General features: G+C 71.7%; 42 protein-coding genes and 1 pseudogene (2 of these 43 only partly in view). 19 read left to right on the top strand and 24 right to left on the bottom strand.

Going from position 1 to position 57,671, the window contains the following annotated elements; genetic code table 11:
- Positions 1-108: the 5' end (the start) of an AfsR/SARP family transcriptional regulator gene (locus OG842_RS28220; protein ID WP_266736938.1), read on the bottom strand. 618 nt of this gene lie to the left of the window's left edge; 108 of the gene's 726 nt are visible here — the first part of the coding sequence; it begins with the start codon at positions 106-108; the stop codon falls past the left edge of the window.
- Positions 109-437: 329 nt separating this feature from the next.
- On the opposite strand from OG842_RS28220, the gene OG842_RS28215 reads away from it, so the two are divergent.
- From OG842_RS28215 to OG842_RS28200, 4 genes are all read left to right on the top strand, one after another.
- Complete coding sequence (locus OG842_RS28215) at positions 438-2,357, top strand: hypothetical protein (RefSeq protein WP_266736940.1); 1,920 nt, start codon at positions 438-440, stop codon at positions 2,355-2,357.
- A gap of 93 nt (positions 2,358-2,450) precedes the next feature.
- A complete protein-coding gene (locus tag OG842_RS28210; protein ID WP_266736942.1) occupies positions 2,451-3,356 on the top strand; it encodes a metal-dependent hydrolase in 906 nt (301 codons plus the stop codon).
- Positions 3,357-3,358: 2 nt separating this feature from the next.
- Entirely contained in the window at positions 3,359-4,441 is a 1,083-nt protein-coding gene (locus OG842_RS28205) for a PDR/VanB family oxidoreductase (protein ID WP_266736943.1), read from the top strand.
- An 84-nt stretch (positions 4,442-4,525) separates the two neighbouring features.
- Complete coding sequence (locus tag OG842_RS28200; RefSeq protein WP_266736944.1) at positions 4,526-5,260, top strand: TetR/AcrR family transcriptional regulator; 735 nt, start codon at positions 4,526-4,528, stop codon at positions 5,258-5,260.
- Here OG842_RS28200 and OG842_RS28195 read toward each other — a convergent pair.
- The 8 genes and pseudogenes from OG842_RS28195 to OG842_RS28160 all read right to left on the bottom strand — a co-directional run bounded on the left by OG842_RS28195 (position 5,253) and on the right by OG842_RS28160 (position 20,700).
- Positions 5,253-7,289 carry an ATP-binding protein gene (locus OG842_RS28195; protein ID WP_266736946.1) on the bottom strand — a complete coding sequence of 679 codons (2,037 nt, stop codon included), beginning with the start codon at positions 7,287-7,289 and terminating at the stop codon, positions 5,253-5,255. The two genes, OG842_RS28200 and OG842_RS28195, sit on opposite strands and share 8 nt — an antisense overlap.
- 190 nt (positions 7,290-7,479) lie before the next feature.
- A complete protein-coding gene (gene pulA, locus OG842_RS28190; protein ID WP_266736948.1) occupies positions 7,480-12,807 on the bottom strand; it encodes a pullulanase-type alpha-1,6-glucosidase in 5,328 nt (1,775 codons plus the stop codon).
- Between the two features lie 94 nt (positions 12,808-12,901).
- Positions 12,902-14,290 (bottom strand): annotated as a pseudogene (locus tag OG842_RS28185) (alpha-amylase); the annotation flags it as partial.
- A gap of 408 nt (positions 14,291-14,698) precedes the next feature.
- Positions 14,699-15,754 carry a LacI family DNA-binding transcriptional regulator gene (locus tag OG842_RS28180; protein ID WP_266736950.1) on the bottom strand — a complete coding sequence of 352 codons (1,056 nt, stop codon included), beginning with the start codon at positions 15,752-15,754 and terminating at the stop codon, positions 14,699-14,701.
- The gene (locus OG842_RS28175; protein ID WP_266736952.1) at positions 15,739-17,415 is read right to left on the bottom strand and encodes a glycoside hydrolase family 13 protein; all 1,677 of its coding nucleotides are present in this window, start codon (positions 17,413-17,415) and stop codon (positions 15,739-15,741) included. The genes OG842_RS28180 and OG842_RS28175 overlap by 16 nt, the downstream gene beginning before the upstream one ends.
- Positions 17,416-17,517: 102 nt before the next feature.
- Positions 17,518-18,390 (bottom strand): sugar ABC transporter permease, encoded by an 873-nt coding sequence (locus OG842_RS28170; RefSeq protein ID WP_266736954.1) that lies wholly within the window; start codon positions 18,388-18,390, stop codon positions 17,518-17,520.
- Positions 18,387-19,406: a carbohydrate ABC transporter permease gene (locus OG842_RS28165; protein ID WP_266736955.1), complete on the bottom strand. Its 1,020-nt coding sequence runs from the start codon at positions 19,404-19,406 to the stop codon at positions 18,387-18,389. Before OG842_RS28165 ends, OG842_RS28170 begins: the two co-directional genes overlap by 4 nt.
- A 19-nt stretch (positions 19,407-19,425) precedes the next feature.
- Entirely contained in the window at positions 19,426-20,700 is a 1,275-nt protein-coding gene (locus OG842_RS28160; RefSeq protein ID WP_266736956.1) for an extracellular solute-binding protein, read from the bottom strand.
- Between the two features lie 358 nt (positions 20,701-21,058).
- Between OG842_RS28160 and OG842_RS28155 the strand changes: the two genes are divergently transcribed.
- On the top strand, positions 21,059-22,096 hold the full coding sequence (locus OG842_RS28155; RefSeq protein WP_266736958.1) for a LacI family DNA-binding transcriptional regulator: 1,038 nt from the start codon (positions 21,059-21,061) through the stop codon (positions 22,094-22,096).
- A 197-nt stretch (positions 22,097-22,293) separates the two neighbouring features.
- Positions 22,294-23,193: a phosphatase PAP2 family protein gene (locus tag OG842_RS28150; RefSeq protein ID WP_401874333.1), complete on the top strand. Its 900-nt coding sequence runs from the start codon at positions 22,294-22,296 to the stop codon at positions 23,191-23,193.
- Positions 23,194-23,227: 34 nt separating this feature from the next.
- Here OG842_RS28150 and OG842_RS28145 read toward each other — a convergent pair whose 3' ends face one another.
- A complete protein-coding gene (locus tag OG842_RS28145) occupies positions 23,228-24,826 on the bottom strand; it encodes an amidohydrolase (RefSeq protein WP_266736962.1) in 1,599 nt (532 codons plus the stop codon).
- 11 nt (positions 24,827-24,837) lie between these two features.
- On the bottom strand, positions 24,838-26,319 hold the full coding sequence (locus OG842_RS28140; protein WP_266736964.1) for an APC family permease: 1,482 nt from the start codon (positions 26,317-26,319) through the stop codon (positions 24,838-24,840).
- Between the two features lie 142 nt (positions 26,320-26,461).
- Between OG842_RS28140 and OG842_RS28135 the strand changes: the two genes are divergently transcribed.
- Entirely contained in the window at positions 26,462-27,076 is a 615-nt protein-coding gene (locus OG842_RS28135; RefSeq protein ID WP_266736966.1) for a TetR/AcrR family transcriptional regulator C-terminal domain-containing protein, read from the top strand.
- Between the two features lie 33 nt (positions 27,077-27,109).
- On the opposite strand, the gene OG842_RS28130 is transcribed toward OG842_RS28135, so the two are convergent.
- Positions 27,110-30,100, bottom strand: coding sequence for a bifunctional [glutamine synthetase] adenylyltransferase/[glutamine synthetase]-adenylyl-L-tyrosine phosphorylase (locus tag OG842_RS28130; RefSeq protein WP_266736967.1), 2,991 nt, complete (start codon positions 30,098-30,100; stop codon positions 27,110-27,112).
- 133 nt (positions 30,101-30,233) lie between these two features.
- On the opposite strand from OG842_RS28130, the gene OG842_RS28125 reads away from it, so the two are divergent.
- Entirely contained in the window at positions 30,234-30,746 is a 513-nt protein-coding gene (locus tag OG842_RS28125; protein WP_266736968.1) for a pyridoxamine 5'-phosphate oxidase family protein, read from the top strand.
- On the opposite strand, the gene OG842_RS28120 is transcribed toward OG842_RS28125, so the two are convergent.
- The 6 genes from OG842_RS28120 to glnA all read right to left on the bottom strand — a co-directional run bounded on the left by OG842_RS28120 (position 30,739) and on the right by glnA (position 37,265).
- Positions 30,739-31,560, bottom strand: coding sequence for a putative protein N(5)-glutamine methyltransferase (locus OG842_RS28120; protein ID WP_266736970.1), 822 nt, complete (start codon positions 31,558-31,560; stop codon positions 30,739-30,741). The two genes, OG842_RS28125 and OG842_RS28120, sit on opposite strands and share 8 nt — an antisense overlap.
- A 193-nt stretch (positions 31,561-31,753) precedes the next feature.
- On the bottom strand, positions 31,754-32,794 hold the full coding sequence (locus OG842_RS28115) for a TolB family protein (RefSeq protein WP_266736972.1): 1,041 nt from the start codon (positions 32,792-32,794) through the stop codon (positions 31,754-31,756).
- The gene (locus OG842_RS28110; protein WP_266736974.1) at positions 32,791-34,092 is read right to left on the bottom strand and encodes an MFS transporter; all 1,302 of its coding nucleotides are present in this window, start codon (positions 34,090-34,092) and stop codon (positions 32,791-32,793) included. The genes OG842_RS28115 and OG842_RS28110 overlap by 4 nt, the downstream gene beginning before the upstream one ends.
- Positions 34,092-35,438, bottom strand: coding sequence for a discoidin domain-containing protein (locus OG842_RS28105; RefSeq protein ID WP_266736975.1), 1,347 nt, complete (start codon positions 35,436-35,438; stop codon positions 34,092-34,094). Before OG842_RS28105 ends, OG842_RS28110 begins: the two co-directional genes overlap by 1 nt.
- 249 nt (positions 35,439-35,687) lie before the next feature.
- Entirely contained in the window at positions 35,688-35,816 is a 129-nt protein-coding gene (locus tag OG842_RS28100) for a hypothetical protein (RefSeq protein WP_266736977.1), read from the bottom strand.
- 87 nt (positions 35,817-35,903) lie between these two features.
- Complete coding sequence (gene glnA / locus OG842_RS28095; RefSeq protein WP_072483343.1) at positions 35,904-37,265, bottom strand: type I glutamate--ammonia ligase; 1,362 nt, start codon at positions 37,263-37,265, stop codon at positions 35,904-35,906.
- 246 nt (positions 37,266-37,511) lie between these two features.
- On the opposite strand from glnA, the gene OG842_RS28090 reads away from it, so the two are divergent.
- The 5 genes from OG842_RS28090 (at position 37,512) to OG842_RS28070 (ending at position 43,407) form a co-directional block, all read left to right on the top strand.
- On the top strand, positions 37,512-38,189 hold the full coding sequence (locus tag OG842_RS28090) for a DUF3105 domain-containing protein (RefSeq protein WP_266736979.1): 678 nt from the start codon (positions 37,512-37,514) through the stop codon (positions 38,187-38,189).
- On the top strand, positions 38,186-38,899 hold the full coding sequence (locus OG842_RS28085; RefSeq protein WP_266736981.1) for a DUF305 domain-containing protein: 714 nt from the start codon (positions 38,186-38,188) through the stop codon (positions 38,897-38,899). The genes OG842_RS28090 and OG842_RS28085 overlap by 4 nt, the downstream gene beginning before the upstream one ends.
- Positions 38,900-39,025: 126 nt before the next feature.
- Positions 39,026-39,451: a CBS domain-containing protein gene (locus tag OG842_RS28080; protein WP_266736983.1), complete on the top strand. Its 426-nt coding sequence runs from the start codon at positions 39,026-39,028 to the stop codon at positions 39,449-39,451.
- A 446-nt stretch (positions 39,452-39,897) separates the two neighbouring features.
- Positions 39,898-41,574, top strand: coding sequence for a multicopper oxidase family protein (locus OG842_RS28075; protein ID WP_266736985.1), 1,677 nt, complete (start codon positions 39,898-39,900; stop codon positions 41,572-41,574).
- 78 nt (positions 41,575-41,652) lie between these two features.
- Positions 41,653-43,407, top strand: coding sequence for an NAD+ synthase (locus OG842_RS28070; protein WP_266736986.1), 1,755 nt, complete (start codon positions 41,653-41,655; stop codon positions 43,405-43,407).
- An 88-nt stretch (positions 43,408-43,495) separates the two neighbouring features.
- Here OG842_RS28070 and OG842_RS28065 read toward each other — a convergent pair whose 3' ends face one another.
- The 3 genes from OG842_RS28065 to OG842_RS28055 form a co-directional block, all read right to left on the bottom strand.
- The gene (locus tag OG842_RS28065; RefSeq protein WP_266736987.1) at positions 43,496-44,536 is read right to left on the bottom strand and encodes an endonuclease/exonuclease/phosphatase family protein; all 1,041 of its coding nucleotides are present in this window, start codon (positions 44,534-44,536) and stop codon (positions 43,496-43,498) included.
- Positions 44,537-44,775: 239 nt separating this feature from the next.
- Positions 44,776-45,468, bottom strand: a complete 693-nt coding sequence (locus OG842_RS28060; RefSeq protein WP_266736988.1) for a TetR/AcrR family transcriptional regulator — start codon at positions 45,466-45,468, stop codon at positions 44,776-44,778.
- A complete protein-coding gene (locus OG842_RS28055; RefSeq protein WP_266736989.1) occupies positions 45,465-47,081 on the bottom strand; it encodes an MFS transporter in 1,617 nt (538 codons plus the stop codon). The genes OG842_RS28060 and OG842_RS28055 overlap by 4 nt, the downstream gene beginning before the upstream one ends.
- A 175-nt stretch (positions 47,082-47,256) precedes the next feature.
- Here OG842_RS28055 and panB point away from each other — a divergent pair, with 175 nt between their 5' ends.
- From panB to OG842_RS28040, 3 genes are all read left to right on the top strand, one after another.
- Entirely contained in the window at positions 47,257-48,144 is an 888-nt protein-coding gene (gene panB, locus OG842_RS28050; protein ID WP_266736991.1) for a 3-methyl-2-oxobutanoate hydroxymethyltransferase, read from the top strand.
- Between the two features lie 132 nt (positions 48,145-48,276).
- The gene (locus OG842_RS28045) at positions 48,277-49,299 is read left to right on the top strand and encodes an ATP-binding cassette domain-containing protein (protein ID WP_266736993.1); all 1,023 of its coding nucleotides are present in this window, start codon (positions 48,277-48,279) and stop codon (positions 49,297-49,299) included.
- On the top strand, positions 49,296-50,150 hold the full coding sequence (locus OG842_RS28040; protein ID WP_266736994.1) for an ABC transporter permease: 855 nt from the start codon (positions 49,296-49,298) through the stop codon (positions 50,148-50,150). The genes OG842_RS28045 and OG842_RS28040 overlap by 4 nt, the downstream gene beginning before the upstream one ends.
- A 9-nt stretch (positions 50,151-50,159) precedes the next feature.
- Here OG842_RS28040 and OG842_RS28035 read toward each other — a convergent pair whose 3' ends face one another.
- Positions 50,160-53,492, bottom strand: a complete 3,333-nt coding sequence (locus OG842_RS28035; RefSeq protein ID WP_266737375.1) for a BTAD domain-containing putative transcriptional regulator — start codon at positions 53,490-53,492, stop codon at positions 50,160-50,162.
- Positions 53,493-53,695: 203 nt separating this feature from the next.
- On the opposite strand from OG842_RS28035, the gene OG842_RS28030 reads away from it, so the two are divergent.
- Positions 53,696-54,502, top strand: coding sequence for a site-2 protease family protein (locus OG842_RS28030; protein WP_266736995.1), 807 nt, complete (start codon positions 53,696-53,698; stop codon positions 54,500-54,502).
- Between the two features lie 60 nt (positions 54,503-54,562).
- On the opposite strand, the gene OG842_RS28025 is transcribed toward OG842_RS28030, so the two are convergent.
- Both OG842_RS28025 and npdG read right to left on the bottom strand, forming a co-directional pair.
- Complete coding sequence (locus OG842_RS28025) at positions 54,563-54,736, bottom strand: hypothetical protein (protein WP_266736997.1); 174 nt, start codon at positions 54,734-54,736, stop codon at positions 54,563-54,565.
- A gap of 168 nt (positions 54,737-54,904) precedes the next feature.
- A complete protein-coding gene (gene npdG, locus OG842_RS28020) occupies positions 54,905-55,615 on the bottom strand; it encodes an NADPH-dependent F420 reductase (protein WP_266736998.1) in 711 nt (236 codons plus the stop codon).
- 154 nt (positions 55,616-55,769) lie between these two features.
- Here npdG and OG842_RS28015 point away from each other — a divergent pair, with 154 nt between their 5' ends.
- Entirely contained in the window at positions 55,770-56,372 is a 603-nt protein-coding gene (locus OG842_RS28015; RefSeq protein WP_266737000.1) for a hypothetical protein, read from the top strand.
- Positions 56,373-56,458: 86 nt separating this feature from the next.
- Positions 56,459-57,671, top strand: the 5' portion of a protein-coding gene (locus OG842_RS28010; RefSeq protein WP_266737002.1) for an MFS transporter. It continues 122 nt past the right edge of the window; 1,213 of the gene's 1,335 nt are visible here — the first part of the coding sequence; it begins with the start codon at positions 56,459-56,461; its stop codon lies off the right edge, out of view.

The raw sequence follows: 57,671 nt of genomic DNA, 5'->3' as shown, positions 1-57,671 counted from the left end.
CCGGTATTGTAGCGCGATGAACGCCAGCAGTCGCTTCGAGCCGACTGGGACGGTCACTGGTTCGTCGCCGACGACGATGTCGAAACCGCCGAGAAGAGAGATGCTCACGAAAGGCCTGGGCCTGGTGGGCGGCGGCGAGAAAACGAGATCATATGAGCTCATGGCTTGTGATCGCGTAGGAGTCGGTTACCCGGCGCCCGTCGACTGGCCGCGCCGTCATTGCTGGGGGCCAGCGATCTGTACACCTCCCGCATAGCCATGCTGCTCTACCTGCCGAGAGATGTCGAATTGTCTTGAATCGGGCCGCGAAGGTGCCCTGAGGCCGGGCTTGCGCGGCTATGACGCACGGTTCCAGCAGACGGACGGTGGGCACGGTCGCCGTGCCGCGCGCGGACAGGCCGGGGTGACCATCGCACGATTCGCTCGTTCTGCTGAACGTGCGTCCACTGCCAGAAGTACCTTCCGCAGCCGCCCCGGCCGAAGGGGAGCAGGCCGGGGCCGCGCTCGTCGAGCACTATCCGCGACTGGTCCGACTCGGCTATCTCGTGCTGCCGCCGTCGCTCGACAGCCACCGCCGGGTGCTGAAGGCGCACGCGCTTGCCCAGCGGTGCCTGCTGGCCGGGCGCCGGGCGGGGGCCGGGGGCGGCGTCCCGGTGCCGCGCGGGCCCGGCGGTGCGGCGACGGTGGATCCGTCGTACGCGCTCGCCCGTCGACGGGTGCTGCGGGCGGCCCTGGCGGCGGGCCGCCGCGCCCGGTTGCCTTCGCTCCTGCCACTCGTATGGGGGCTGCGGCTGTTCCCGCACTCCGGCGGGTCGGACGGGCTCGCCCTGGAGAACGCCCTGTCGGCGCTCTCCGGTCCGGGCCGCGCCGCCCACGCCCTGCGCGGTCTGGAGGGGCTGACCGACGCGGAGGCCCGACGGGTGCTCGCGGACGCCGGGGTCGCCGACCCGTACGCGGCGCTCGCCCAGGCGGCGGGCGTCCCGGTGCCGCACGCGCTCCTCGACTCCCCCGAGTTCGACCCCTGTTCGCTCCAGGCCCGGCCGCCGGATCTGCTGCGCCGCCGCCGGCACGCGAAGGCGGCGCTGACGGCGGTCGCCGCGCTGCTGGTGTGCGGGGCGCTGCTGGGGCTGCCGGGCCACGGCTGGGGGCGCGGCGCCGTGTCCGGGCCCCGGGACAGCCGGGAGCCCGCCGCCGAACAGGCCCTGGACCCGGGCAGGTTGAGCCGGGTGTCCGCGACGTTCTGGCAGCGCTCGCCACGTACCGACTTCACTTCCTGGCCCACCCGCGGCAGCCGCACCGGGGATGCCCGGCTGCTGCACCGCGCGCTGAGGGCCTGGGCGCGTCCGGACGGTGCGGTGCGTTCGTCGGCGACCCCTGGCACCCCCGTCGGGCCTCCGATGGGGGCGCCGCAACTGCTGTACGCGGGCGAGGTGGACCGGGTGACGGTGGTGCTGTTCCACGACGGGCTGCGCGTCGTGCGGTACGCGGAGCCCCGGGACGGCGGCCGGGGCGAGGGCGTCGCGCTCGACTTCGCCCGGGTCGACGGTGCGGACCGGGCGACGGCCGCCGCGCTGATCGTGGCGCGCGGCGGCGACCGGATCCGCTACCTCACCGCGCCCTGGGTGAGTTCGGTGTCGGTGCGGGACCTGCTGGCGCCGGGCGCCGGACGGCGGCCGCTGCCCCGCCGCGCAGACGGGGTGACCGCCGCGCTGACCAGCCCGGCGACGGCCCGCGACTGCCGTGCCTGGGAAACGATCGAGGTCCGCGACGGCCCGGCGGCCCGGCTGATGGCCGACCTCGGCGAACTGGTCCCGGCCCGGCTCACCTCGGGCCCGCCGTCCGCGCCGCACGATGTCGCCGGGTGGGCGGAGCGGGACAGCTGGGCGCGGACCGCCTGTCTGCTGCCCGCGGTGCGTTCGCGCGGGGTGCGTTCGGTGAACTCCTGGCAGTACGCAGAGCAGTTGCTGCCCGAGGGGGGCGGTTCCGCGCGCTGGCTCTGCACCAGGGCGGAGACCTGGCGGGGTACCGGCAGCCGGGTCCTCGCCCAGTTCCAGGCCCCGTCGGCGCCGGCCGTCGCGACGGGCGGGCCGCCCGGGGCGGTCGCGGCCAGGGCCGAGGACTCCCCGGCCTGCGGGATGCGCGCCCCCCGGGTGCTGGCCGGGGTGCTGTGGAAGTCGCAGGGCGGCCGCTGGTACGTACTGGCGGCGGGCAGTGAGCAGTTCGCCTCGCTGACCGCGTCGGGCGGGGTGGAGGCGCGCTCCGACAGCCGCCTGCTCGCCGTGCCGGCCAGGGCGGGCGACCGGGCACGGCTGAACGGGACGCTGGCGGACGGGAGTCGGGTGGGCGCGCTGCGCTGACTCCCCGTCGTCCTGGGCGTCAGGAATTCCGGAGCGTCAGGAATTCGTCGCACGCCTCTGTTCCGACGGCCTACCTCTCAGTACATTGACAATATGTCTAACACGCAGCCGGCGCCGGTCGCCTCGGAGCGGACGCTTCTCAAGGCGCGCAGGGTCTCCTTCGCCTGGGAGAAGACTCCCCTGCACTGGGTGCCGGGCGACCCGTTCACCACGCACACCATCAATGTGCTCCACCTCCTGCTGCCCGCCGGGGAACGCTGGTTCATCCACGTGTACCGGCAGGTGCTGCCGTACATCCACGACGAACAGCTGCGCCGGGACGTCATCGGCTTCATCGGCCAGGAGGCCGTGCACTCCCAGGCGCACGACGACGTCCTGCCCCGCCTGAAGGAGTTGGGTCTCGACCCGACGCCGTACACCGCGCAGGTCGACTGGTTCTTCGAGAAGCTGCTCGGCGACCGGACGCTGCCGCCGGGGCGGGCGCGCAAGTGGTGGCTGATGGAGCGGGTGGCGCTGATCGCGGCGATCGAGCACTACACCGCCTTCCTCGGCGACTGGGTGCTGAACGCCGACGAGTTGGACCGGCGCGGCGCCGATCCGATGATGCTGGACCTGCTGCGCTGGCACGGCGCGGAGGAGGTCGAGCACCGCTCGGTCGCGTTCGAGGTGTTCATGCATGTCGACGGCGGTTACCCGCGCCGGGCCCGCACCTGGGCCACGGCGTTCAGCGCGCTGGTCTTCCTCTGGCAGCGCGGCATCCGCTTCTTCATGGAGAACGACCCGAGCCTGCTCAACGGCAAGGGATCGTTCAAGGAGTTCTACACCAGCGGCAAGCGCGGCACCCTGCCCGCCACCGGTGATCTGCTGCGTTCGGTGCCCCGCTATCTGAGCCGGGACTACCACCCCTCGCAGGAGGGCAGTACGGCCCAGGCCATCGACTATCTCGCCCACTCGCCCGCGGCGACCGCCGCCGAGGCCCGTATGACGGGAACCAGCTGAACATGCCGCTCCCCCTGCCCCGCCTGCGCACCATCGTCCTGGTCGCGGGCGCCGCACTGCTGGCCAAGCGCGCCCTGCACCGCCGGATCCAGAGCTCCCCGCTGTGGCCGCTGCCTGCCCTGGAGGAACCGATCTCGGGCCACTCCGAGCGGCGCACCACGGCCACCCGCCGGCTGCTGATCACCGAGCGGACCACCCCGGCCGAGGGCGTCGTCCAGCTCCGTCTCGAAGGGTCCGCCCTGCCGCCGTGGCAGCCCGGCGCCCACCTCGACCTGCTCCTGCCCTCCGGCCTGGTCCGCCAGTACTCGCTCTGCGGGGACCCGGCCGACCCCGGCACGTACACCATCGCGACGCGGCTGGTCGAGGACGGCCGCGGCGGCTCCCGCGAGGTCCACGCGCAGCTCCACGAGGGCGAGGAGGTGGAGATCCGCGACCCGCGCAACCGCTTCCCGCTCACCGAAGCCCCCGCTTACCTGTTCGTCGCGGGCGGCATCGGCATCACCCCGATCCTGCCGATGCTGCGGTCCGTCGCCGCCTCGGGCGCCGACTGGCGGCTGCTGTACGGCGGACGGACCCGCGCCTCGATGCCGTTCCTGGACGAGATCGAGAAGCTGGGCGCGGAGGGCGGCCGGGTGACGGTCGTCGCCGAGGACGAGGCGGGCCACCCGGACGCCGCGGCGGCCCTGGCGGACACGGCGGAGGGCACCGCCGTCTACTGCTGCGGCCCCGAACCCCTGATGGACGCGGTCGCCGCCGCCCTCCCGCCCAACCGCACCCTGCATCTGGAACGCTTCACGGCGGCGGCCGCGTCGTCGGCCGGCTCGGGCCCGTTCGAGGTCGAGTTGCGCCGCTCCGGCCGTACGGTCCAGGTGGCGGCGGACCAGTCGGTGCTGGCGGCGGTGCGCGAGGAGCTGAGTCACGTCTCGTACTCCTGCGAGCAGGGCTTCTGCGGTACGTGCCGGCAGCGCGTCCTGGAGGGCGAGATCGACCACCGCGACGAGCTCCTGACGGACTCGGAGCGGGACGACTCGATGCTGATCTGCGTGTCCCGGTGCCGGGGCGAGCGGCTGGTGCTGGACCTCTAGGGCCTTGTGGCGATCGGGGGTGGGGAGAAATGCCGGGCCGCCCGCCTCCTCTCCCCCGCCACCCCACTCGGTACGCTGTCCACCATGACGACCGGGGTGCGGCGCAGGATGGGCGTCGAGGAGCGCAGACAACAATTGATCGGTGTCGCGCTGGAGTTGTTCAGTCACCGCGCCCCGGACGAGGTGTCGATCGACGAGATCGCGGCCGCCGCGGGGATCTCGCGGCCACTGGTCTACCACTACTTCCCGGGGAAGCAGAGCCTGTACGAGGCCGCGCTGCGGCGGGCCGCCGACGAGCTGGCGGCCCGGTTCGTGGAGCCTCGCGAAGGACCGCTCGGGGCCCGGCTGCTGCGGGTGATGGGGCGGTTCTTCGACTTCGTCGAGGAGCACGGTCCGGGGTTCTCGGCGCTGATGCGGGGCGGGCCCGCGGCGGGGTCCTCGACGGCGAACGCGATGATAGACGGGGTGCGGCAGGCCGCCTGCGAGCAGATCCTGTCCCATCTGGGGGTCGAGGATCCCCCGGCACGGCTGGAGCTGGTCGTGCGTTCCTGGGTGTCGCTGGCCGAGTCGACGGCGCTGATCTGGCTGGACGGGCGGCGGATTCCGCGCGAGGAGCTGGAGTTGCAGCTGGTGCACGACTTCGCCGCGCTGGCCGCGGTGAGCGCCGCGTACAACACGGAGACGGCGGGCATCGTGCTGCGGGTGCTCGGCCAGGAGCCGGCGGACGGGCCGTTCGGGGAGCTGCTGGACCGGCTCTCCGCCCTGGCCCCGGCCGTACCCGCTGTCCCCGCGCAGCGGCTGCTCTCGACCCCTACATGAGCAGTTCGCCCTGGAGTGCGGCGGCCAGGCCGACCTCCGCGTTGTCCGCCCGGCCCCGTTCGAAGGCCCGCTGGTAGGCGACGTCGCCGACGGCCTCGCGGGCCTGGCGTTCGCATGCCTCGCGCAGCGGTTCCAGTTCCGGGGTGCCGCGTTGCGGTTGGCCGACCATGCGCCAGTAGACCTGTCCCGTGCCGTACACCTGGGCGGCGCGGGCGCCCGCGCCCTGGGCGGCGATCGCCGCGGCCAGGACGTCCAGGCCCAGTGCGATGCCGAAGCGGTCGCGCATGCGGTGCTTGCCCGCGAGCATCGAGCGGGCGTGGGCGGCGGACGCGTGGGCATCGCCCTGCAGCAGGGCGATCAGGGCGAGCTGGTAGTCGACGTAGCTGCGGGTCCAGCACTCGTCCTGGGCCTCGCAGACCGCGCGCAGGACCGCGGCCGCCTCCGCCGCCTCGTCGAGCCGGCCGAGCCCGGTCAGGGCGAAGACCGTGATGAGCCGGCACCGCAGCCGGTAGGCCTTCTCCAGCGGGGTGGCGGTGCCGGTCGAGCGCAGGACCCGGTCGACCTCGCGCAGGCCCGCCTCGGGGCGGCCGGTCATCAGATCGGTGAGGCCGCACAGATAGGCGGCGGCGAGGATGCCCTCGTCGGTGCCGTCGCGCGCCGCTTCCCTGGTGCACTCGCGGCCCAGGCGGCGGGCGGCCGGGTAGTCGCCCTGGAGCATGACGGTGATGCCCAGCACCCACAGGGCGCGGGTGCGGTGGGGGCCCTCGGACGGTCCGGCGGCCAGGGCGCGGCGGGCGTATTCGCGGGTCTGCGGGAGGTGGCCGCAGCAGCACCAGAAGAAGCCGATCCGTCCGGCCATCTCCTGGGCGGCCGCGGTGTCGTGGGCCAGCAGGTGGTCCAGGGCGGCGCAGAGGTCGGCGTGCGCATCGGCGATGCGGTGGTACCAGCTGATCTGGTCGTCTCCGGTCCAGCCGGCGTGGGCGTTGCGGGCCAGGCCGAGGAAGCAGGCGGCGTGCCGGTCGGCGGCGGCTCGTTCCTCGCCGAGTTCGGCGAGCCACATCCGTCCGTACTCGCGGATGGTGTCGAGCATGCGGTGCCGTACGCCGTCCCGGCCGACGACGGACTTGGCGACCAGGCCGTTCAGCGCCCTGGTCACACCGTCCGGGGTGAGCGGCCCCCCGGCGCAGACCTCGCGGGCCGCGGCCTCGTCGAACTCGCCGCGCAGGACGGTCAGCCGGGCCCAGAGCAGCCTTTCCAGCGGGGTGCACAGCTCATGGCTCCAGCCGATGGCGGTGCGCAGGGTGCGGTGGCGCGGTGGCCACAGTGAGGCGTCGGCGGGTACGTCGAAGCGGGTCCTGATCCGTGCGGCGACCTGCTCGACGGTGTCCCGGCCGAGGGCCCCGGCCGCGAGTTCGACGGCGAGCGGAATGCCTTCGAGGCGGCGGCAGATCTCGGCGGCGGCCTCCGCGTTCCCCGGCTCGTCGAGGGCGAGGCCCGGGGCCGCCGCGGCCGCCCGGTCCCGGAACAGCGCCAGCGCGTCGGCCGCGCCCTCGACGGGCAGCGGGTCGACCTCGACGGCCTGTTCGCCCTTGATGTTCAGGGGCTGCCGGCTGGTGGCGAGCACGGTGAGACCGGGGGATGTCGTGAGGATCTCGCCGAGCAGGTGTGCGCAGGCGGGGCGCAGGTGCTCGCAACTGTCGAGGATCAGCAGCATTTCCTTGTCGACGAGCCATTCGCACAGGGCGTCGATGGGCATGCGCAGGGTGTGGTCGGAGAGCCCCACGGCGTCGGAGACGGTCGCGATGAGCAGTCCGTCGTCGTGCAGCGGTGAGAGGTCCGCCCACCACGCGCCGTCGCGGTGTCCGGCCGCCGCCTGCCGGGCGGCGCGGACCGCGAGCCTGGTCTTGCCGACGCCACCGCTGCCGATGAGTGTGGTCAGCCGGTGCGTGGCGAGGGTGTGTTCGAGCCGGGCAAGTTCCGCTTTCCGTCCGACAAAGCTCGTGGTCTCCTCGGGGATGTTGCTCGCCATGGTCACCGTCGCTGAAACAGGTGGACCGGCCGGTCCCGGACCCTGGCTCCGGTGCGGCACAGGCATGCGGGGATGCCTGTGCCGTCCGGAGAGGGGCCGGGACCGGCCGGGGGGTGGGAGGGTGCGCCAGGGGTGCGGTGCTGCGGCATTCCCCGACGGCTGCTGCCTCCCAACCTAGCCCTGTTCCGGCTCAACTCAGGGAGAACACCGCCACCGTGCGTCCCGGGACGGTGAATCTTCCCGAACTCGCCTCATACGTGGACTTCTTGACAGTAGGATCCGCGCCCGCAGCCTGGACGGGGTGCAGTGCGTACCGCTTCCCCGCCAGTTCGGTGACCGTCTGGGTCCGTGTGCCGGGGGCCGCGTTGAGGACGATCACCAGCTTTCCGAGCCGCATGGTGATCACGCCCGGGGTCTCGTCCTTCCCGGAGAGCGGGAAGGACAGGGCGGACTGGACCTGCTCGGTGGTGGAGAGGCCGAAGTCCTTCTCCGTGGAGCGGATGGTGAGCAGGTCCCGGTACGCGGCGGACGCGCCGTCGATCTGTGCGCAGCCGGGGCGGATCGCGGCGTCGGCCAGCAGCGGCTTCGCGTAGTACCACTTGGACTCGTTGTCGGCGGCCGGCGGCAGCCCGCGGCCGAAGCCGTTGCCGTCGCGGCAGTCCCAGTGCAGGGCGTTGAACCAGTCGCCGCTGTCGTACGAGTTGCGGTCCAGGGACTTGGAGCGCAGCAGGTCGGTGCCCGCCTGGGAGAGCGAGGGCCCCTGCGAGAGGGTGGCCGTCGCCATGGCCAGGACCTGCATGCGGGCCCGGTCGGCCGCCGGGGTGCCCGCCGGGAGCTTGAAGGCGAGCGCGTCGTACAGCGACTCGTTGTCGTGGGCGTCCGCGTAGGCGAGGGCGTCACCGGGGGCCGCGGCGTATCCGGCGGGGGCGCCGTTGTAGTCGACGCCGGAGCCCTTGACCGTGCGGCCCGAGGAGTCGGTGAAGGTGTAGTCGGCGAGGTTGCCGGTGAGGCCGACCTTGATCAGGTCCTGGTAGTGGAGCAGCCGGGCCTTCTGCTCGGCCTCCGTCCCGTTGGCGGCGGAGGTGTTGGGGTCGGTGTAGAGGCCGGTGGCGAAGCCCTGTACGCCCGGGTCCTCGTCGAAGGGGCTGCCGCCGCGTACGGCGTCGCGGGAGCGGTCGGAGAAGGTGGCGATGCCGGTGCCGGCCATGTTCTTCTGGGTGGCCTGGACGAAGCGGGCGTCGTCGGCGATCTCACCGAAGTTCCAGCCCTCCCCGTACAGGATGATCTTCTTGCCGTCGACGCCGTCCTTCGCCACGGTCAGCGCGTCGAGCGCCTTGCGGACGGCGAGGATGTTGGCCTTGGGGTGGTGGCCCATCAGGTCGAAGCGGAAGCCGTCGACCTTGTACTCCTTGGCCCAGGTGACGACCGAGTCGACGACCAGCTTGCCCATCATGGTGTTCTCGGGCGCGGTGTTGGCGCAGCAGGTGGAGGTGGCGACGGTGCCGTCGTCCAGCAGCCGCTGGTAGTAGCCGGGCACGATCCGGTCGAGCACGGACTTGCCGTCCTGGCCGGAGGCGACGGTGTGGTTGTAGACGACGTCCATGACGGTGCGCAGCCCCGCGCCGTTGAGGCCCTGCACCATCTGCCGGAACTCGACGGTGCGCTTGGTGCCCTCCGGGTCGGAGGCGTAGGAGCCCTCGGGGACGGTGTAGTGCAGCGGGTCGTAACCCCAGTTGAACCCGTCGTTCGCGGCGGCCTTCGTCACGCAGGCCTGCTGCTCCGGTGAGTCGGGGGCGTACACGGACAGGTCGCAGGCCGGCTTCTGCTGGGCGGACTTCTTCTCGGGGATGGTGCCGATGTCGAAGGCGGGCAGCAGATGGACGTAGCTGGTGCCGGCGTCCGCGAGCCGCTTGAGGTGCTTCATCCCGTCGGAGCCGGTGTCGGTGAAGGCGAGGTATTCGCCGGGGTGCTTCGAGGTGCGGTCCGCGATCGAGAAGTCGCGGATGTGCAGCTCCTGGATCTGGGCGTCGCGCAGCGGTACGGCGGCGGGCTTCTTCAGCCCGGACCAGCCCTTCGGCGCGAGGGCCGGGTCGTCCAGGTCGACGACGAGGCTGCGCGTGGAGTCGGTGGTCAGGGCGGTGGAGTAGGGGTCGGTGACCTTGTTGGTGACCATCTTGCCGACGGTGGGCGCCCAGACGTCCACCGTGTAGCGGTAGCGCTTGCCCTTCCAGTTCTTCGTGCCCGTGACGGACCAGACGCCGGTGCGGTCGTCGCGGCGCATCGGGACACTGCGGCCGTCGAGTTCCAGGGCGACGGTGCGGGCGGTGGGCGCCCAGACCGAGAGGGTGGGGCGGCCGTCGCGGCCGAAGACCGGGCCGAGCGCGGCACCGGCAGCGTTCTTGCCGTACAGGTCGTCGAGCACGCCTGCGCTCTGCACGCCGGTGGCCGCGAGCAGGGCGCCGTTGGCGGCGCGCTGGGTGGCGATCAGCTGACCGCGCAGCGCCTCACGGACCCGGTCCCGGTCCCGGGCGTCGACGGTGAACGCCGGGTAGTCCTTGAGGTTCGGGTGCTTCGCCTTCTGTGCGTCGGTCAGCGCGGAGGGGGTGAGCCGCAACCACTGGCCCTCGTCGGAGAGCGCCCCGTCGACGACGGAGATGTTGCCGTCCGTCGCGTAGACGAGCTGCTGGCTGGTGGCGTCGGTGGCCTTCACCTTCCATACGACGGTGTCGGCGTCGATCCACTGCGCCTCGGCCCTGGAGAGGTCGGGGGCGGGCACGCCGCCGGTCTGCGGCAGCAGGTAGCCGGGCGTTGCCCCGAGCATCCAGACCTCGTGCCCGTAGGTGGCGAGATCGAGCGACTGGTCGCTGGGGAGGTCCTTCTCGTCGCCCTTGTGCAGGATGTAGGAGAGCGAGGTGGCGCCGTCGGTGAGCGGCACCTCGAAGGTGACGCCGGAGGCGTCCTTCTTCACCGGCTGGAGGGGCTTCGCCCAGTCGGTGGGGTTCTTGGCGCCGGTCCAGGTGTGCAGCCCCCAGCCGTCGTAGTCGCCGTCGGGGCGGTAGTAGTGCAGGACGGCCTTGGTGGTGTCCTGCGGCGGGTAGGCGCCGTCGGGGGCCGTGTCGGCCTGGCCGTCCTCGCCCTGCTCGATCCAGACCTGTCCGGTCCTCGCGAGTTCGACGGTGCGCTGCGGCCCGTCGGCGGTGCCGTCCTTCTCGACGGTGTACGGGACGGTGGAGGCGCCCTCGTCGAGCTTCAGCCAGGCGAAGGCCCCGTAGGCGTCGCGCCCGGTGAACTGTGCCGTGCGGTCACCGGACTTGAGTGTCCAGCCCTCGTAGTCGCCGTCCGCGCGCTTGTAGTGGACGACGGCGTGGTCGCGCTGGACGGCCACCGGCTTCGGCTCGGCCGGGGCCTGTCCGGCGGTGGTCGCGGCGAGTGCGCTCGCGGTGCGCCCGGCGCGGTCGACGACGACCGCCTTGTAGCGCAGCGGGGTGCCGGCCGCGACCTTGCCGTCCAGGTGCTGGGTGACCTTGTACGGGGCGTGGTCGGCGGAACCGAGCGTGACCCATTTGCCGTTGCCGGTCTGCGCGGCGAAGACGACGCGGTTCAGCCCGCCGCCGTCGACGTCGGCGGAGAGCTCGACGGTGCCGGTGGCTCCGGCGGCGGGCGCCTTCAGGCTGATGACCGGCTTGGTGGCGGGGGTGCCCATCGGCTTCTCGGCGCGCAGCACGAGGCTGGAGAGGGCGGGGACGGTGACGGTGATCTTTTTGTCGGCGTCGCTGCGGAGGGCCGAGGAACCGCCGTACAGGGTACGGAAGTTCATGCCGGCCGATGCGGTGGGCAGCTCGACGGTCCTCGGGGCGGTGCCGTTGTTGGTGGCCACGAGGTACTCGTGGGGCTTCTCGGGGTCCGTGCGGGAGAAGGCGTAGACGGTGCCTTCCGCGTAGCGCTCGGTCTGGACGCCGTCGCGCAGTGCCGGGTTCTTCCGGGTGAGTTCGGAGAGCGCGGCGATGTTCCGGTACAGGGGGTGCTTCGGGTCGTACGCGTCGGTGGCGTGGGTGCGGTCGGTGCCCAGTTCGTCGTCGTCGAGGTAGTCGGCGGTCTTCGAGGCGAACATGGTCTGGCGGGCGTCCTTGTCGCCGCCCGCGCCGGTGAAGCCCTGCTCGTCGCCGTAGTAGACGACGGGGTTGCCCCGGCCCAGGAACATCAGCTCGTTGGCGAGCTCCGCGCGCCGGACGAGTTCCGCGTCGCCGGCCTTCGGGTTGTCCTGCTTCAGGAACGTGCCGATGCGGCCCATGTCGTGGTTGCCGAGGAAGGTCACCTGTTCATAGGCGTTGGCCTTGTCGGTGGTGTAGCGGTAGTCGTCGCCGAAGACTGCGGCGAGCTTCGAGGCCGGTGCGCCCTGGGAGGCGTACTGGCGTGCCGCTTCCTGGAACGGGAAGTCGAGCGTCGCGTCGAGCCGGCCCCGGGTGACGTAGGGCGAGGTGACGGCGGTGTCGGCGGAGTAGACCTCGCCGAACATGAAGAAGTCCTCGCGGCCGTGCTCGGCCGCGTAGGTGTCCAGGGCGGTCGCCCACTGGGTCCAGAAGTCCAGGTCGACGTGTTTGACGGTGTCGATCCGGAAGCCGTCGATGTCGAAGTCGCGGACCCACTTCTCGTAGATCTTCGCCATGCCGGTCACGACCTCGGGCCGTTCGGTCCACAGGTCGTCCAGCCCGGAGAAGTCGCCGTACTCGGCGGACTCGCCGGCGAAGGTCGAGTCGCCCCGGTTGTGGTACATCTCCGGGTCGTTGAGCCAGGCCGGGACCTTGTCGTCGACGGCGTTCTTCGGTGTGCTCGGGGTGTACGGGAACGAGTCCGCGTCCACCTTCGCCAGGCCCTTGCTGTCGTCGAACGGGCGGCCGTCCTCGTCCAGGTACGGGTAGGCGCCCTTCGGCCGGTAGCCGTAGGTCTTCTCGGCGTAGTCGACGGTGTCGGCGGTGTGGTTGGTGATGACGTCGAAGAAGACCTTCATGCCCTTGGCGTGGGCCTTGTCGATCAGCTTCGCGAGGTCGGCGTTGGTCCCGAAGTGCGGGTCGACCTGGGTGAAGTCGGTGATCCAGTAGCCGTGGTAGCCGGCCGAGGCGTCCTTGCCGGTGCCCTGGACGGGGCGGTTCCTGAAGATCGGGGCGAGCCAGATGGCGGTGGTGCCGAGGCCCTTGATGTAGTCGAGCCTGTTGGTCAGGCCCTTGAGGTCGCCGCCCTGGTAGAAGCCCTTGTCCGTGGGGTCGTAGCCGGTCTCCAGGCGCGAACCGGTGAGCCCGCCGCGGTCGTTGGCGGTGTCGCCGTTGGCGAACCGGTCCGGCATGACGAAGTAGAACTGCTCGCGGGTCAGGTCGTGCCGGGCGGGCGCCTGGGCGAGCTTCGCGTCCGAGGGCGGGCCCGGAGGTCTCGGCGCGGCCGACGCGGTTGCCGCCGGGACGACGGGGAGGAGTGCCGCGCAGAGTGCGGCGACGGCTCCACGTCTGAGGGTGGAACGGGACACGGGCTGGGTCTCCTTGGGTGCGGGTGATGCTGTGGGGCGGGCGGACCTGCCGGGGGCGGGACGGTACCCGCCCCGCCCCCGGCCGCCGCTGTCAGCCGGTGGCCGCGCAGCTACGGGCGTTGACCTGGAGCGCCACCGCCGTGTTGGCGCCGAGCGTCGCGGTGAACTGGCCCGAGCCGTTCACCGTGACGCCCTTGCCGGACTGGAGGTCGCAGTAGTCGCCGGCGGGCAGCGAGGTCTGGAACGTACGGGTCAGCGAGGAGCTCTCGTGGTTGATCGCGACGTACGCCTTGGCGCCGCGGCCGAAGGCGATCTGGTCACCGCCGTTGTCCCACCAGTTGCTGACGGACTCGCCGCGCGCGGTGTTGCGGAAGCCGACCATGGAGGAGATCTCGCGCCAGGCGTGCTGGCACTTCCAGCCGTCGCTGTAGCAGGCGTTCACCGTGCCGCCGCCCGGCGGACCCGCGTCCTTGTCGGACCATTCGTAGCCGGAGTGGACGTCGGGCGAGCCGTACGGCCAGGCCAGCATGAAGACGTTGGCGAGGGTGTAGTTCGCGCCGTCCTTGTAGTTCAGCGTGTCGCCGCCGCGCTCGGTGTCGTGGTTGTCGACGAAGACCGCCGCCTTCGACGAGGGCATGAAGCCCCAGCCCTCGCCGTAGTTCTTCAGATAGGCGAGGTTCTCGTTGTTGAAGACCTGCTTGAGGCTTCTGGCGTAGCGGAATTCCTGGACGTCCCCGGTGCCGGTGTACTCGTCGGGCTGGACTGCCTCGCCCGCGCCGTGGATCGCCTCCTGTTTCCAGTAGACGCCCGGGTTGCTCAGCCGCGACTTGATGTTCGCCAGGTCGGCGGCGGGCATGTGCTTGGCGGCGTCGATGCGCAGGCCGTCGACGCCCAGGGAGAGCAGGTCGTCGAGGTAGGCGGCGATCCGGCCGCGTACGTAGTCCTCGCCGGTGTCCAGGTCGGCGAGGCCGACGAGTTCGCAGTTCTGGACGTTGGCGCGGTCCTGGTAGTTGCTGATCTGCGCGGTGCAGTCGTCCATGTCGGCGGCGGAGTAAACGCCGGGGTAGTCGTACTTGGTGTACGAGGAGCCGCCGGTGCCGGTGCCCGATCCGGCCGACATGTGGTTGATGACGGAGTCCGCGACGACCTTGACGCCGGCGGCGTGGCAGGTGTTGACCATGGCCGCGAAGGAGGCACGGTCGCCGAGCCGCCCGGCGATCCTGTAGCTGACGGGCTGGTACGAGGTCCACCACTGGCCGCCCTGGATGTGCTCCTGGGGCGGCGAGACCTGTACGTAGCCGTATCCGGCCGGGCCGAGCGTGTCCGTGCACGCCTTGGCCACCGAGTCGAACTTCCACTCGAAGAGGACCGCGGTGACGTCCTTGTCGCCGGGGGCGGCGGCACTGGCGGTCGCGGTCGGGGATATGAGGACGGCGGCGCCTGCTGCCAGGGCGAGTGCCGCGGACAGTGGTCTGCGTGCCATGTTTCCTCCTGCTGTGGGGGGAAATGCGGGTGACGGTGCAGCCTCACGTGGCAACGCGCCCTGCCCTCAAGGCTCCTGAAGGTTCTTGCTGCAAGAATGCAAACCTTGCCGCAGCGCAGACCGTACGAGCCCATCAGGTTCCGGTCAACCCTTTGGACATCACCCGCTCACATCCACGAAACCCAGCAGTTTTCTGCCTGCAAGGACTTACGCAAAACATTGCAGCACTGTTAGGTTTCTCCCGACTCCGGTCCGGTCGGCCGGGGGTTCCGGCGCCCCCGGACCCCACGCGCCCGGCCGGCTGGGCCGGTCACGGACAAGAGAGGCACCCGGAGTCGCTCACTCCCCGCAGGCCCATTCCGGGCCGACTCCCGGTGCCTCTCCTGTACGCCCGGCCCCTGGGACCTCTCAGTCGCCCCGGAGCGCCGCGGTGGATCCTCGTACCACCAGCTCCGGCTGGAACACGTACTCCGTGCGCTGCACCGGGCTGCCGCCGATCTCCTCCAGCAGGGCGCCCACCGCCGCCGCGGCCATCGCCTGGACCGGCTGGCGCACCGTCGTCAGCGGCGGATCGGTGAACGCGATCAGCTGCGAGTCGTCGAAACCCACCACCGACACGTCGCGCGGCACACGGAGCCCGCGCTCGCGGGCCGCACGCACCACGCCCAGCGCCATCAGGTCGCTGCCGCAGACGATGCCCGTGCACCCCTGGTCGAGCAGCGCACCCGCCGCGACCTGGCCGCCCTCGACGCTGAACAGCGTGGGGCAGACGAGGAGTTCGGCCTCGGCGCGGTCCATTCCCAGCAGATTCACGGCGGCCTCGACGAACCCCTCGCGCTTGCGGCGGGCCGGCACATAGCGCTGCGGCCCGATCGCCAGGCCGACCCTGCCGTGGCCGAGGTCGGCGAGGTGCCCGACGGCCATCCGCACGGCGGCGGCGTCGTCGGGCGAGACGAACGGCGCGCTGATCCGCTCGTTGTAGCCGTTGATCAGGACGAACGGCACGCCGCGCTCGGTGAGCGCGGCGTACCTGGCCGGGTCGGCCGACATGTCGGCGTGCAGCCCGGAGATGAAGACGATCCCGCCGACGCCGCGCTCCACGAGCTGCTCGACGAGTTCGTCCTCGGTGGCACCGCCGGGCATCTGGGTGCAGAGCACCGGGGTGTAGCCGTGACCTGCCAGCACCTGCTCGACGGACTGCGCGAACGCCGGGAAGATCGGGTTGGTGAGTTCGGGCGTCACCAGTCCGATCAGCCCGGCGCTGCGCTGCCGCAGCCGTACGGGACGTTCGTAGCCCAGGATGTCCAGCGCCGCGAGCACCCGCTGACGGGTGGTCTCCGAGACGCCCGGTTTCCCGTTGAGCACCCGGCTGACGGTCGCCTCGCTGACCGCTGCCTGGCCGGCGATGTCCGAGAGCCTCGGCGCACCGGACCTGGGCAGAGGAACCGTCACACCGTCCACCACACCGTGGTGTCCGCGGGCAGCTCGATCCCGGCGCCGTCGGTGACGACCGGGGCGCTGGACAGCAGGACGGTGCCGCGTACGGGGATGCGTACCGGGCGGCCCGTCGTGTTGACGGTGCAGACGAAGCCGGGGCGGGCGAAGATCAGCAGCCCCTCGGGGGCCTGGAGCCACTCCACCGAGGTTCCGGCGCCGAGCCCCGGGTGGGCCCGGCGGGCGGCGATCGCGGCCCGGTACAGCTCCAGGGTGGAGCCCGCCACGCCGGTCTGCGCCTCCACCGAGAGTTCGCCCCAGCCCGCGGGCTGCGGCAGCCAGCTGCCGCCGTCGCCGAAGCCGTACGAGCTGCCCTCGCGGGTCCACGGGATCGGCACCCGGCAGCCGTCGCGGAAGCCGTCCTGGCCCTCGGCGCGGAAGAACGACGGGTCCTGGCGGACCTCGTCGGGCAGGTCGGTGACGTCGGGCAGGCCGAGCTCCTCGCCCTGGTAGACGTAGGCGGAGCCGGGCAGCGCCAGCATCAACAGGGTGGCGGCGCGGGCCCGACGCAGGCCCAGCTCGCGGTCGCCGGGGGTGCGGATCTGGGTGCCGAGGCCGGGCGGGTTGGCGAACCGGGTGGCGTGCCGGGTCACGTCGTGGTTGGAGAGCACCCAGGTGGTGGGGGCGCCGACCGGGCGCATCGCGTCGAGCGAGGTGTCGATGACCTTGCGGAGCTCTGCGGCGTCCCAGGAGGTGGAGAGGTACTGGAAGTTGAACGCCTGGTGCATCTCGTCGGAGCGCACGTAGTTGGCGGTGCGCTCGACGGTGGGGGTCCAGGCCTCGGCGACGGCGATGCGGTCGCCGGGGTACTCGTCGAGGATGGTGCGCCAGGAGCGGTAGATCTCGTGCACCCCGTCCTGGTCGAAGAACGGCATGACGTCGTTGCCGAGCAGCTTGAGCTGGTCGTGGCTGCCGAGATCGGGCAGGCCCTCGGCCTTGACGAGACCGTGGGCGACGTCGACCCGGAAGCCGTCGACGCCCATGTCGAGCCAGTAGCGCAGGATGGAGCGGAACTCGTCGGCGACGGCCGGGTGTTCCCAGTTGAAGTCGGGCTGCTCGGGCGCGAAGAGGTGGAGGTACCAGTCGCCCGGGGTGCCGTCCGGGTCGGTGGTGCGGGTCCAGGCGGGGCCGCCGAAGACGGACTCCCAGTCGTTGGGCGGCAGTTCACCGGCCGCGCCCTTGCCGGGGCGGAAGTGGTAGCGCTCGCGCAGGGCGGAGCCGGGGCCCTCGGCGAGGGCGCGCCGGAACCACTCGTGCCGGTCCGAGGAGTGGTTGGGCACCAGGTCCACGATGATCCGCAGGCCCAGGTCGTGGGCGTCGCGGATCAGCCCGTCGGCGTCCAGCAGGGTGCCGAACATCGGGTCGATGGCCCGGTAGTCGGCGACGTCGTAGCCCGCGTCCGCCTGCGGGGAGGCGTAGAAGGGGCTGAGCCAGACCGCGTCGACGCCGAGGCTCTTGAGGTACGGGAGTCTGCCGCGTACGCCTGCGAGATCGCCCATGCCGTCGCCGTTGCCGTCGGCGAAGCTCCGCGGATAGACCTGGTAGATCACCGCGTCCTGCCACCAGCCGGTCTGGTGGGCCGCAGCGGCGCCGGACGTGCCGGTGGAGGGGGCAGCGAGGTGCTGGGTCATGTCGTCCCTGGGGTGTCTGGGTGGGGAGCGGCGCCGGGGCCGGGTCGGGATGCCGGCGGCCGCCGTGACTGGTGCGTGCGGGTCGTGCTGCCGTCGTGGGCCTCAGCCCTTGACGGCTCCGGCGGACATGCCGGTCACGAGGTGCTTCTGCGCGAACAGGAAGACCAGGGCCGCGGGTATCGCGATGAGCACGGACGCGGCGGTCATCGGCCCCCACTGGGCTCCGTACTGGTTGACGAAGAGCTGGAGTCCGCCCGCGAGGGTGAGGTTGTCCTCGCCGACCATGAAGGCGGAGGCGTACGCCACCTCGCCCCAGGCGGTGATGAAGGAGTAGAACGCGGTGACGGCGAGGCCGGGCTTGGCGAGCGGCAGGATCAGCCGCCAGAACGTGCCGAACGGGGTGAGGCCGTCGACCTGCCCCGACTCGTCGATCTCGCGCGGGATGGTGTCGAAGAAGCCCTTCATCATCCAGGCGCAGAACGGCACCGAGATGGTGAGGTAGGTGATGACGAGACCGGCGGGCTGATTCAGCAGCCCCATGCCCGCCATGATGTTGTAGATCGGCACGATGAGGACGGCGACCGGGAACATCTGGGTGATCAGCAGCGTCCACATCAGTCCGCGCTTGCCGGGGAAGCGGAAGCGGCTGACGGCGTAGCCGGTGGAGGCGGAGACGATGACGCCGAGGAGCGTGGTGAGTCCCGCGATCAGCAGGGAGTTGCCGAACCAGGTGAGGAACTTCGTGTTCTGGATCAGGTTCGTGTAGTTCTCGAACGTCGTCTCTTTGAAGAAGTCCGTGGTGGTCGCGTACGCGGCGGGCTTCAGCGAGGTGAGCAGGACCCACAGCACGGGGAAGACGGCGATCACGGACGCGACGATGAGCGTCAGGTGCAGCCCGGCGGAGGCCAGCGGCGAACGCTCCCCGCGCAGCCGGACCTTGGGCGGCGCGGTGGGGGTGGGTGCGGTGGTGGTCACCAGTCGTCTCCCTGGGTGCGCAGGACTCGCCGGTAGACGGCGGCGAAGATCAGCAGGAGTACGAGGATCAGTACGCCCCAGGTGGAGGACTGCGCGAAGTCGCGCGGGCTGATCTCGAAGGAGAACTTGTACGCCTGGGTGACCAGGATCTGGGTGGCCTCGCCGGGTCCGCCGCGGGTCAGCAGGAAGATCACCGGGAACATGTTGAAGGTCCAGATGGTGGAGAGCAGGATCACCGTGGTGGAGACCGGCCGCAGTCCCGGAAGCGTGATGTGGCGGAACCGCTGCCAGGCGGTGGCGCCGTCCATCTCGGCGGCCTCGTAGTGCTCGCTGGGGATCGACTGCAGTCCGCCGAGCAGGGCGACCATCATGAACGGCACGCCGAGCCAGACGTTGACGGCGATGACGGAGAACTTCGCCCAGGTCGGGTCGTTCAGCCACGGGACGGCGTCGATCCCGCCGCCGGAGAGGATCTTGTTGAGCAGCCCGCGGTCCTCGTTGTAGAGGAAGCGCCAGGCGAAGACGGAGACGAAGCCGGGGATGGCCCAGGGCAGGATGAGCGCCATCCGGTAGGCGGAGCGCCCGGCGATCCTTCGGTTGAGGATGTTGGCGAGGGCCATGCCGAGGCAGAAGGTGATGGCCACGCAGGAGACCGTCCACACCAGGGTCCAGCCGAGCGTGCCGAGGAACTGGTCGCCGGTGAGGGCGTCGGTGTAGTTGTCCAGGCCCACGAACTCGTACGTGGCGGGCATGTGGTTGACACCGATGGACCGTTCGACGTTGCGCTCGTTGGCGTCGGTCATCGACAGGTAGATGCCGCGGACCAGCGGATAACCGATGATCACGCCGATCACGACGACGACCGGGGCGACCATGGTCCAGGCGTACCAGTGGGTCGACAGGGCCCGCCGGAGCCTGCCCGGCGGCGGGGGGTTGCCAGTACCGCGGCTCCGGCCGCGGGCGACGACGTCGTCGCCCGCGGCCTTCGCCACCGACTGGCCGGTGTGGACAGCCATCAGCCGGCCTGCCTTCCTGTTACTTCCAGCCCTTGAGGAGCTTGCGGTAGGAGTCGCCGGTCGTCTTCGTGGCCTTCTCCGGCGTGGTCTGGCCGGTGAGGACCTTGGTGTACTCGGTGACGAGCGGGGCGAAGAGGCTGCCGGTCTCGGGGATCCAGGGGCGCTCGACGGCGGTCTCGACGACGGGCTTGAAGAAGCCGACGATCTCGTTGTCGACGACGTCCTCGCGGGCGTAGGCGGAGGTGCGGGTCGGCAGGAGGCTCAGCTCCTTGGTGACCTTGGCCTGGGTCTCGGCCGACGTCATGTAGTCGACGAAGGCGTAGGAGGCGTCGAGGTTCTTGGAGCCCGCGTAGACGGCCAGGTTGTGGCCGCCCTGCGGGGCGCCCTGCGCGGCGGAGCCGGCCGGGACCGGGGCGATGCCCAGGTTGGCCTTGTCCTTGAACTCCTTGCCGGCGTAGGTGTCGGCGACGGCCCACGGGCCGTTGATCATCATGGCGACCTTGCCGTCCTTGAAGGACGCCTGCATGTTCTCCCAGCCGTCCGTGGCATCGGTCTTGGCGGCCCCGGAGTCGACGAGGTCCTTGACGACCTTCATCGCCTTGACGCCCGCGGGGTTGTCGATGGTGACGGACTTGGTGGAGGCGTCGACCATGTCGCCGCCCTCGCCGTACAGGAAGGAGAGGAACCAGTACGCGTCGTCGCCGCGCAGGTACATGCCGGTCTTGCCGGTCTTGTCCTTGATCTTCTTGGAGACGGTCTTCAGCTCGTCGACGGTCTTGGGGACCTCGACGCCGGCCTCCTTGAAGATCTTCTTGTTGTAGAAGATGCCCATGGAGTCGATGACCTGCGGCACCGCGTACGTCTTGTCTTTGTACTTGGTGGACGCGGCGGCCTGCTTGAGGAAGTCGCCCGGGTTCTTCAGCGCGGCGGTGCCGTCGAGCGGCGCCAGGTAGCCGAGGTCGGCGAACTCGGGGGTCCAGGCGACCTCGGAGCGGATGACGTCGGGGGCGTCGGAGCCGGACTGCGCGGCGTTCTTGAACTTGTTCTGCGCGTCGCCGAAGGGGACGTTGACGTACTTGACCTTGACCTTCGGGTGCTTCTTGGTGAAGTCCTCGGCGATCTTCTTGAAGACCTTGTCCTCGCTGCCCGCGGTGGAGGTGTCCCACCACGTCACGGTGCCGGCGAGTTCGCCCGAGCTCTTGCTCGTGCCCTCGGACTCGTTGTCGCTGCCGCAGGCGGTCGCCGCGAGCGCCAGGGCCGCGACCAGGGCGGTGGCCGTTATGCCACGTCGCATCTGAACTCCTTCAACTGCCGTACCGCTCCGTCGCGGCGCCGGGTCGACGAGAACGTAACAAGGATGAAAGAACGCCGAAAGAGTTTGCGGAAGATTTCTGCAAGCGCCGACGATCGTTACATTCGCGTGTCCTCACGGTTGCCGTCAAGACCCTTGACGCCCCGCATCACGCCCTGGCAGTCGCAGTCCACAGCCCCCGGGCCGTGCGGTGCGACGATCCGACCGGAGCCCGCAAGCCCGGCCCGCAAGTCCTTGCAAGGCGTTGCCGGGAAACCACCGCGAACCGGCGCACGGGGGCGCTCGTCCGATTCATGCCCATGGTGGGCAATCCGACATACGCCCGGTACAGTCCACTTCCATGACCGCACGGCTTGCCGATATCGCAACTCAGGCGGGGGTCAGCGAAGCGACGGTCAGCCGTGTACTGAACGGCAAGCCCGGTGTTGCAGCGGCCACCCGTGAATCCGTTCTCGCCGCGCTCGACGTCCTCGGCTACGAACGGCCCGTACGGCTGCGCAGGCGCAGCGCGGGGCTGGTCGGGCTGATCACGCCCGAGCTGGAGAACCCCATCTTCCCCGCCCTGGCCCAGGTCATCGGCCAGGCGCTGACGCGGCAGGGCTACACGCCGGTGCTGGCCACCCAGACCCCCGGCGGCTCCACCGAGGACGAGTTGACCGAGATGCTGGTCGACCGCGGTGTCTCGGGCATCATCTTCGTCTCCGGTCTGCACGCGGACACCTCGGCCGATATGCAGCGCTACGAGCAACTGCGCGCCAAGGGTGTCCCGTTCGTCCTGGTCAATGGCTTCTCGCCCAAGGTCCAGGCGCCGTTCATCTCACCGGACGACCGGGCCGCTATGCGGCTCGCGGTGACGCATCTGGTGTCGCTGGGCCATCAGCGGATCGGTCTGGCGGTCGGCCCGAAGCGGTTCGTGCCGGTCCTGCGCAAGATCGAGGGCTTCCACGCCACGATGCAGGACCAGTTGGGCCTCGCGCCGGACGCGGTGGAGGAACTGATCCAGCATTCGCTGTTCACTCTTGAGGGTGGACAGGCCGCTGCGTCGGCTCTGATGGAACGGGGCTGCACGGCGGTGGTGTGCGCGAGCGACATGATGGCGCTCGGCGCGATCCGGGCCGCCCGGCGGCTGTCGCTGCAGGTGCCGCGCGATCTGTCGGTGGTCGGTTACGACGACTCGCCGCTCATAGCGTTCACCGATCCGCCGCTGACGACGATCCGTCAGCCGGTGACGGCGATGGGCCAGGCCGCGGTACGCACGCTCCTGGAGGAGATCGGCGGCACGCCCGCCCCGCACAGCGAGTTCGTCTTCATGCCCGAACTGGTCGTTCGCGGTTCAACGGCAGCCGGCCCCGGGCCCGCTCCGACCACCACCGCCTGACCGCCCCAGGATCCCACGACCGCTCCTGACGCGCATTCCGCCGCGCGCTCACGCATTCCACCACGCACTGATGCGCAGCCCGGACCCGGCCGGAGGTTGATCGGGCGGAAGGGCAATTTCTGGCAGACTCTGTGCCTATGGGTGAATTGAGCGTGACATCGAAGGAAGGCCGGTCGAAGGCCACCCCGTCACCCATCGTGGACGAGGCGGCCCCTGCGGCGAACCCGAAGCGGAACACCGGACGGCGTGCCGGCGGCCCGGCGGGACTGCGTTCCCTGCGCTCCCCCCGACGCCCACGCATCTGGTTCGAAATCCTGCTCGTCGCGGCCAGTTATTGGGTGTACTCCCTGGTGCGCAACGCCGTCCCGGAACAGCGGGCCGAGGCGCTGCGCAACGCCGACCGGATCTGGTCGGCCGAGAACCACCTGGGCATCTCCGTGGAGCAGGCGGTCAACCACGCGGTGAATTCCGTGACATGGCTGATCGTCTCGATGAACTACTACTACGCGACACTGCACTTCGTCGTCACCGTCTGTGTGCTGGTGTGGCTGTTCCGCTGCCACCCCGGCCGTTACGCGGCGGCCCGGCTGGCCCTGTTCGCGACCACGGGTGTGGCGCTGCTCGGCTACTACCTGTATCCGTTGGCACCGCCCCGTCTGATGAACGGCGGCCACTTCATCGACACCGTGCTCGTCCATCACACCTGGGGTTCGATGGCCTCGGGCAACTTCAAGAACATGTCGAACCAGTACGCGGCGATGCCGTCGATGCACATCGGCTGGTCGCTCTGGTGCGGTCTGACCGTCTTCGCGCTGACTTCCGCGCCCTGGGCACGGATCCTGGCCCTGCTCTACCCGACGCTCACCCTGGTCGTCATCGTGGCGACCGCCAATCACTTCTGGCTGGACGCGCTGGGCGGCATGGTGTGCCTCGCCTTCGGCTGCGCCGTCTCGTACGCCTGGTACGGCTCGTTGCCGCACCATCTGCCCAGGCGGGTGGCACCACCGTGCCAGAAGGCCCGGCTGGCGGGCCTCTCCGCGGCGGCGCCGCCGCGGACCGGGCGCCCGACGGCGGACGCGGCGGCGGGCCGCCGCTGAGGCCGCACCCTCCCGGCGCCGGGGCCGCGCCGCCTCAGCCCCGGTGCGCCACTCGTCCCCCGCACACCGTGAGCCGCACCGGCGCCTCGCCCAGCTCGTCCGCCGGTGCCGCCACCGGATCCACCCCGAACGCGGTCAGATCGGCCCGGTAGCCCACCGCGATCCGGCCCGCGACCTGCTGCTCCCCGGCGGCGACCGCCGCGTGCGAGGTGCAGCCCTCCAGCGCCATCAGCCCGGTCAGCGCCTGCTCGGCGGTGACCGGCTCGGTGTCGTACGCCCCGGGCAGCCGCCGCAGCCGGGCCGTGGCCAGCACCTGCCGTACGTCGTAGTGGGCGATCGGCCAGTCGGAGCCCAGCGCCAGATACGCCCCGGCGTCCCGCAGGTCCCGGCAGCGCCAGGCCCGTCCGGCCCGCTCGTCGCCGAGCCGCTTCGACCACTCGTCGCTGTGGTCGGCCCGGGTGTACGCGGTGTGCGTGGGCTGCATCGAGGCGATCACCCCGAGCTCGGCGAACCGGGCGGCGAGGTCGCCGGGCACGGTCTCGATGTGCTCGATGCGGTGGCGGAGCCGGCCGCCCTCCCCCAGCGCCTGGACCGTGTCCAGCACATGCCGCACGGCGGCGTCCCCGATGGCGTGGGTGGCGGTGCGCACCCCGGCGTGGTGCAGTTGGTGGACGGCGGCGGTGTACGCCTCGGGGTCCGGCCAGAACGCCTCGGTGCCCTCCCCGTGGCAGTCGGCGTGCTCCAGCCACGCGGTGCCGCCCTCGACGGTGCCGTCCATGAAGAACTTGACGCCGCCGACGCGCCAGAGCCGGCCCGCCTCGCCCTGTACGCGCACCAGCTCGTCCAAGGCCTCCTTGTCCGCGCCCGGCATGCACCAGGGGGCCAGCCGCAGCCGTACCGGCAGGTCCGTCTCCTCCTCCACGGCGGCCAGCAGCTCGGGCACGGAGCCGTCGGCGAGGTCCATCACATGGGCCCCGGTGAGACCGGTGGCGGCCATCGCGGAGAGCAGCTCCACGAGGCGGGTGCGGCGCTCGGCGTACGAGGGCCTGGGCAGCCGTTCCCCGACCAGGTCCATCGCGGCGTGCTCGATCAGATGCCCGGTGGGGCGGCCGTCGGGATCGCAGACGACGGTGGAGCGCTGGACGAAGGTGCGTGGGCCGGTGATCCCGGCGCGTTCCAGGGCCGCGCCGCTGGCCAGGGCGGAGTGTCCGTCGTAGAGCCGGATGAAGGCGGGGGCGCCGCCGATGGCGCCCTCGATCAGGGCCCGGTCGACGGGCCGGCCGCCGAAGGCGTTGTGGTCCAGGCCCCAGGCGACGATCCAGCCCTCGGTCCGTTCGGCCGCGGCCAGTGCGGCGCGCAGCTGGTCGAGGTCGCGGACGGCGGTGAGGTCGGTGCCGGTGGCCATCTCCAGCCCCCAGACGGGGTGGCTGTGCGCGTCGACCAGGCCGGGCGTGAGGGTGGCCCCGGACAGGTCGATGTGCTCGGTGCCGTTGCCACGCCACTCGCGCAGCCCGGCCTCGTCGCCGACGGCGGTGATCACCCCGTCCTTGACCGCCACGGCGGTGGCCTCCGGCCTGGCCGGGTCGAGGGTGCGGACACGGGCTCCGGTGAGGAGGAGGTCGGCTGCGGGCACGGTGGGGCTCCTTAGACGGTGGTGGCGGCGGTGGCAGTGACGGGGGCGGCCTCGGCCGCGGGCTCCTGCGACGGTGGCGATGACGGCTCGGCCGCGAAACGGGCGTACACCTCGGGCCTGTCGCGCTTCAGCCGGTACGCGAGTGCCAGTCCGATCAGGAAGACCGCGGGCACCAGCGAGACGAGCACGATGTTCACCCCGGTCGAGGCGCCGGAGAACAGGTCGACATGGTCGGTGACCAGGAAGATCGCGGCTGCCAGCAGTACGGAGGCGACGACCGGCGCGACGACGGTGCGGAACCTTCCCTCGTCGTGCGCGAACCGGCGGAAGAAGAGCGGTACGGCGATCGCGGCGAGCAGCTGGAGCAGCATCAGGCCGAGCATTCCCGGAGTGTTGACCCAGAGCAGCAGTTGCGCGTACGGGTCGGCGCCGGCCGCCGCGAAGCCGATGACGATCACGGCTCCGAGGGCGATCTGGGCGAGCCCGGCCACGTAGGGGGAACGGTGGCGGTGGTGGATGCGGCCCAGGGCCGCGGGCAGCACCCCTTCCTCGGAGAGCGCGAGTCCGTACCGGTTGATGGCGTTGTGGAAGGCGAGCAGCGAGGCGAGGACGCTGGTGACGATCAGGATGTGCATCAGGTCCGCGGCCCAGGAGCCGACGTAGTGGGTGATGGCGGAGAAGAAGAGTCCGCCCGGGTCGGTGGTGGCTGCCTGGACGACGTCCGCGTCGCCGAACGCCTGGATGACGGTCCAGACGATGAACGAGTAGAAGAGCCCGAGGAACGCGACGGCGATATAGGTGGCGCGGGGGACGGTGCGGTCCGGGTTCCGTGCCTCACGCCGGTAGATGACCGTGGACTCGAAGCCGGTGAAGGCGGCGAACGCGCAGGCCAGCACGGCCGCCGTGCCGGGTACGAGGACGTTGCCCGGGGTGAAGGAGGCGAACGAGATCCCGTCGGCCCCACCGTCCAGGAGCACTCCGCCGGCGAGCAGTACGAGGATGCCGGTCTCGGCGACGAGCAGCACCCCGAGGACCTTGGCGCCGAAGTCGATGGAGCGGAAGCCGCCGTACCAGATGAGCAGCAGCCCGGCGAGGGAGACCGGCAGCCAGGGGATGTCGATGCCCCACAGGGCCTTGGCGGTGTCGGCGGTGGTGGAGCCGAGCAGCCCGTAGACGCCGATCTCCATGCCGTTGTAGCCGAGCATCGCGATCAGGGCGGAGGCGATGCCGACGGGGCGGCCGAGGCCCCGGGTGATGTAGGCGTAGAACGCGCCGCCGCTGCGGACGTGGCGGCTCATGGTGGTGAACCCGATGGCGAATATCGCGAGGGTCACCCCGGCCAGCAGATAGCCGACCGGGGCGCCGATGCCGCCGAGCATGATGGCTATGGGGGCGACTCCGGCCATCACCGTGAGCGGGGCGGCCGCCGAGATGACGAAGAAGGCGATGTCGGCGGTACCGAGGGTGCCTTTTCTGAGGGTTGGCGCATCCATGCGAAAGGGGAGCCCTTCTGCGACTGGCGGGGAGCAGGGACCGGCGACCGAAAATCTAAAGGCTTTCGGTTTCGCGCAATGTAGCCTCACCCACGGGCATCCGGGAAGACCTTCCGGTGGACACACGTCAGGAGAACCAGGCATGGGACGGCCGCGCACACCGCTGCTGGACCGGGAGCGCATAACCAGCACGGCGCTCGAACTCATCGACGAGCAGGGCGAGTTCAGCGTCCCTCAGATAGCCCGACGGCTCGGGGTGCAGACCGGGTCGCTCTACCACCATGTGGACGGAAGGGGCGGCGTCGTCGAGCTCGTCCGGGAACGGGTGTGCGCCGCGATCGACTCCGCGGCCTTCGACGTGGAGCCCTGGGACGCGGCCATGACGGCATGGGCCCGCTCCTACCGTGCCGCGTTCGCCGCCCACCCGCGGGCGATTCCGCTGCTGACGACGTCACCGGTGCGCGCCCCGAAGGTCCTGGACCACTACGAGCGGGCGGTCCGGCTGCTGCTGGGCGTCGGCTTCGCGATGGCCGAGGTGATGACGGTGATCACCGCGCTGGAGAACCTGGTGCTGGGTTCGGCGCTGGACCTGGCGGCCCCGGAGACGATGTGGGAGCTCCCGGACGACACCACGACACCCCGCCTCGCCGAGGCGCTGGCCGCGGTGGGCACGGGGCGGGCCGACGCGGCGTTCGAACTGGCGCTGGGCGCGTTCATCGGGCACGCCCGCGCGCTGCTGGACGCGAAGGAGGCGTGACGGGGGCGGCCGGCGGACCGTCTCGCGCCCGTATCACGCCCCGTAGAACCGCTCCTCCATCACCGCCCGCGCCCGCCGGGTGATCCGCCGGTAGTCGTCCAGCATGTCCCCGACGTGCCCCGGCTCGTACCCCAGGTACCGCCCGACCGCGAGGAGTTCACGCGGTCCCGACGGGAAGGTGTCGCCCGGCCGGCCGCGTACCAGCATCACCGCGTTGCGCACCCGGGTCGCCAGCACCCACGCCTCGTCCAGTGTCGCCGCGTCCTCGCCGGAGATCAGCTCCGCCGCGCAGGCCGCGGCCAGTGCCTCGCGGGTGCGGGTGGTGCGCAGCCCCGGTTCCGCCCAGCCGTGCTGCATCTGCATCAGCTGGACGGTCCACTCGACATCGCTCAGCCCGCCGCGCCCCAGCTTGGTGTGGAGCGTCGGGTCCGCGCCGCGCGGCAGCCGCTCGGACTCCATCCGGGCCTTCAGCCGCCGGATCTCACGGACCGCGTCCTCCCCCAGGCCTTCCATGGGATAGCGCAGCGGGTCGATCAGGTCGATGAAGTCGCGGCCCAGTTCCGCGTCGCCCGCGACCGGTTCGGCGCGCAGCAGCGCCTGGCTCTCCCAGACCAGGGACCAGCGCCGGTAGTAGGCCTCGTACGACGCCAGCGAACGTACCAGGGGTCCGCTCTTGCCCTCCGGACGCAGGTCCGCGTCGATGATCAACGGCGGGTCGGCCGTGGGCAGTTGGAGCAGCCGGCGCATCTCGGCGACCACCGCGTTCGCGGCCCGGCCGGCCTCCTGCTCGTCGACGCCCTCGCGCGGCGAGTGGACGAACAGCACATCGGCGTCGGAGCCGTAGCCGAGCTCGTGGCCGCCGAACCGGCCCATGCCGATGACCGCGAACCGGGTGGGCAGGGTGTCCCCCCACTGTTCGCGCACGGCGGCGCGCAGGGCGCCCGCGATCGCGACGGCGTTCAGATCGGTGACCGCGTTGCCGACCCGGTCGACCAGCGCCCCCGGGTCCTCCTCGGCGGGCCTGTCCTCCGTGCCGTACGAGCCGATGAGGTCCGAGGCCGTGGTCCGGAACAGCTCGCGCCGCCGCACCCCGCGCACCACCGCGACCGCGGTCTCGGCGTCGTCCGCGCGTCCCACCGCGGCCAGCACCTCCTGCTCCAGGTTCTCCCGGGTGCGCGGCCGCAGCCCCTGCGGGTCGCCGAGCAGCGCCACCGCCTCCGGGGCCCGCAGCAGCAGGTCGGGGGCGAGCCGGCCGGCCGACAGGACCCGGGCGAGGTTCTCCGCCGCCGCGCCCTCGTCCCGCAGCAGCCGCAGGTACCAGGGGGTCTTGCCGAGGGCGTCGGACACCTTGCGGAAGCCGAGCAGCCCGGCGTCCGGATCGGCGGAGTCCGCGAACCAGCCGAGCAGCACCGGCAGCAGGGTGCGCTGGATGGCGGCCTTGCGGGACACCCCGGACGACAGCGCCTCCAGGTGCCGGAGCGCGGCGGCCGGATCCGCGTAGCCGAGCGCTTCGAGCCGGTGCGCGGCCGCCTTCGCGCTGAGCCGGGACTCGCCGGGCGCGAGCTGGGCGACGGCGTCGAGCAGCGGCCGGTAGAACAGCTTCTCGTGCAGCCGCCGCACCACGGAGGCGTGGCGCTTCCACGCCTGGTTGAGTTCGGTGATCGGGTCCGTGCGCATCCCGAGGGAGCGGCCGATCCGCCGCAGGTCCGGCGCGTCCTCCGGGACGAGGTGGGTGCGGCGCAGCCGGTAGAGCTGGATGCGGTGTTCCATGGCGCGCAGGAAGCGGTAGGCGTCGTCCAGTTGCGCGGCGTCCACCCGCCCCACGTAGCCGCCCTCGGCGAGGGCGCGCAGGGCCTCCAGCGTGGTGCCGCTGCGCAGGGTGGCGTCACTGCGGCCGTGCACCAACTGGAGGAGCTGTACGGCGAATTCGACGTCCCGCAGGCCGCCGGGGCCGAGCTTGATCTCGCGGTCGACGCGGTCGGCGGGGATGTTGTCGACGACGCGGCGGCGCATCTTCTGCACGTCGGGGACGAAGTTCTCGCGGTCCGCGGCCTGCCACACGAGCGGCGAGACGGCATCGACGTACTCCGCGCCGAGCTCGGGGTCGCCGGCCACCGGACGGGCCTTGAGCAGCGCCTGGAACTCCCAGGTCTTGGCCCAGCGCTGGTAGTACGCCAGGTGCGAGGAGAGGGTCCGCACCAGGGGGCCGTTGCGGCCCTCGGGGCGGAGGTTGGCGTCGACGGGCCAGATGGTGCCCTCGACGGTCGTGTCGGAGCAGATCCGCATCATGTGCGCGGCCAGCCTGGTGGCGGCCTGCACGGCCTCGCTCTCCTCGTAGCCGTCGACCGGTTCCGCGACGAAGATGACGTCGACGTCGGAGACGTAGTTCAGCTCGTGCCCGCCGCACTTGCCCATCGCGATGACGGCGAGCCGGCAGCGGGCGGCGTCGGCGGGCGCCGCCGTACGGGCGATGGCGAGCGCCGCCCGCAGGGTCGCGGTGGCCAGGTCGGCCAGCTCGGCGGCGGCCTCGGCGACGTCCGTCGTACCGCACACGTCACGGGCCGCTATCGACAGCAGGCACCGGCGGTAGGAGACGCGCAGCGAGTCCGGGTCGTCGGCCCCGGCGAGCCCCTGCTCGAACTCGGCCACGCCGGGGTGGAGATCGGTGGCCTCGTAGGTGACCAGGGCCTGCCAGTCGCGGGGGTGACGGGCGAGATGGTCGCCGAGCGCCTCGGAGGCGCCGAGCACCCCGAGCAGCCGGTCCCGCAGCGGTTTGGCGGTGATGAGCGTGTCCAGCAGGACCCGCCGCTCGTCCGCCTCCTCGGCCTCCACCAGCCGGACGAGCCCGTTCAGTGCCAGATCCGGGTCGGCGGTGGCGCCGAGCGCTTCGAGCAGCACCGGGTCGGAGCGTACGGACGACAGATCGGGCAGGTCGAGCAGCCGCTCGGCGGCGGAGGGGTCGGTGAAGCCGTGCCGCAGCAGTCGGGTGAACGTGCTGCTCCTTCGCCCCGGCACCGTCGTCATTCGTGCTCTCCCGCTCGCCGCCCACACACCATTCAGCGTTCCGAGCCTAGCCTTGCTCCGGGTGCTCCGGCGCGGGTGTGCGGTCCGCATTTCGCGGGCACGATCTTTTCCAGGAGCAGACCGGGAGGCCCGCATGTCCGGATTCGAACCCTACGCCGAGCTGGACGGCGACTACAGCGACAAGGACGCGACGGCCTGCCCGTGGTCGACGGCGAGGGACCTGCTGACCACGGCGGAGCTGTACTGGCTGTCCACGGTCCGCCCGGACGGCCGACCGCACGTCACTCCGCTGATCGGGGTGTGGGCGGACGGCGCGCTGCACTTCGCCACCGGCGCCGAGGAGCGCAAGGCCCGCAACCTGGCCGCCAACCCCGAAGTGGTGCTGACGACCGGGACCAACACCATGTCGGAGGGGCTCGACGTGGTGGTCGAGGGCTGGGCGGAACGGGTGACGGACAAGGGCCGGCTGGAACTGCTGGCCACGGCCTGGGAGGCGAAGTACGGCCCGGAGTGGCACTTCGACGTCCGGGGCGGCGCCTTCGTGCACCCGGGCCATACGGCGCTGGTGTTCCAGGTGCGCCCCCGCAAGGCCTTCGGCTTCGGCAAGGGCGCCCGTTTCAGTCAGACCCGGTGGCGGTTCAGCTGACCGTGCCGCTCGCGGACGGGGCGGCCGGGCCGGGTCTGGTCGCGATGACGACGGTCGCGTAGAGCTCCTCGGAGCGCACGACGCGCGGGATCAGGCCGCTGCGGGCGACGGTCTCCTCGGCCCGTACCGCCTGCCGCTCGCTCGTCTCGACCAGCAGATGCCCGCCGGGTGCCAGCCACCGCGGGGCCTCGGCGGTGACCCGGCGCAGGACGTCGAGGCCGTCCGCGCCGCCGTCGAGCGCCACCCTCGGTTCGTGGATACGGGCCTCCGGGGGAAGCAGTTCGACGTCGTCCGTGGGGACGTACGGCACGTTGGCGAGCAGGATCTCCACCCGGCCGCGCAGCGAGGAGGGCAGCGGTTCGAAGAGGTCGCCCTCGTACACCTCGCCCGCGTCGCCGATGTTGCGGCGGGCGCACCGCACGGCGGCGGGTTCGACGTCCGCGGCGTGGAGTTCGGCCCGGCCCAGCGTCGCGGCGAGCGCGGCGCCGAGGGCTCCCGAGCCGCAGCACAGGTCGACGACGACCGCTCCGGGAGCGGTGAGGGCGGCGGCCTGCCGGACCAGGAACTCGGTGCGGCGGCGGGGTACGAAGACGCCGGGGTCGACGGCGATCCGCAGGCCGTCGAACTCGGCCCAGCCCAGGACGTGTTCCAGGGGGAGCCCGGCGACCCGCCGTTCGACCATGGCCGTGATCGTGGCGGGGTCGGTGGCGGTGGAGAGGATCAGTTCCGCCTCGTCCTCGGCGAATACACAGCCGGCGGCGCGGAGCGCGGGAACGATGGCGGAGAGGGTGAGCGGTGAAGCGGTGACCGACATGAGCGGAGCCTTTCGGGAAAGCCGATGGGCGCTCCGCGGTCGACTATGCCGGGTCGACGACGCGTTCGCGGGAGCTGAGCACCCAGCCTGATACAGCGTTGATGGGTCTCACCTCCTTGGTCGGCCCCCGTGTGGGGATGCGTCACATTACACCGGCCGTGTCGAGCCTGTCGCGCTCCGGACAAGGTCCGGCTCAGCCCGCCGATGCCGGGGCCGCCACCGCGACCGGCGACGACCCGCCCTCCACGGCCATGCGGGGCGTCCCCGTCCCGTCCGCGGGCACGGTCCAGATGTCGCTCCCCCGGCCGCCCGCGCCCGGCAGCGCGTAGGCGAGCGTGCCGTCGTCCAGCCAGGCCGCCTGGTCGTCGACGCTGTGCTTCTCGGCGAGCGGCGTCTCACGCATGGTGCGCAGGTCGAGGACGTACAGGCGCCAGGGCGCGGCGGCGTCGTCGGAGACCTTCTTCTTGAAGGCGAGCTTGGTGTTGTCGGGCGACAGGGAGGGGCATTCGACGTTCTGCCGCAGCGCCTTCGCCGTCCAGTCCCGCATGTTCCCCTCGACGAGGTAGGTGCGGCCCTTGGTGGAGACGGTCGCGTAGAAGCGGTTGTCGTCGCGGGCGAAGGTCACGCCCCAGTAGTTGACGTCGGGGGCGTGGTAGCGGGCGCCGTCGATGGTGAGCTGGATGTTCTCCATGGACTTGATGAGGTATCCGGTGCGCTGGTCGAGGATGGCGGTGCGGGTGGAGAAGGACGTGGTGGCGTACGAGTCACCGGTCGCGAACACCGTCCAGGACAGCATCCGCCCGGAGGCGGAGACCCGGGCGCGGGTGGGTACGCCGGGCACGGTGATCCGGCGCTTCTCGCGCAACTGCCGGTCGAGGACGATCGCGTACGTCTTCGGCAGCACCCCGGGCCTGGCCCGCAGGCAGAGCGCGCCTTCGTCCGAGGCGTAGAACCGGTCGCAGGCGGGCCCGCCGCGGGTCCGGGCGCCGCCGGTCCGGGCGTCGGTGAGCGGCTGGTGCGCGACGCGCCCGCCGGCCGTGTCCCGGAAGTACAGCGCGGGGCCGGCGAGGGTGAACGAGGCGTCGGCCTCGGTGCGTTGGCCCTTCGTCCGCTGTCCGGCGTGCATCACGTACCCGACGGAGCCGCCCGCGAGGAGCAGCACCGCGGCCACCACGACGGCGATCCTGGCGCGGGGGCTCAGCGGGGTCGCGGCTTTCGGGAACCTGGCACTCATGCGGTCCGCCTTCCGGGGATCTGGGCTTCCGGTTCCCCGTGGGCCGGGGCAACGGAGGGGTTGCGCGGCAGCAGCGCCCAGCCGCCCGCGAGGGCGGCGAGCAGGGCCGAGAGGGCCGCCCACAGCGCGGGCTTCGGCCCCCACAGGGTCCAGGCGGCGCCGAAGCCCGCCGCGGCGAGCATCCGGGCCAGCGCCTGTCCGGTCTGGAGCACGGCGAGTCCGCCCGCCCTGCCGTCGGCGGGCAGCACGGGCCCGGCCAGCGCCATCAGCACCCCGTCGGTGGTGGCGTAGAAGACCCCGAGCAGCACGAGGACGGGTACCAGGAGGAGCGGGGCCGGGCCGCCGGCCGGGGCGAGGAGCGTGGCGTACACGCCGAGCAGCGCGAGGTGTCCGTACAGGAACGGCAGCCGCCGGCCGACCCGGTCGGCGATCCGGCCCGCCGGGATCGCCAGCAGCAGGTAGCAGGCCGCCGCGCCGAGCGGCAGCAGCGGGAACCAGCTGACGGGGAGGTCGAGCCGGTGCTGGAGCAGGAGGTAGACGAAGGCGTCGCCGACGGTGGCGGCGCCGAGCAGACAGGCCGCCGCCAGGATCCGCCGGAAGGCGGGGTCGCGGAGCGCCGCGAACGCCTTGCGCCCGCGGGGAGCCGGGATCACCGGTTTCGGTGCCGGCTGCTGCCCGGGGACGTACAGCACGAGGAGCAGTACGCCGAGCAGGCCGACGCAGAAGCTGACGACGAACACCGCGTCGTAGGCGTCGGCGGTCGCCCAGAGCAGCGCGAACGCGGCGAGCGGGCCGAGCAGGGCGCCCGTGGTGTCCATCGCCCGGTGCACGCCGAAGGACCGGCCGAGCGCCTCGGGCCGGCTGCTCAGGGTGATCAGCGCGTCGCGGGGTGCCGTGCGGATGCCCTTGCCGATCCGGTCGGTGGCGAGGGCGGCGGCGATCTGGGCGGTGGCGCCGCCCGCGAGCAGCAGGCCGAGCCGGGAGAGGGCGGAGAGGGCGTAGCCGAGCCCGGCGACCCGTTTGTGGCCGCGGCCGCGGTCGGCGGCGTATCCGCCGAGCAGTCGTACGACGGCGGCGGCACCGTTGAACAGGCCGTCCAGGAAGCCGAATTGGAGGGGCGAGAGACCGAGTCCGAGGACCAGGTAGAGCGGCAGCACCGCGGTGACCATCTCGGAGGAGATGTCGGTGACGAGGCTGACCGTGCCGAGTGCGAGTACGGTGCCGGGAACGCCCCGGCCCGCCCCGCCGGAGCGGGGCCGGGCCGGTGCGTCCCGGCGGCCTGTGGTCGCCAGGTACATCAGTGGCAGGTGTACTTCGGGCTGGTGTCCTTGGTCTTGCCGTCGGTGCCGACGTAGTTCCAGCTGTAGCCGGAGTCGGTGAAGTCCAGCTTCAGGACGCCGTATTCACCGCTGATCCGCTTCTGGCTGTTGGGCTGGACCTCCTCGATGGGGTAGGGCTCGGCGCCACCCATCCCGCCGACGATCTCGGTGATCCCGTCGGCGACGGCCTTCCCGTCGGGGTTCTGCGGGGCGAACCGTTCGTAGTGGTGGTCGTGCCCGTTGAGCACCAGGTCGGCCTTGGCCGCGTACAGGAGCTTCCAGACCGGCCTGCTGACCGGGTCGTTGCCGTGCCCGCCCGAGGAGTAGAGCGGGTGGTGCCAGTAGGCGGCGACGCACGCCTTGCTGTTCTTGGCGATGTCGGCCTTGAGCCAGTCGATCTGGGCGCTGCCGTCGAAGGAGTTGGAGTCGAGGGCGATGAAGTGCCAGTTGCCCTCGTCGTAGCTGTAGTAGGTCTTGCCCTGGGGGGAGGCGATGGCGCCGAAGTACGCCTTGTAGCCGGCCAGCGCACCGGCCGGGTCGTACGTCTCGTGGTTGCCCGGCACCGGACGCGTCTTGGCCTTGAAGGCGCCCCAGGTCTTGTCGTAGTAGGCGCGGAAGTCGGCGATCCGGGCGTCGTCGTACTGGCTGTCGCCCATCGTCAGGTAGAACTTCGGGTCGATCTTCTGGGCCAGCGCCGCGGTCTTGGGGTGGGCGCAGCCGCTGTCGGAAGCGGTGCACTGGGCGGCGATGTCACCGGCGGCGACCACGGTGAAGGCGCCGGTCTGCGGCGGCTCGCTGCCGGGCGTGCCGTACACCTCCATCCCGTACAGCGAGTAGCCGTAGGCGGTGCCGCGTGCGGTGCCGTACACGCGCAGGTAGCGGCCCTTGCCGGTGAGGGAGGCCCAGTCGTCGGTGCCGCCGTTCCCGGCCGTCTCCTCGGCGAGCCGGGTCCAGGTGGTGCCGTCGGCGGAGATCTCGATCCGGTACGCCTTGGCGTACGCGTCCTCCCAGCTGAGCTTGACCCGCGTGACGCCGGCACCGGCGCCGAGGTCGACGCTCAGCCACTGCGGGTCCTTGCCCTCGACGCTCGCCCAGCGGGTGGCCGGGTCGCCGTCGAAGGCGTTCTGCGGTCCGAATTCGGAGCTTTCGTCGGAGGAGGAGGTGGCGGTCCTGCCGCCCGAGATGAGGGGGTCGGCGGCCGCGCCGGCCCGGTCGGGGTAGGCGAGCAACAGGCCGCCCACGAGGACGAGTACGGCGGCGACGACCACGCCCACCGTACGGCGCCGCGTGGGCGTGAGGGGCAAAGCTGAGCCGTTCGGGTGCATCCCTGGACTCCTGGCCTTGTGGGGGTGGCGAGAGCTGGGCATCGTTGCGTGGCCCCGCATCCGGCCCGGGTGCGGGCAGGGGACGGGGTCGTGGTGGCCGGGCCAGAGCTCTCACTGAGCGCGTCATGCCTGCGGAAGCGGGGCACCGCGCCGAGCCACCGCCGGGAATGCTAGCGAACAGGAAACTTTCCTACCAGTCCCCCAACTGGCTTCGTTCCACGGCCTGTTCGGCACCGTCGGCGCGGCTTCTCAGCGGGAGAGGACGTCGAGCAGGAGCGCTCCGACAATCCACAGCGGGATCGCGAGCGCGACCAGCAGGCCGGCCAGACAGCCGGACGTTGTCAGCCGGGCACCGGTTCTCGCCTGGTCGTCGCTCATTCGCATGCCGGTATTCAACCCGAACGCACTCCGGGCCAAAGGCATGCCGCCTCCGGCCCGGATCGTCGTCGCGTCGCCGCGAAGTGGCTACAGCACCGGCAGCAGCGCCTTCAGCTCGAAGGCGGTGACCTCGGAGCGGTACTCCTCCCACTCCTGCTTCTTGTTGCGCAGGAAGAAGTCGAAGACGTGCTCGCCGAGCGTCTCGGCGACCAGTTCGCTCTTCTCCATCAGTGCGATCGCCTCGCCCAGGTTCTGCGGCAGCGGCTCGATGCCCATCGCGCGGCGCTCCGCGTCGGACAGCGCCCAGACGTCGTCGTCGGCGCCGGCCGGGAGTTCGTAGCCCTCCTCTATGCCCTTGAGACCCGCGGCGAGGAGCACCGCGTACGTCAGGTAGGGGTTGGCGCCGGAGTCGATGGAGCGGACCTCCACCCGGGCGGAGCCGGTCTTGCCGGGCTTGTACATCGGTACGCGGATGAGCGCGGAGCGGTTGTTGTGGCCCCAGCAGATGTACGAGGGGGCCTCGCCGCCGGCGCCCGCCGCCCGGGAGGAGCCGCCCCAGATGCGCTTGTAGGAGTTGACCCACTGGTTGGTGACGGCGGAGATCTCCGCGGCGTGGGTGAGCAGGCCGGCGATGAAGGAGCGGCCGACCTTGGAGAGCTGGTACTCGGCGCCCGACTCGTAGAAGGCGTTGCGGTCGCCCTCGAAGAGGGAGAGGTGGGTGTGCATGCCCGAGCCGGGGTACTCGGAGAACGGCTTCGGCATGAACGTAGCCTGCACGCCCTGCTCCAGCGCGACCTGCTTCATCACCAGGCGGAAGGTCATGATGTTGTCGGCGGTGGAGAGCGCGTCCGCGTACCGCAGATCGATCTCCTGCTGGCCGGGGGCGCCCTCGTGGTGGCTGAACTCGACCGAGATCCCCATGGATTCGAGCATGGTGATCGCCTGGCGGCGGAAGTCCATGCCGACGTTCTGCGGGGTGTGGTCGAAGTAGCCGGAGCTGTCCGCGGGGGTGGGGCGGCTGCCGTCGACCGGCTTGTCCTTCAGCAGGAAGAACTCGATCTCCGGGTGGGTGTAGAAGGTGAAGCCCAGGTCGGAGGTCTTGGCGAGGATGCGCTTGAGGACGTAGCGCGGGTCGGCGAAGGACGGTGAGCCGTCAGGCATCAGGATGTCGCAGAACATCCGGGCCGTGCCGGGGGCCTCCGCCCGCCACGGCAGGATCTGGAAGGTGCCGGGGTCCGGCTTGGCGATCATGTCGGACTCGTACACCCGGGCGAAGCCCTCGATGGCAGAGCCGTCGAAGCCGATGCCCTCGTCGAACGCCTGCTCCAGCTCCGCGGGGGCGACCGCGACGGATTTGAGGTAGCCGAGGACATCGGTGAACCACAGCCGTACGAAGCGGATGTCGCGCTCCTCAAGCGTCCTGAGGACGAATTCCTGCTGCTTGTCCATAGCCACATCCTTGCAGTTCAGACGGTCCGTGCACCACCGCCCGGGGTAGGGGAGGAGCTCCAGTATCACGACCCGGGATTTCACCCAGATTACGCACACGAAGTGAGATGGAGCACCCGGCCACCCACTACGATCGGCGCCCATGGCGCGCAAGGGGTGGAACGTCTTCATGACGGCCCCGCGCGTGCCGGTTCTCCCGGCCTCCGGCCCGTCCGTCCCCACCCCTTCCCAGAAGGACCTGACGACATGAGCTTCGACCCCAGGACCCCCATGGCGCAGCAGCACGACGCCCACCGCGCGCGGCAGCGCCGCGACCGTGCCCTGGCCATAAGCCTGAGCGTGCTCGTGGTCGTGGGGCTGGTCGGCTTCGGCTCGTACATGGTGCTGGAGAAGTCCGAGGCGTCCGAGCAGAAGCAGGCCGCCCCGGCGGCGGACGACAAGGCGCCCTCGGCAGAGCAGAAGAAGGCCGCCGGTGGGCCGATCGAGGGGCTGCGGACCTGGGACGCGAAGAAGCTGACCCGCAACCACGTCACCGGGACCGTCGCCTACCCGATGAAGCCGCCGGTCGGCGGCGACCACAACCCCGTATGGATGAATTGCGACGGCCGGGTCTACAAGAACGCGGTACCCGATGTGAACGCCGTGCACGCGATGGAGCACGGAGCGGTGTGGGTGACGTACACGGACAAGGCCCCGGCCGCCGAGGTGGCGAAGCTCGCCGAGCGGGTCGGCAGGACGCCGTACTCGCTGATGAGCCCGTACGAGGGCCAGTCCGGAACGATCATGCTGACCGCCTGGGGCAACCAGCTGACCGTGGACGGCGCCGACGACCCGCGGGTCGAGCAGTTCTTCTCGAAGTTCGTGCAGGGGGCGCAGACGCCCGAGCCCGGTGCGACGTGCTCGGGCGGGCTGGAGGCGCAGTGACCGCGGGGAGGCGCATCCGGCGCGTCGAGTGGGTGGCGGGCTCCGCCGTGGTGCTCGCGCTGCTGTTCGCGGGGGTGGCGACGGTCGCCTCCGCTCGCGAGGACGGAAGCGGGGCGGACCGTGTCGCGGCCGCGCCGCGCACACCGGAGGCGGACTCGGCGGACGCCGGTTTCGCCCGCGACATGGCGGTCCACCACCAGCAGGCCGTGGAGATGTCCTTCATCGTCCGTGACCGCACGAAGGACGAGGAGGTGCGCCGGCTCGCGTACGACATCGCCAATACGCAGGCCAATCAGCGGGGCATGCTGCTGGGCTGGCTGGATCTGTGGGAGCTGCCGAAGACGTCCGCCGGGCAGCCGATGGCCTGGATGGCGGCCGGGCACGAGGGCCACTCGATGAACGGCATGGACGACATGGCGGGCACGGGGACCGGCTACCGGGCCCACGACGGCTCCCTCATGCCCGGCATGGCCACCAGGACCGAGCTGGACCGGCTCCGGGCCGCGAGCGGCAGAGCGGCCGAGGTCCAGTACCTCCGGCTGATGACCGAGCACCACGAGGGCGGCGTCGACATGGCCCGCGGCTGCGCGAAGCTGTGCACGGTGAAGGCGGAGAAGCGGCTCGCCGGCGGGATGGTCGAGGCCCAGCAGTCGGAGCTGGACGAGATGGCCGGGATGCTCACTGCGCGAGGCTCCGCACCCCGGTCCTGAAACATTCCCCGGATCCGCAGGTGCACCCGAACGGGTGAGAGCGGTCGCGTCCCCCGAACGGGCCCATGACGATGGGTTCGCTCGGGGTCGTACAGCATGCCCATCGGCACGCAGGAGGAATCCCTCATGACCACTGCCAAGGACATCATGCACACCGGGGCCACATGGATCCCCGCGCACGAGACGCTCGACCGGGCCGCGCAGCTGATGCGTGACCACAAGGTCGGCGCACTGCCCATCTCGGCCAGCGGCGAGAAGGACCGGATGATCGGGATCCTCACGGACCGCGACATCGTGATCGGCTGTGTGGCGATGGGCCACGATCCGTCGAAGATGACGGCGGGCGACCTCGCCCAGGGCACCCCCCGCTGGATCGACTCGGAGGCGGGCGTGGACATGGTTCTGGAGGAGATGCAGACCCACCACATCCGCCGGCTCCCGGTCGTCGAGGACAAGATGCTGATCGGCATGATCAGCGAAGCCGACCTGGCGCAGCACCTCACCGCGGAGCAGATCGCCGGCTGGGCGGAGAAGGTCTACGCCCGCGGCTGACCCGCCGCACCGACCCGGCCCGGTACCCCCATACGGACCCCACTGCTCGGATCCGGCCGAAGCACGGCCCGGTCCGGACGGGAGGCCCCGGGGTACCGGGCCCTTGTGCTGCCCGCCCGGCCGCCCCTGCGACCCGCCCCGCCGGGCCCCGTACCAGCGGCGATACGTTTCCGCGCGCGAGGGATACCCGGCGGGGGTAGGGTGCTCGGCATGACCCTGAGTGGATGTGCGCCATACGGACAGTTGTTGCTGTTCGTCTCGCTGCTCATCGGGATCCTCCGCCTTCTCAGGGGCGCCGCGGCACGGGACGCACCCCGGCCGGGGCCGGATCCCCGGCCGGACGTGACCCGACCGGCCCCGTTGTCGGTGCTGCGCATATAGAAGGGGCGCCTCCCCCTCCCCCAGCAGACCGAAATACCGACAACACCGCGAGGTGCACCTCCGTCATGCGCACTCCACCCACCCGACGCTCCGTGCTCGGCGCCGCTGTCGCCACCGCCGGTTCGACCGTGCTGGCCGCGTGCTCCGGCGAGTCCGACAAGGGCCACGGCGGCAAGAAGACCGGTAGCGCGAACGCCGGTGGCACCAGCCACGGCGGCGTGAACCACGGGACCTCCCCCGGCGCGAAGCACAGGGTCTCCCCCGGCGCGAAGTCCGAGGGCGAGTACGTCTCCCCCGACGGGGAGGAGGTCGCGGCGGCCGAGGCGAAGCGGGGCTCGGGCCCCCTGCGGAAGGTCCACCTCGTCGCCACCCCGTCCCGGCTCGATCTGGGCGGCGGGCTCACCGTCGGCTCCTGGGCGTACGAGGCCCGGCTGCCCGGCAAGGAGCTCCGGCTCACGATGGGCGACACCCTGGCGCTCACCCTTGCCAACCACCTGCCCGCGGAAACGACTCTGCACTGGCACGGCCTCAATGTGCGCAACGACATGGACGGCGTGCCCGATCTGACCCAGGCGCCCATCAAGCCCGGCGCGGAATTCGCCTACCGGTTCAAGGTCCCGCACGCGGGGACGTACTGGTTCCACCCGCACACGGGCGTCCAGCAGGACCGCGGACTGTACGCGCCGCTGATCGTCGAGGACCCGAGGGAGCCGCTCAAGTACGACAAGGAGTGGGTCGTCGTCCTGGACGACTGGGTCGACGGGGTGGCCGGTTCGACGCCGGACTCGGTGCTGTACGAGCTCAGCGGGGGCAGGGGCAGCATGGACCACGGCAGCGGCGCGCACGGCGCCCCCGCCAAGGGCCGCACCGGCCCCACCCGGTTGATGCGGGACTCCTACAGCGAACTGCTCGACAGCCACGGGGGCGACGTAGCCTACCCGTACTACCTGATCAACGGCCGCACCCCGAAGTCCCCCACGTCCTTCGCCGCGAAGCCCGGCGACCGGATCCGGCTGCGCATCATCAACGCGGGCGGCGACACCGCCTTCCGGGTGGCGCTCGGCGGCCACCGGATGACGATCACGCACACCGACGGCTACCCGGTCCGGCACACCACCACCGACGCCCTGCTGCTGGGCATGGGCGAGCGGTACGACGTGGTGGTCACCGCGGGCGACGGGGTGTTCCCGCTGACCGCGCTCGCGGAGGGCAAGAAGGCCTCGGCGCTGGCCCTGCTCCGTACCGGGAAGGGGACTGCGCCCACCGCGTCCGTACGACCCGAGGAACTGTACGGAAGGCTGGTGCAGGCGGACGAACTCGCGCCGGACGAGTCGGTGGAGCTGTCCTCGCGCAAGCCCGACCGGACGATCCGGTTCAAGATGACCGGCAACATGCGGGACTACGACTGGGCCTTCGACCACGAGCCGTACGACCCCCACCGGCGTCGCCCGGTGGAGGCGGGCGAGCGGGTCAGGCTGGAGTTCTTCAACACCACGGAGATGTGGCACCCGATCCATCTGCACGGGCACTCGTTCGGCCTCGTGGGAGCGGCGGGGCCGGACCACCGGGCGACCCGGCGGGGACGGGCCGCCTGGGCGCGCAAGGACACCGCGATCATCCGGCCGGACAGCTCGCTCGCCGTCGAGTTCGACGCGAACAACCCGGGGCTGTGGATGCTGCACTGCCACAACATCTACCACTCGGACGTGGGCATGATGACGGTCCTCGGCTACCGCCGCTAGCACCGCACCGGCGGGCCGCGGCCATGATTCCGCGGCCCGCCAGGACATTGCGTCAGTCAGACGATTACACTGGTGCGCGTGCCTCAACTACGTCTCGCACTGAATCAGATCGACTCGACCGTCGGTGACCTCGCCGGCAACGCCGAGGCGATCGTCCACTGGACCCGGCACTCCGCCGAACAGGGCGCCCACCTGGTGGCGTTCCCGGAGATGGTGCTGACCGGCTACCCCGTCGAGGACCTGGCCCTGCGCCCGTCCTTCGTCGAGGCCTCCCGGCAGGCGCTGCGCGCGCTCGCCGCCCGGCTCGACGCCGAGGGCTTCGGGGAGCTGCCGGTCGTGGTCGGCTACCTCGACCGCTCGGAGACGGCCCAGCCCCGCTACGGGCAGCCGGCCGGCTCCCCGCAGAACGCCGCCGCGGTGCTGCACCGGGGGCAGGTCGCGCTGACCTTCGCCAAGCACCACCTCCCCAACTACGGCGTCTTCGACGAGTTCCGGTACTTCGTGCCGGGCGACTCGATGCCGGTCGTGCGGGTCCACGGCGTGGACGTGGCGCTCGCGATCTGCGAGGACCTCTGGCAGGACGGCGGCCGAGTGCCGGCCGCGCGGGCCGCCGGCGCGGGTCTGCTGCTGTCGATCAACGCCTCGCCGTACGAGCGGGACAAGGACGACACCCGGCTGGAACTGGTCCGCAAGCGGGCCCAGGAGGCGGGCTGCACCACCGCGTACCTGGCGATGATCGGCGGCCAGGACGAGCTGGTCTTCGACGGCGACTCGATCGTCGTCGACCGGGACGGCGAGGTGATCGCCCGTGCCCCGCAGTTCGCCGAGGGCAGCGTCGTGCTCGACCTGGAGCTGCCGGCGGCCGCCGCCGAGCCGCCGTCCGGGGTCGTCAACGACGGGCTGCGGATCGACCACGTGGTGCTCTCCGAGGAGCCGCTCCCGGCGTACCCGGCGGAGCTGACCGGCGGTTACGCGGAGCGGCTGGACGACGACGAGGAGCTGTACTCGGCGCTGGTCGTGGGGCTGCGGGCGTACGCCGCCAAGAACGGCTTCAGCAGCGTGCTGATCGGGCTCTCCGGCGGGATCGACTCGGCGCTGGTCGCCGCGATCGCCTGCGACGCGCTGGGCGCGCAGAACGTGTACGGCATCTCGATGCCGTCGAAGTACTCCTCGGACCACTCCAAGGGCGACGCGGCCGAACTGGCCCGCCGTACCGGGCTGAACTTCCGCACCGTGCCGATCGAGCCGATGTTCGACGCGTACATGGGCTCGCTGGGGCTCACCGGTCTCGCCGAGGAGAACCTCCAGTCGAGGCTGCGCGGCACGATGCTGATGGCGGTCTCCAACCAGGAGGGCCAGATCGTCCTCGCGCCGGGCAACAAGTCCGAGCTGGCGGTCGGCTACTCGACGCTGTACGGCGACTCGGTCGGGGCGTACGGCCCGATCAAGGACGTCTACAAGACGTCGATCTTCCGCCTGGCGAAGTGGCGCAACCGGGCCGCCGAGGAGCGCGGGCAGACCCCGCCGATCCCGGAGGCGTCCATCACCAAGCCGCCCAGCGCCGAGCTGCGCCCGGGGCAGGTCGACACGGACTCGCTGCCCGACTACGACGTGCTGGACCGGATCCTGGAGCTGTACGTCGACCGGGACCAGGGTCTGGACGAGATCGTCGCGGCCGGCTTCGACGCGGCGCTGGTGGCGAAGACGCTGCGGATGGTGGACACGGCGGAGTACAAGCGGCGGCAGTACCCGCCGGGCACGAAGATCTCCCCGAAGGGCTTCGGCAAGGACCGACGGTTGCCGATCACCAACCGGTGGCGCGAGTCGGGCTGAGCGGGGCGAGGGCGCGGTGACCGGGCGGACCGGTCACCGCGCCCTCGCGTTTCGGCGCGCGTCAGCGGTGGCGGAACGGCTCACCGCGTCACAGCTTCACGCGCGCCACGATCGGCAGGTGGTCGCTCTCCGTCGCGCCGAGCGTCCACGAGGACACCGGCTCGACGTCCTTCACCAGGATCTGGTCGATCCGTGCCATCGGGAACGAGGCCGGCCAGCTGAAGCCGAAGCCGTCGCCGGCCGCGCCCTGGGTGGAGCGCAGCTGGGAGCTGACCGCGTTCAGGGCGCGGTCGTTCATCGTGCCGTTGAGGTCGCCGAGCAGGATCACCCTGTCGAGCCGTTCGTCGGCGATGGCCTCGCCCAGGGCGTCCACGCTGTCGTCGCGCTGGTTGGCGGTGAATCCGGCGTGCAGCTTGACCCGTACGGACGGCAGATGGGCCACGTAGACGGCGATCTCGCCCTTCGGTGTCGTCACCGTGGAGCGCATCGCGCGGGTCCAGCCCATCTTGATGTCGACCGGCCTGGTGGCGCTCATCGGGTACTTGCTCCACAGGCCGACGGTCCCCTGCACCGAGTGGTACGGGTAGCGGTCGGCGAGTGCCGCCTCGTACGTCGCCACCTTGCCGTTCGGCAGCTCCTCCAGGGCGATGACGTCGGCGCCGGAGTCCGCGACCTTCCGGGCGGTGCCCTTGGGGTCGGGGTTGTCGGCGTTGACGTTGTGGGTGGCCACGGTGAGGTCGCCGCCGGTGCCGGACTTGTCGGTGAGCAGGCCCCCGAAGGCGTTGAACCAGACCACGACCGGCAGCAGCAGGGCGATCAGCGCGGTCGCCGAGCGGCGCACCAGGCCGAGGACCAGCAGCAGCGGGACGAACGCCCCGAACCACGGCAGGAACGTCTCGGAGAGGCTGCCCAGGTTGCCGATGGTGTTCGGGATCTCGGCGTGGAAGGCCATCACGAGAGTGAGGAGCACCGAGCAGAGGGCGAGGACGATGCCGCGCCGCCAGATGCCCGGGTCGCGGGTCAGCCTGTCGCGCAGGCCCCGGAAGCGGGATCCCGGCCCGACGCGCCCCGGCTCCGGTTCCGGTTCCGCACGGTCGTTCCCGGTGTCCGCTCCGTACGCCTGCACCATCGCGCTGTCCTCACTGCCTTGCCGTGCATGTCGCCGCGCCCTCGACCCTAGGCGATGGGCGGCGTGTTTCCTGCCGTCGACGACGGCCGTACTGCCACGAGGACGAAGGGCGGGGTCCGGCGGGTTCCGGCCGGGCGGGGTCTGTGGGGGCTTGTGACAGAACGCTCACACTCGGGCGGGTCCGGGCCCGGGTCCGATTCCGCGCCCCGGTCCGGGAGTGTCGGACGTCACCGGCTGTGTCAGCTGTCGCCCGACGGGCGGGGTGCCAGGCCCTCGACCAGGACCTGGACGATGCGGTCGGCGAGATCATCGGGCAGCGGCGCGTCGGGCCGGTGGATGGTGCGTACGAGCATGGGCCCGAGGAACAGGTCGTCCATCAGCCCCACGTCCAGGTCCGCCCGGAGTTCGCCGGCGTCGACGGCGCGCTGGACGGCGGCCAGCATGGCGACGCGGCGGGGTGCGATGACGCTGCTGTGGTACTCCTCCCACAGCTTGGGGTGGCTCTTCATCTGCGCGAAGACGTTGTACAGCAGGGCCGAGGAGCGCTGGGCCAGGCCGCGTCTGCGCAGCGAATCCAGCAGCAGTCGCAGGTCGTCGAGCCCGGCGGTGCCCGAGACCGCGGGCTCCGGCGGCTCCATGTCCTTCAGGACGTCGACGAAGAGTTCTTCCTTGCCGCTCCACCGCCGGTAGATCGTCGCCTTGCCGACCCCCGCGGTCCGGGCTATCCGCTCGATGGACAGGGCCGCCAGGGGTTCACCGGCCTCCAGCAGTCCGACGACGGCGTCCAGGATCGCCCGCTCGGCCGCCGCGCTGCGCGGCCGGCCCCGTCGCGGTTCGGGAGCCTTCCCGAGCCGCTGCTCCCGGTCCTGTGCCGGTGCCTGTGCCCGCGCGTCGGTCCACCCCTCGCTGCGGTGCCGGGTCGCCGGTCTCATCGGCCCGCTCCCGCCGCGCGTACCGGCCGGTCGCCCCGGCCGGACCCGTCGGGGCCCTCCGCGGCGGGCGGCCTCCCCGGCAGGAAGAGCGCGACCACGAGGGCGCCCACCAGGGCGATGGTCGCCGAACCGATGGCGGTGACGTGCATGGCCTTCAGGAACGCTTCGTTCGCCGAGGCGATCAGCGGGGCGCCCGCCGGGCCCAGCTTGTCCGCGATGGCGAGCGTCGCCTCGATCGACTCCCCCGCCGCGTCCCTGGCCCCGGCCGGGAGCGCGGCGAGGTGGCCCTCGATGTCGCCCCGGTAGACGGTGGAGAGCACCGAACCGAGCACCGCGACCCCGAGCGCCCCGCCGACCTGCCGGAAGGTGTTGTTGATGGCCGATCCGGAACCGGCCTTCTCCCGGGGCAGCGCCTGCATCACCGAGACGGTGACCGGTGTCATCACATGCGCCATGCCGGTGCCCTGGACGAAGAAGAGCAGGCACAGCACCCAGACCGGTGTGGTCTCGTCGAACAGCGCGAACGCCGACAGCCCGACCGCGACCAGCAGCATGCCGACGGTGCAGGTGGCGCGGGCGCCGAAGCGGTCGACGAGCAGCCGGGCCCGGGGCGCGAAGATCATCTGGGTGGCGGCCAGCGGCAGCAGCATCATCCCTGCCTGGAGTGCGGTCCAGCCGCGCACGCTCTGCATGTAGAAGGCGGAGAAGAAGGTCACGCCCATCAGCGCGAAGAAGACCAGCGCTATGGCGGCGACGGCCGCGGCGAACGACGGCTCCCTGAAGTACGAGATGTCGATGGCCGGGTGGGTGCTGCGCTTCTCGTGCCAGACGAACCCGGCCAGGACGAGCAGACCGCCGAAGCTCGACAGCAGCACCACGGGCTCGGTGAAGTCGGCGAGCTGGCCGCCGCGGATGATGCCGTACACCAGCAGCACCAGGCCGACGATGGAGAGCACGACGCCGAGCGGATCGATCCGGCCCGGGTTCGGGTCCTTGGAGTCCGGCACCAGCAGGACCATCGCGATCAGCGCCACGATCACCACGGGCACGTTGACCAGGAAGATCGAGCCCCACCAGAAGTGTTCGAGCAGCAGCCCGCCGGTGATCGGGCCGATCGCGATGGCCACGCCGACGCTGCCGGCCCATATGCCGATGGCCCTGGGCTGTTCGTCGCGCTCGAAGACGTTCACCAGGACGGCGAGGGTGGCCGGCATGACGAACGCGGCGCCGAACCCCATCAGCGCGCGCCAGGTGATCAGCTGGGTCGGCGAACCGGACATGGCGGCGAGCGCGGAGCCGGTGCCGAAGAGCAGGATGCCGAAGAGCAGCACCTTCTTGCGGCCGATGCGGTCGCCGAGCAGACCGGCGGTGAACAGCAGTCCGGCGAAGACGAGCGTGTAGGCGTTGATCGCCCACTCCAGCTGGCTCTGGGTGGCGCCCAGGCCGGTGGGTGCGGGGCTTGCGATGGTCTTGACCGCGACGTTCAGGATCGAGTTGTCCAGTACGACGATGAGCAGGCTGAACATCAGGACGACGAGGATCGCCCAGCGGCGACGGTGGACCGCCTCCGGAATCTGGGGCGCGGCGGCGCGAGCACCGGACGGCATCGACATGAAACGGAGCTTATCCGATTTCGATACGAGACCGTCTCGTATTGGAAAGCCGTTTGGGAAACCCTTTACGGGCGTGTGCGGGGCCCACTTCCCGTGGACCACCGCGGGATGCCACCATGGAACCGGTCCGGGGACGCCGTCAGGGCGCCTCGAGATGACGAAGGAGCCGTTGGCAATGTCGCTTCAGGCTGCGCAGAATCAGTCCGCAACACCCCCCACGGGTACCCGCACCGACAGCAGCAAGGCGCTGTACGGAGGCAAGAGCACCCGCCGTATCTCCATCCACGACATCGCCGCCGCCACCGAGCGCGGCGAGAAGTGGCCCATGCTCACCGCCTACGACGCGATGACCGCGTCCGTCTTCGACGAGGCCGGGATCCCGGTCATGCTCGTCGGCGACTCCATGGGCAACTGCCACCTCGGTTACGAGACCACCGTGCCCGTCACGATGGACGAGATCGCGATCCTCTCCGCGGCGGTCGTACGGGGCACCAGGCGTGCCCTGATCGTCGCGGACCTGCCATTCGGGGCGTACCAGGAGGGCCCCGTCCAGGCCCTGCGCAACGCCACCCGGCTGATCAAGGAGTCCGGCGTCGGCGCGGTCAAGCTGGAGGGCGGCGAGCGGAGCCACGAGCAGATCAAGCTGCTCGTCGACGCCGGCATCCCGGTCATGGCTCACATCGGCCTGACCCCGCAGTCCGTCAACGCGATGGGCTACCGGGTGCAGGGCCGCGGCGAGGAGGCCGCCCAGCAGATGCTGCGCGACGCCAAGGCCGTGCAGGACGCGGGCGCGTTCGCCGTCGTCCTGGAGCTCGTACCGGCCGAGCTGGCCGCCGAGGTCACCCGCACCCTGCACATCCCGACGGTCGGCATCGGCGCCGGTCCCGACACGGACGCCCAGGTGCTGGTCTACACCGACATGGTCGGGCTGACCGGCGGCAAGGTGCCGCGCTTCACCAAGCAGTACGCGAACCTGCGCCAGGTACTGGGCGACGCGGCGAAGGAGTTCGCGGAAGAGGTCGTGGGAGGCGCCTTCCCGGCCGCCGAGCACACCTTCCACTAGCTCCACCGGTCCCGCCGGTCCCGCCGGTTCGTTCCGTCCGAACCACTGCCGGCACCACCGACAGCCCGCCGACATCCCCCATCGGCGGGCTGTCGGCCTGCTGTCGGCGGACTGTCGGTGGCGGCTGGTCCCATGGTGGACATGACGCGAATCGACAAGAACCCCAGGAGCGGCTCGAACGCCGTCGAGGTCCGGGGGCTGGTCAAGCACTACGGCTCGACCAAGGCTCTGGACGGCGTGGACCTCGATGTCCGCGAAGGCACCGTGCTCGGTGTCCTCGGTCCCAACGGAGCAGGCAAGACCACGCTCGTACGCTGCCTGTCCACCCTGATCGTCCCCGACGCCGGACACGCCACCGTGGCGGGCTACGACGTGGTGAAGCAGCCCCGGCAGCTGCGCCGCACCATAGGCCTGACCGGGCAGTACGCCTCGGTCGACGAGAAGCTCTCCGGCTGGGAGAACCTCTACATGATCGGGCGGCTGCTCGATCTGTCCCGCAAGGCCGCCCGGTCCCGGGCCGACGAGCTGCTGGAGCGGTTCTCGCTCACCGACGCGGCGAAGAAGGCCGCGATGGACTACTCCGGCGGCATGCGGCGCCGGCTCGACCTGGCCGCCTCGATGATCGGCAACCCGGCCGTGCTGTACCTGGACGAGCCGACGACGGGGCTGGACCCCCGGACCCGCAACGAGGTCTGGGACGAGGTGCAGCGGATGGTCGCGGAGGGGGCGACCGTGCTGCTCACCACCCAGTACATGGAAGAGGCCGAGCAGCTCGCCAGCGAGCTGACCGTCATCGACAAGGGGAAGATCATCGCCCGTGGCGGGGTCGACGAGCTGAAGGCGAAGGTCGGCGGCCGCACCCTGCAGATCCGGCCCTCCGAACCGGCGCAGCTGGCCGCGATGGCGCAGGCGATCCGTGAGGCGGGGCTCGACGGGGTCTCGGGCGCGCAGGCCGTCCCGGACGAGGGACTGCTGTACGTACCGATCCTCAGCGACGAGCAGCTGACCGCCGTGATCGGCCTGCTCGGCACCCGGGGCTTCCCGCTGGCGCACGTCGCCACCGCGCTGCCCAGCCTGGACGAGGTCTTCCTCGCCATCACCGGCGAGAAGTCCGCTTCCGCCACCGACACGATCCCCGAGGAGGTCGCGGCATGAGCACGGCGACTCTGACACCCACGCCCACGCCCGCCGAGTCCGCCCGGGCGAGGACGGTCCACGACGAGGGCCGGATAGGGCTGCGGAACAACCTGCGCCACATCGGGGCGCTGGTGCGGCGCAACATGCTCCAGATCAAAAAGGATCCGGAGTCGATGTTCGACGCGCTCCTGATGCCCGTCATCTTCACGCTGCTGTTCGTGTACGTCTTCGGCGGATCGGTCGGCGGCAGCATGGGCGGCGGACGGCAGGAGTACCTGAACTACCTGATCCCCGGGCTGATGGCGATGATGGGCATGAACATCGCCATGGCGGTCGGCTCCGGTGTCAACGACGACTTCCGCAAGGGCGTCATGGACCGGTTCCGGACGATGCCGATCGCCCGTTCCTCGGTGCTCATCGCGAAGATCGTGGTCGAGCTGGGCCGGATGATGGTCGCCACCCTCATCCTGCTGGCCATGGGCTTCGCGCTCGGCATGGAGCTCCAGGAGTCGGTGCTCGGGCTGCTCGGGGCGATCGCGCTGTCGGCCGCGTTCGGCGCCGCCATCATGTGGATCTTCATCCTGCTCGGACTGACCATGAAGACGGCCCAGGCGGTTCAGGGAATGGGGATGCTCGTGCTGATGCCGCTCCAGTTCGGTTCCTCGATCTTCGCCCCGACCAAGACGATGCCCGGCTGGCTCCAGACGTTCACCGACTACAACCCGCTGTCCAACCTGGCCGACGCCGCGCGCGCCCTGATGATGGGCGGCCCGCTCGCCCACTCGGTCCTGGTGACGCTCGGCTGGACCGTGGTCATCACCGCGGTGATGGCGCCGCTCGCGGTCGCCAAGTTCCGCAAGAAGTCCTGACCGGCGGGGTCACTCCCGGTACGCGTCCACGAGGGCGGTGGCCTCCTCCAGGGAGAGGCCGCCGCCCTCGGCGTACGCGCTCTCGTAGGCGGCCCGGCCGAGCACGGCGACGGCCAGTTCCTCCGCCCGTGCCCAGTCGTCGCGCTCCATCGACGTCGGTACGTGGCCCAGGGGCAGCAGTCCCCGGCCCGCCCCCAGCAGCCGGGCCGCGGTGGTGGCCCGCGGCTCGCCGCCGATGCCGGCCAGCGAGCGGGCGAGGGAGACGAGGTTGATGACGGACATCTGCGGGGCCACCAACTGCGACAGCCGGTCGTGGGACCGCTCCAGCGCCACCAGGCCCCGGGGCAGGGCGTCCGTGTACTGCCCGTCCTGGTTGTCCAGCCAGGCCATCGCGCCCAGCACGACCCCGTCGAAGATCGCCATGGTCTCGGAGTGGAACTCCTCGCGCAGTACGGTGAGTTGCTCGCGCGCCTCACCGGTGCGGTCGGTGCGCCCCAGCCACATGGCCAGATGGAGCCGGGCGATGGACCTCGTGTCGTGCCGCCCGGCGATCACCTCGCGCAGGATCGCCTCGCCCTCGGCACCGCGGTCCATCTCGGTGAGCACGGCCGCGTATCTGGTGTTCAGAACCGCCACCTGGGAGGCCGCGCCCAGCTCCTTCGCGTACCCGATGGCGACCTGGAAGTCCTCGGCCGCGCGGGCGTACTCGCCCCGGCGCTCGTTGGCCTCGCCCCGTGCCGAGAGCGCTTCGGCGACGCCCCAGTCGTCACCGATCCGGCCGAAGAGCTCCAGGCTCTCGTCGGCGTCCGTGCGCGCGTCGCCCGCCCACTCGGGCCGGTTGGCCAGCACGTTGGCCCGCATCTGGAGGGCCCCGGCGAGCTCCCATTCGTAACCGAACTCCCGACAGGCGCGAACCGTTTCGTCCAGCAGCTCGCGCAGTCTGCCGGTCTCCCCGACGAGCATGACCGCGAAGAACCAGAGCGATGCCGGGACCCGGCAGGTCTGCGGCTGGCCGGCCCGGTAGGTGTTCGCGATGACCCGCAGCCGGGCCATGCTCGCCTCGTCGGTCCACCGCTCCGCGGCGTGGTCCATGCTGACCAGCCGGATCAGCCCCGCCTGGCGGCGTGCCTCCTGGAGCAGTTCGGGCCGCATCGGCGGCGGTGCGTCGGTGCATCGTTCGTGGATGGAGGGCGCGGGCTCGGCGGGCGGGGCGAAGGGGTCGGGGCCCAGCGCGGCGGCGGCGTCGGCCCAGTGCAGCGCGTCGCCGCTCAGGTTGCGCATCTGCCAGTACCAGCACAGCGAGAGCACCATGCAGAGCACCTCCTGCTCGTCGCGGGCGGCGACGGCGCAGCGCAGGGCGGTGCGGATGTTCTCGTACTCGCGCTGGAGCAGCTCGATGGCGGACCGCTGTCCGGCGCCGCGGAGCCGGGGTTCCGTGGTGCGGACCAGTTCCCGGAAGAACACCAGGTGGCGCCGGACCACGGGGTCGCGCTCCGCCGCCTCGTCGAGCCGGGCGGCGGCGTACTCGCCGACGGTCTCCAGCAGCCGGTAGCGCATCTCGCCGTCCTCGGCGGGCGCGGCTACGACGAGCGATTTGTCGACGAGGGAGCCGAGCAGCCCGGCGACCTCGCGCGCGCCCTGCGGCCCGTCCGCGCAGACCGCCTCGGCGGCGGTCAGGGTGCAGCCGCCCGCGAAGACGGAGAGCCTGCGCAGCACGGCGCGTTCGGCTTCGTCGAGCAGGTCCCAGGACCAGTCGACGACGGCGCGCAGGGTCTGCTGCCGGGGCAGTACGGTGCGGGCTCCGCTGGTGAGCAGACGGAACCGGTCGTCGAGCCGGTCGGCGATCTGGCGCGGGGTGAGCATCCGCAGCCGGGCGGCGGCGAGTTCGATGGCGAGCGGCAGTCCGTCGAGGCGGCGGCAGATCTCCGCGGAGGCGGCCGCGGTCTCCTCGTCCGCGTCGGTCCGGAAGCCCGGCCGGGCCGCGGCGCCGCGTTCGGCGAACAGGCGCAGCGCCATCGGGTCGGGCAGCGGTTCGACGGGGCGGACGAACTCGCCCGGTACGCCGAGCGGTTCACGGCTGGTCGCGAGCACGGTGAGCTGCGGGCAGTGGGCGAGCAGGTGGTCGGCGAGGGCGGCGGCCGCGTCGACGAGGTGTTCGCAGTTGTCCAGGAGCAGCAGCATGCGGCGCCGGGAACAGTGCTCGGTGAGGCGGGCGAGGGGGTCGTTCGCGCTTCCCTCGACGACCCTGATCTCCTCGGCACCGGCGCCGCGCAGCACGGTCTCGCGGGCGCCGAGCGCGGTCAGTACGGCCTCCGGGACCGCCTCGGGGTCGTCGACAGGGGCGAGTTCGGCCAGCCAGACGCCGTCCGGCCAGGCGGGCCCGGCGGATTCGGCGGCCTCCTGGGAGAGCCGGGTCTTGCCTGCGCCGCCGGGGCCCAGGAGGGTGACGAGCCGGGCGTGCGAGAGGTCCTCGCGCAGGGCCTCGATGTCGTCCTCGCGCCCGACGAAACTGGTGAGCCTGGCCCGGAGGTTGCCGTGCCGTGCGGCGGGGGGCGCGGTGCGGGGAGCCGTCAACCGCGCGGCCGGAGTGGCCGGGGCGACGGGAGCGGGCGGACGGACCGGGTCCTGGCGGAGCAGTTCGGCGTGGAGCGAGCGCAGTTCGGGTCCGGGGTCGGTGCCGAGGCGGTCGGCGAGCGAGGTGCGGACCTCGTCGTAGGCGGCCAGTGCCTGGGCGGTGCGCCCGGCGTCGCGCAGGGCCCGCAGCCGCAGTGCCTGGAGGGGTTCGTCGATAGGGTGCTCGGCGCACAGGGCGACCAGTTCGGGCAGGGCCTCGTCCGCGCGGCCGAGCGCCAGGACGGCGCGGAGCCGGTTGCGGCGGGCGTCCAGCCGCCGGGCCTCCCAGCGGGCCGAGACGGCGTCGCGGTCGGGCAGATCGGCCAGGACCGGGCCGCGCCACAGGCCGAGCGCGTCGTCGAGCACCGTCCTGGCCTTCGCCGCGTCGCCCTCCTCCAGCGCCCGCGCGCCCTCCCCCGCGAGCCGTTCGAAGCGGTACAGGTCGACGGTGTCCGGCTCGGCGGCCAGCCGGTAGCCGCTCTCGGCGGAGACGACCGCGTCGTGGCCGACGGCGCGCCGGAGCCGGCCGACGAGCGCCTGGAGTGCGCCCACCGCGTCGGCGGGCGGTTCGCCGTCCCACACCTCGTCGACGAGCACGGCGGCGGGGACGGTGCGGCCGGGGCGCATCGCGAGGACGGTGAGCAGGGCGCGCAGCCGTGCCCCGCCGACGGCGACGGCCGTGCCGTCGTCGCTCAGTGCCCGGGTCGTTCCGAGGATGCAGTAGCGCACCGGCCCATTCTCCGTGACCGGGATCGGGAAACGCACACCTGTCCGCGCGTACCTCTGTGCGGCGTGCTCCGGATCGCTGGTCATGCCCCCACCCTGTCCGGAACCACCGCCCCGGCGCGAGACGTTTGTGACGTGTCGGCGGTACGGTCGGGCTCCCTGCCCGCAGCGCCGTCCCCCTCCGGCCGTCCGTCAGGAGTTCGCCGATGACCACCGCAAGCGCCCGCAGCGACCGGCGGATCAGCCCGGTCTTCCTCGGGATCGCCGCCGTGACGGCGGTGTCGGGCTGGGCGGTGTGGACGGACACCGGGTATCCGTACGGGCTCGCGGTCTTCGTCTTCGTCACGGGGGCATGGGTGGTCTCGCTCTGCCTGCACGAGTACGCGCACGCCCGCACCGCGCTGCACAGCGGGGACCTCTCGGTCGGTGCGAAGGGGTACCTCACCCTCAATCCGCTCGCCTACACGCACGCTCTGCTCAGCATCGTGCTGCCGGTGCTGTTCGTGATCATGGGCGGGATCGGGCTGCCCGGCGGCGCGGTCTTCATCGAGCGGGGGCGGATCCACGGACGGTGGAAGCACAGCCTGATCTCGGCGGCGGGCCCGCTGACCAACGTGCTGTTCGCGCTGGTGTGCACGGCGCCGTTCTGGCTGCACGCGCTGGACGGTGTCCCGAGGGAGTTCCGGTACGCGCTGGCGTTCCTGGCCCTGCTCCAGGTCACTGCGGCGATCCTGAACTTCCTGCCGGTGCCGGGGCTGGACGGGTACGGGGTGATCGAGCCCTGGCTGTCGTACCGGATCCGGCGCAAGGTGGAGCCGTTCGCGCAGTTCGGGCTGATCGCGGTGTTCGCCGTGCTGTGGATCCCGGAGATCAACCACGTCTTCTTCGACCTGGTCCACGGAGTGCTGGACTCACTGGGCGTGAACGGCCTGGGCACGGAGTGCGGCCGCGCCGCCTACCGGTTCTGGGAGAACTGGAACGAGGAGCATCCGATCTGCGCCTTCGGCCCGTGACCGGCGAACCGGCGGGACCGGCGGCCGGACCCGGAGGCGGTCGAGTGGCCTCCGGCGGGCTCAGCCCGCGGTCTGTGCGCGGTGCCGGCGCAGGTAGAACCACGCCATGTTGGACGAGAGCCCGGCCAGCAGCACCCAGACGATCCCGAGCAGGCTGCCCTGGACGAACGAGATCACGGCCGCGACGACGGCCAGGACACAGACGGTGATGGCGTAGAGAGCGAGTCGGGGCATGGGGGGCGGCTCCTGTCGGGGGTGGTGCGCGGTCCCGTCCAGTGTCCCCCATGCCCCTTTTCGCTCGCCGCAGGGTGGGCCCGTAAACGGGTCGGGCCCGGACGGCCGGTGGCGGCCCGGGCCCGGGCCCCGGTGGCGGTCCGGCTCGGACGTCGGTGGCGATCCGGCTCAGACGTCGGTCGTGCGGAGTCCCGCGTGCGCCTTGTAGCGGCGGTTGACCGAGATCAGGTTGGCGACCAGCGACTCGACCTGGTGCGCGTTGCGCAGCCGGCCGGCGAAGATGCCGCGCATGCCGGGGATCCGGCCCGCCAGCGCCTGCACGAGGTCGGTGTCGGCGCGGGCCTCGCCCAGCACCAGCACATCGGTGTCGATCTCGTCGATGGACTCGTCCTGCAGCAGCACCGCCGAGAGGTGGTGGAAGGCGGCGGTGACCCGGGAGTCCGGCAGCAGGGCGGCGGCCTGCTCGGCGGCGCTGCCCTCCTCGGGCTTCAGCGCGTAGGCGCCCTTCTTGTCGAAGCCGAGCGGGTTGACGCAGTCGATGACGAGCTTGCCCACGAGCTCGTCCCGCAGCGACTCCAGGGTCTTGGCGTGCCCGTCCCACGGCACGGCGACGATCACGACGTCGCTGAGGCGCGCGCACTCCGCGTTGTCCGCGCCCTCGACGCCGTGGCCCAGTTCCTCGGCGGCGCTCTTCGCGCGGTCGGCGGCCCGGGAGCCGATGATCACCCGCTGCCCGGCGCGGGCGAACCGGTAGGCCAGGCCGCGCCCCTGGGGTCCGGTGCCGCCGAGCACGCCGACGGTCAGCCCGGAGACGTCGGGAAGGTCCCAGGGGTCCTTGGCGGGGGGCTTGGCCGCGCTGTCACTGCCATTCGTAGTCATGGCTCCGACATTACTGCCCGCCACGGAACGGGACCCGGCGTCATCCCTTGTTCCCGTACCTGCTCCCGTACTTGCTTCCGTGCTTGTTCCCGTTCGGCTGGTTCGGGGCCGTTCACCGGCGCCGGGCAGGGGCCCTCGGGCAGGATGCCGGGCCATGGATGCCGTACGCGTCGCCCTGCTCCGTGAAGTGCTCGCCGGGACCGAGTGGCCCGCCGCGACCCGGCGGTTCGCCGGGGCGCTGCGGTCGTCCGTCGTGCCGCACGGCGGCGGCCTGCTGCTGGTGGGAACGGCGGCGTACGAGCCGTGGCACCTGGCGGCCCATCTGGTCGACGAGTCCACCTGGTCCGGGCTGCCGGAGCTGGCCCCCACCCTGGTGCGCCACCGGGTGGAGCCGGGCGGCCCCCCGCATCTGGCCGTCGGCCTGGGCCGGATCGAGGCGGCGGGGCGGGGCGAGACGCTGCTCCTGGTGGCCCCGGAGCGGCCCGGCGCGGGGCTGCTGGAGCGGGTGCACGACGCGCGGCGCGCCGGGGCCACGGTGCTCTCGCTGAACGACGGTGATCCGGAGGTGCGCGGGCTCGCCCACGAGACGCTCGCGGTGACCGGCGCGGACGACGTGGACCTGGACACCGTGCAGCATCTGGTGAGCGCGGCTGCCGGGGAGAACAGCGCCCCCGTGCCGCGCGGCCGCCGCGGCTTCCGGGACCGGCTGTCCCGGCTCGCCGACCAGCTGACGGCGCCGCCCCCGGCCCGGTGGTGACGGGCTGCCGATCACGGGCCCCGGTGGCGCGGCCGCCGCGGAAATCCCGTTGCGGCACTTCCCGCGGCGCCGCAGCATGGCCTCCTGTGACCTCTGCTCCGTCCCCGGCCGCCCGGCTGGCCGCTCTGCTGCCCGACCTCACCCCTCTTCGCGCCTCCGCCGACTTCCGGCTGCTGTGGTTCCAGGGGGTGGTGACGTACTTCGGCAGCTTCATGGCGATGATCGCGCTGCCGCTCCAGATCAAGGAGCTGACGGGTTCGCCGCTGGCCGTCGGGGTGATGGGCGCGGTCGAGCTGGTGCCGCTGGTCGTCTTCGGCCTGTACGGCGGGGCGCTCGCGGACGCCGCGGACCGCCGCAAGGTGATCCTGGCCACCGAGGCCGGGCTGGGGCTGCTCGCCCTCGTGCTCCTGGTGAACGCGGCGCTGCCCGGCCCGATGCTCTGGCCGCTCTACCTGGTCGCGGCCGGGGTCTCCGCGCTCGCCGGGCTCCAGCGGCCCGCTCTGGACTCCCTGATGGCCCGGATCGTGCCGCACGAGCAGCAGACCGCGGCCGCCGCGCTGAACTCGCTGCGCTGGCAGTTCGGCGCGATCACCGGTCCGGCGGTGGCGGGACTCGTGGTGGCCTACGCCGGGCACGCCACGGCGTACGCGGTCACGGTGGCCACGTTCGCCGTCTCCGTGCTCCTGTGTCTGCGCCTCGCGCCCGCGCCGCCCGCCCGGGACAGCACGAAGCCCTCGCTGCGCGGCATCGCCGAGGGGGCCAGGTACGCCTGGAGCCGGCCGGTGCTGCTGGGAACGTACGCGGTCGACCTGGCGGCGATGTTCTTCGCCTTCCCGAACACGATCTTCCCGTTCCTCGCGGACGAGCTGGACGCCGACTGGTCGCTGGGCCTGATGTACGCGGCCGGGTCGGTCGGATCGCTGGTGCTGGGGCTGACCAGCGGCTGGACGTCGCGGGTGCGGCGCCATGGGCTGTTCGTGGTGTTCGGGGCCGCGGTCTGGGGGCTGGCGATCGCGGCGGCCGGCTGGTTCGGCAACGTGTGGCTGGTGCTGGTCTGCCTGGCGGTGGCGGGCGCGGGCGACATGCTCAGCGGCCTGGGCCGCTCCACGATCTGGAACCAGACGATCCCGGAGGAGCTGCGGGGGCGGCTGGCGGGCATCGAGGTGCTCTCGTACAGCGTCGGCCCGCAACTGGGTCAGGTGCGGGCCGGTGCGATGGCGGGCTGGACGGGGACCCGGTCGGCGATCTGGAGCGGCGGTGTGGCGTGCGTGGCCTCGGTCGCGCTGCTCACGGCGGCGC

Origin of the sequence: Streptomyces sp. NBC_00376 (genome assembly GCF_036077095.1) — a bacterium.
Classification (GTDB): Bacteria; Actinomycetota; Actinomycetes; order Streptomycetales; family Streptomycetaceae; genus Streptomyces.
This window is presented reverse-complemented; position numbering and strand designations above follow the sequence as displayed.

Coding starts and splice junctions, on each gene's coding strand:
- OG842_RS28210 (WP_266736942.1), top strand. CDS start 2,451: ATGTCTAACACGCAGCCGGCGCCGGTCGCCTCGGAGCGGACGCTTCTC.
- OG842_RS28205 (WP_266736943.1), top strand. CDS start 3,359: ATGCCGCTCCCCCTGCCCCGCCTGCGCACCATCGTCCTGGTCGCGGGC.
- OG842_RS28200 (WP_266736944.1), top strand. CDS start 4,526: ATGACGACCGGGGTGCGGCGCAGGATGGGCGTCGAGGAGCGCAGACAA.
- OG842_RS28195 (WP_266736946.1), bottom strand. CDS start 7,289: ATGGCGAGCAACATCCCCGAGGAGACCACGAGCTTTGTCGGACGGAAA.
- OG842_RS28175 (WP_266736952.1), bottom strand. CDS start 17,415: ATGACCCAGCACCTCGCTGCCCCCTCCACCGGCACGTCCGGCGCCGCT.
- OG842_RS28165 (WP_266736955.1), bottom strand. CDS start 19,406: ATGGCTGTCCACACCGGCCAGTCGGTGGCGAAGGCCGCGGGCGACGAC.
- OG842_RS28160 (WP_266736956.1), bottom strand. CDS start 20,700: ATGCGACGTGGCATAACGGCCACCGCCCTGGTCGCGGCCCTGGCGCTC.
- OG842_RS28155 (WP_266736958.1), top strand. CDS start 21,059: ATGACCGCACGGCTTGCCGATATCGCAACTCAGGCGGGGGTCAGCGAA.
- OG842_RS28140 (WP_266736964.1), bottom strand. CDS start 26,319: ATGGATGCGCCAACCCTCAGAAAAGGCACCCTCGGTACCGCCGACATC.
- OG842_RS28135 (WP_266736966.1), top strand. CDS start 26,462: ATGGGACGGCCGCGCACACCGCTGCTGGACCGGGAGCGCATAACCAGC.
- OG842_RS28130 (WP_266736967.1), bottom strand. CDS start 30,100: ATGACGACGGTGCCGGGGCGAAGGAGCAGCACGTTCACCCGACTGCTG.
- OG842_RS28125 (WP_266736968.1), top strand. CDS start 30,234: ATGTCCGGATTCGAACCCTACGCCGAGCTGGACGGCGACTACAGCGAC.
- OG842_RS28120 (WP_266736970.1), bottom strand. CDS start 31,560: ATGTCGGTCACCGCTTCACCGCTCACCCTCTCCGCCATCGTTCCCGCG.
- OG842_RS28115 (WP_266736972.1), bottom strand. CDS start 32,794: ATGAGTGCCAGGTTCCCGAAAGCCGCGACCCCGCTGAGCCCCCGCGCC.
- OG842_RS28110 (WP_266736974.1), bottom strand. CDS start 34,092: ATGTACCTGGCGACCACAGGCCGCCGGGACGCACCGGCCCGGCCCCGC.
- OG842_RS28105 (WP_266736975.1), bottom strand. CDS start 35,438: ATGCACCCGAACGGCTCAGCTTTGCCCCTCACGCCCACGCGGCGCCGT.
- OG842_RS28100 (WP_266736977.1), bottom strand. CDS start 35,816: ATGAGCGACGACCAGGCGAGAACCGGTGCCCGGCTGACAACGTCCGGC.
- glnA (WP_072483343.1), bottom strand. CDS start 37,265: ATGGACAAGCAGCAGGAATTCGTCCTCAGGACGCTTGAGGAGCGCGAC.
- OG842_RS28090 (WP_266736979.1), top strand. CDS start 37,512: ATGAGCTTCGACCCCAGGACCCCCATGGCGCAGCAGCACGACGCCCAC.
- OG842_RS28080 (WP_266736983.1), top strand. CDS start 39,026: ATGACCACTGCCAAGGACATCATGCACACCGGGGCCACATGGATCCCC.
- OG842_RS28075 (WP_266736985.1), top strand. CDS start 39,898: ATGCGCACTCCACCCACCCGACGCTCCGTGCTCGGCGCCGCTGTCGCC.
- OG842_RS28065 (WP_266736987.1), bottom strand. CDS start 44,536: ATGGTGCAGGCGTACGGAGCGGACACCGGGAACGACCGTGCGGAACCG.
- OG842_RS28060 (WP_266736988.1), bottom strand. CDS start 45,468: ATGAGACCGGCGACCCGGCACCGCAGCGAGGGGTGGACCGACGCGCGG.
- OG842_RS28055 (WP_266736989.1), bottom strand. CDS start 47,081: ATGTCGATGCCGTCCGGTGCTCGCGCCGCCGCGCCCCAGATTCCGGAG.
- panB (WP_266736991.1), top strand. CDS start 47,257: ATGTCGCTTCAGGCTGCGCAGAATCAGTCCGCAACACCCCCCACGGGT.
- OG842_RS28045 (WP_266736993.1), top strand. CDS start 48,277: ATGGTGGACATGACGCGAATCGACAAGAACCCCAGGAGCGGCTCGAAC.
- OG842_RS28040 (WP_266736994.1), top strand. CDS start 49,296: ATGAGCACGGCGACTCTGACACCCACGCCCACGCCCGCCGAGTCCGCC.
- OG842_RS28030 (WP_266736995.1), top strand. CDS start 53,696: ATGACCACCGCAAGCGCCCGCAGCGACCGGCGGATCAGCCCGGTCTTC.
- OG842_RS28025 (WP_266736997.1), bottom strand. CDS start 54,736: ATGCCCCGACTCGCTCTCTACGCCATCACCGTCTGTGTCCTGGCCGTC.
- npdG (WP_266736998.1), bottom strand. CDS start 55,615: ATGACTACGAATGGCAGTGACAGCGCGGCCAAGCCCCCCGCCAAGGAC.
- OG842_RS28015 (WP_266737000.1), top strand. CDS start 55,770: ATGGATGCCGTACGCGTCGCCCTGCTCCGTGAAGTGCTCGCCGGGACC.